The sequence below is a fragment of the Nocardioides renjunii genome (genome assembly GCF_034661175.1).
GTDB classification, from domain to species: Bacteria; Actinomycetota; Actinomycetes; order Propionibacteriales; family Nocardioidaceae; genus Nocardioides; species Nocardioides renjunii.
The window spans coordinates 1797637-1854852 of record NZ_CP141058.1; the positions used below are offsets into that span (position 1 = coordinate 1797637).

Consider the following 57216-nt stretch of genomic DNA (forward strand, 5'->3'; position numbering starts at 1 on the left):
GAGGTCCCACCGGGCCTTCCACGTCGCGTCGTCGCGCTTGTGGCGGTACTCGAAGGACAGGCCGCGGACGATGAGCGCGACCAGGATGAGGAGCAGCGGCAGGTAGAACCCGCTGAAGAGCGTGGCGTACCACTCGGGGAAGGCGGCGAAGGTGGCGCCGCCCGCGACCAGCACCCACACCTCGTTGCCGTCCCAGACCGGACCGACGGTGTTGATCATCACCCGCCGCTCGGTGTCGTCGCGGGCCAGCACGGGCAGCAGCATCCCGACGCCGAAGTCGAAGCCCTCGAGGCAGAAGTAGCCGACCCACAGCACGGCGATGAGGGCGAACCAGACGGTGGTCAGTTCCATGGGGAGTCCTTCGGGTCTCGGTGTGGGTCGGGGTCGGGTCGGTGCGGCGTCAGTAGGCGAAGGTGAGCGGGGCGTCCTCGTCGGAGCCGCCGACCTTCACCCGGGGAGGCTCCTCGAAGGGGTCGGCGCCCTTGCGGACGTAGGTCACGAGCAGCTTCACCTCGACCACGGCGAGGACGGCGTACAGCGCGGTGAGGACGACCAGCGACGTGGCCGCCTCGAAGACCGAGACTCCGGGGGAGACCCCCGACTCGGTGGTCATCAGCCCGAAGACGACCCAGGGCTGGCGGCCCATCTCGGTGAAGATCCACCCCCAGGACGAGGCCAGCGTGGTGGCGATCGGCAGGCTCAGGCCGAGGGTGCCGAGCCAGCGCACGCCCGGCGTACGGCCTCGCCGGGTGAGCCACAGGATGAGCGCGGCGCCGCCGGCGGCGAAGAAGCCGAGGCCCATCATGAAGCGGAAGGACCAGTAGGTGACCGGGACGATCGGGACGTAGTCGCCGTCGCGCTGGGCCGGGTCGGCGCTGTCGAGCTGGCCGTAGGTCTCGGCGTACTCCTCCTTGAGCGGATTGATGCCCTCGACGGTGCCGTCGAAGGAGCCGGTGCCGAGGAAGGACAGCAGGCACGGCACGGTGAGGGCGAACTTCTCGTGCTCCCCGTCGGGCGTGCCGATGGTGAGGATCGAGAACGGGGCGCAGCCCTCGCTGGTCTCGTAGAGGCCCTCCGCGGCGGCCATCTTCATCGGCTGCACCTCGGTCATCACCTTGCCCTGCAGGTCGCCGGTGATCCCGACGCCGAGGCCGGCCAGCAGCGTCACGACCGCACCGATGCGGATCGCGCGGTGGTACATCGGCCGGTCGGCCTCGTGGCGCTTGCTCATGTAGAGGTAGGCCGAGACGCCGAGGAGGAAGGCGCCGGCGGTCATGTAGGCCGCGAAGATCACGTGCGGGAACGTCACGACCTGGACCTTGTTGAACATCACCGCCCAGAAGTCGGTCAGCTCGGCGCGACCCGACTCGGGGTTGAAGCGGTAGCCGACGGGGTGCTGCATCCACGAGTTCGCGGCGAGGATGAACCACGACGAGGCGAGCGTGCCGAGGTGCACCAGCCACATGCAGCCGGCGTGCAGCCCGCGCGGGAGCTTGTCCCAGCCGAAGATCCAGAGGCCGAGGAAGGTCGACTCGAGGAAGAAGGCGAGCAGCCCCTCGATCGCGAGGGGTGCGCCGAACACGTCGCCCACGAAGCGCGAGTAGTCCGACCAGTTCATCCCGAACTGGAACTCCTGCACGATGCCGGTCACCACACCGATGGCGAAGTTGATGAGGAAGAGCTTGCCGAAGAACTTGGTCAGCCGGAGGTAGTCCTCCCTGCCGGTCCGCACCCAGGCGGTCTCGAGCCCGGCGATGACGGCGGTGAGCCCGATCGTCAGCGGCACGAACAGGAAGTGGTAGACGGTGATGATCCCGAACTGCCACCGGGCGATGTCGAGCACGTCCATGGGAATCCCTTCGGCGCGATTACTACATCCTGTAGTAAATACTACTCCGTGTAGTAGTTCGGCGCAGCACCGCCTAGACTCCGGGGCATGAGTCCTCGGTCACGGATGGGTGAGCTGGAACAGGCGGTCCTCGACGCGCTGTGGGAGCTCGACACGTCGCGCGGCGCCAGCGGTCGCGAGGTGCACGAGCGCCTCGGTGACCGCGACCTGGCCTACACGACCGTGATGACCGTGCTCGACCGGCTGGTCGGCAAGGACGTCGTCGTGCGCGAGCGGGACGGGCGCGCCTTCCGCTACGCGCCGCGGCTGACCCGCGCCGCGATGACCGCCGAGCTCATGCACGAGGCGCTGGAGGGCACCGGCGCCGACCGGGACCAGGCCCTCGTCTCGTTCGTCGGCGAGGCCAGCGCCGAGGACCTCGCGGCCCTGCGCCGTGCCCTCGCCGAGATGGACTGACGCGGTCGGCCGGCCGTGCTCACGCCGCTCGTCCTCGGCGCGCTCGCCGTGCTGCTCGCCGGGCCGGTCCCGTGGGCGCTGTCGCGCTGGTCGGGGCTGAGGCGTACGCCGGCCGCGGCCATGCTGCTGTGGCAGAGCACGGCGCTGGCCGCGGTGCTCGCGGCCCTCGGTGCGGGGCTCTCACTGGCGACCGACAGGCTGTGGGAGCCGCCCGTCGCCGCGGTCGACGTCGTCGTCGCCGCCGTGGCCGGTGCGGTCACGGTGGTGGTGACCGCCCGGCTCCTGCTGAGCGCGCACCGCACTGGCACGGCGCTGCGGCGCACGCGCCGGGTGCACCGCGAGCGCGTGGACCTGCTCGCCAGGACGGACGGGGGAGTGTCGGTGCTCGAGCACGACCTCCCCGTGGCCTACTGCGTGCCGGGCATGAGCGGGTCGCGCATCGTCGTGTCGCGCTCGACCCTGACCAGCCTCTCGGCCGACGAGCTGGCCGCGGTGCTGGAGCACGAGCGCTCGCACCTGCGCTCACGCCACGACCTGGTGCTCGAGGCGTTCGCCGTGCTGCACCGCGCCTTCCCGCGTTGGGTGGCCAGCGCGGCGGCCCGGCACGAGGTGGAGGTGCTGGTGGAGGTGCTCGCCGATCGCGCCGCCGTACGCACGGGCGGGCGCCGGGCGCTCGCGTCCGCGCTGCTCACCCTCGCCGGCTCGACCGCGCCCGCCGGGTCGCTCGGCTCGGCCGGGTCACTGGCGGCGCGGGTGGAGGTGCTGCGCGACACTCGCCCGCACCGGGTGCAGTCACTGGGCGTGATGCTGCTCGCCGCGGCGATCCTCGCCGTGCCGACGCTCCTCGTCGTGCTGCCCTGGCTCAGCGGCCTCGACGCACGCTGAGGACGCCCGAAGGCCCCGGCGGATCGCTCCGCCGGGGCCTCCGGTGATGGTGCTGGTGCTGCTGGGTGGTGCTCAGCTGCTGCTCGGGGTCAGCGGGTGACCCGGAACGTCAGCGTGTCCTTGCTGCGGGCCACGGTGTCGGAGCCGAGGTACGTCACCTTCACCGTGTGCTTGCCGGCCTTCAGGCCCTTCTTGAGGGTCCAGCTGGCCTTGCCCTTCTTGAGCTCGACCTTCGCCTTCTTGCCGTCGACCTTGATGACGACCTTGCCCTTGACGGCGACGTCGGCCTTGACGGTGACCTTGAAGGTGACCTTGTCGCCGGCCTCGGGCTTGGCCGGCTTGACCTTCACCTTGGTCTTCGAGTCGGCCTTGGTGGCCGCGAGGACGGTCGCGGTGAACGTCGCCGACGACTTGCCCTGGGTGCGGCTGCCGGAGTAGGTCGCGGTCAGCTTGTTGGCGCCCACCGGCAGGTCTGCCGGGAGAGCCACCGTGGCCTTGCCGTTGGCGTCCAGGTCGGCGCTGCCGAGGACCTGGCCCTTGGCGTCGGTCACCTTGACCTGGCCCGTGGGCGCCGAGCCAACACTGCCGTCGCGGCTGACGGTGACGTCGACCGAGGAGGCGGTGCCGTAGGTGGTCGGCTCGGGCTTGCGCACCGCGACCAGCTTGGTCGGCAGCTTGCAGTCGATGAGCTTGACGTTGTCCACGGACCACCCGATGACGCCGCTGCAGCCGTCGCGACCGATGTCGAAGCGCATCTGCAGGGTGTCGCCGGACTCGAGGCCCAGGGCCGTCAGGTCGACCACCGAGGTGCCCCAGCCGGACTCGAGGGTGCCGCCGTCGGTGCCGGTGAAGGCGTCCTCACCCGCGAGCGGGTTGGTGTTGCCGCCGGCTGCCGTGGTCAACGTGGTCGGCGGGTTGTAGAGGTACGCCTCGGCCGGCACGGCCGCGAACGAGCCGCCGTTGACGCTGACCTTGAGGTTGCCGCCGTCGTAGCCCAGCTCGGTCGAGACCGAGTGGTCGAAGGCGAGCTTCGGGTTCAGCACGTCGCCGACCTCGATGACGGGGCTGGCGATGGAGTCACGGCTCGAGAAGTCCCCGGCGCCGTTGGTGCACGCACCCTCGTCCGGGGCCGGGCCGAAGGCGACCTTGCCCGGGTGGTTCTCGACGGACGTGGACTGCCACGGCTCGTGGATGCCGCCCTCGAACACGACCTCGTTGCTGGCCGTCCAGCCGGCGAGACCGTCCTCGAAGTCCTCGCTCCAGCTGACCTCGTTGACGAAGCCGTCGCCGCAGAGCGACGGGGCCTTCGGGTCGAGCAGCGGCTGGAAGTCGCACTGCACGGGCTCCGCGCGGAGCTCGGTCGCCGTGATGACCTTGGCCAGCTCGGCGCAGTCGGCCGCCGTGATGGGCGCCGCCGGCTGCACGTCGTTGTCCGCGAGGCTGACCTTGTTGATCGGCTTGCCGGTCAGGTCGACGCAGGACGCCTCGAGGCCGTCGGCCAGGTCGGTGAAGTCCGAGGTCGGCGTGAGGTAGGCCGACTGGGTGCGCCACCAGATGTTGGACGCCTTGTCGAAGCCCATGCCGGCCATGGTCTGACCGTTGTAGGTGCCTCCGTCGACGGCCAGGGCGTAGGCGTGGTTGGGCACGCCGGAGTTGCTGTGGACGCCGCCGCCGTCCTCGGTGCTGCACTTGTACTCGGCGTCCGAGACCTTGCCCGGGTCGCCGTAGCAGGTGGGCGTCCACATGTCGCGGATCGCGCCACCGAAGGCCGAGGACTTCTCGCTCAGGACCCAGCGGGCGTTGTCGTCCTTGGCCGCCGCGTCGATGTCCTTGACGGTCATCGTTACCGCACCGACGGACTTGATCTTGCCCGCCGCCACGGCGTCAACCATGAGGCCGTAGATCGGGAAGTCGCCGCCGGCGGCAGCCGGCGAGCCGTTGGTGATGTTGCCGACCACGATGCCGGTCGCGCCGGCGTCGACGGCGTTCTGCACCTTGTCGTTGAGGATGCAGGCGCCACGGTCGACGTAGACCCACTTGCCCTTGACCGCGGCCGCGTTGGTGAGGTCGGAGCAACCGTCCGATGCGGTGCCGATGGGCTTGTTCGCGGCGTCGACCTCGATCGGGTCCACACCGGCGACGACGTCGGCCGTCACGCCGGCCTTGTCGAAGACGGGACCGTGCTGGAAGGGCACGGCCCATTCGCACTCGCCGGCCACCGACGCCGGCGCGGTGATGGTCGCACCGATCTCACCACGGGTGTAGCGCGAGCAGAGGCCGGCCGTGCGCTTGACGCCCAGGTCGCCCTCGCCCGTGTCCTCGCGGCCGTTGAGGATGTCCTGGGTCTCGCCGAACACGTCCGACATCGACTCGTTCAGCGCGCCCGACTGCCACTGGTAGATCAGGCCGGAGGTGTACTCGGTGTAGGCGTGGCTCCACTCGTGGCCGACGGTGTCGTCGTCGTAGACGCCCGGGCAGAAGCTGGTGTACTGGCCGTTCCAGGACGCGTTGGGGCACCGGTCGGCGCGGTTGTGGACCATGTACATGGTGCCGCCCTCGCCGTCGAAGGAGTCGCGGCCGAACATGTTCTTGTAGAGGTTGTAGATCTCGCCCGCCGAGGCGACCATGTTCTGCTGGTCCTGGGTGAGGCTGCCGGGGAGCGGCTGGCCCTCGCGCCAGACAGGAGCGAGCGTGTCGTCGCTGACGTCGTCCGGGGTGTCGCCGTCGTCGGTGACGGTCAGGAGCCGACGGTCGCGCGCCTCGTGGATGCGGGAGTAGCGGTTGACGGGCTTGAGGCTGGTGCTGTCGAGCAGCAGGACCTCACGGACGGTCCCGCTGTCCTCGGTCACGTTGGAGACGTCGACCTGCCAGGCCAGGACGGCCTCGCCGTCCTCGCCCCTCACGGAGCCCTTCCGGTAGACGACGAGCTCGGCCCCGTCGGCGCGCAGCCCGGACGTGTCGACCGCGGTGTCCGCGTCGGACATCGGCGGAGCCGCCTCGACGATCGCCACGGCCGCCTTCGCGGCCTCGTCGCGGCTACGACGAGGGGTCGTGCTGAGGGACAACCCCGGCGCGGCGAAGCCGGTGACCGAGGTCAGGTCGCCCTGCTTGTCGAGGTTGGCCTTGAGGCCCGACCCGAAGACGGGGACGCCCTGGTAGGTCTGCGTGTAGGTGACGGTCCAGCCGAGCGGTCCCGACTCGACTCGGACCTGCTCGAGCTCGTCGCTGCGAGCGCCGAGCACGGTGGCGTACTCGTCGAGGTAAGTGTCGGCCTTGGCGGCCGCGCTCGTGGCGTCGGTCGCGGACGTGCCGGGGAGCAGGTCGCCGTTGGAGCGGACGAAGCCCGCCTTGCCGGTGGCGGCTTCCCTGCTGATGGCGACCGAGCCCTCGGCCTGGTCGCGGAGCTGCGAGAGCAGCGAAGGTTCGGCACCGGGTGCCGCTGTTGCTTGCGCGCCGAGCGTGGGCAGAGCGGCCAGGCCGGCCCCCACGACTGCGAGTGCAAGCCCCCTGTTGAGGAGCTTCACGTGTGTTTCCTCCAGTGTTCGTCGCCACGCGGCTCCGATCGGCCGGGTGACCCGGGTCACCATAAGCACCTGTCCGGTCGGTCAGGAAGACCCCATGGTCGGTTTTCGTCCGATATCCGCCACCGCCGGACGATCTGCCGCTAGGGGCCCGGGAAGCGGAACGCGCGGTCGAAGTTCTCAGGACACGCAGCCGTGTGATCCCTGTGGCTGGTGTGACTTGCCCGTAGGGTTCCCGGCATGGCGACCCGTACGTCTTCCCCGCCGGGGTCGCGGAGCTCGAGCACGTCCGGAACCAAGGGCAGCACCAAGGCCTCGAGCACCCGATCACGGAGTACCAGCAAGCGCCCCGCTCCTCGCTCGACCTCGTCGAGGGGGCGGAGCGGCTCCACCGCGTCCAAGCGGCGCCCCGCCGCGCGTCCGGCCCCCCGCGCCGTCCGCAACGGTGCCGGTCCGGTCTCCCGGGCCTTCGGGGCCCTCGCCCGCGGCGTCGCCGCCGTCTGGCTCGGCATCGCCCACGCCGTCGGTGCCGTCGCGCGCTCGATCGGACGGTCCGCCCGCGACCTCGACCCCGAGCACCGCCGCGACGGTGCCGGGCTGTTCCTGATCGGCGTGGCGCTTGTCGTCGCCGCCGCCGTGTGGTGGCAGCTGCCGGGTGGTGTCATGGACTTCGCCCGCTCGGCCACCGCCGGTGCCGTCGGCAAGGTCGGCTGGCTGGTGCCGCTGTTCCTCGTCTACGCCGGGTGGCGGACGCTCCGCGACCCCGAGCGCAACGGTCCGGTGGGTCGCCAGGTCATCGGCTGGGCCGCGTTCGGCCTCGGCCTGCTCGGCATCGTGCACATCGCCAACGGCAACCCGCAGCCCGTGCTCGGCGACGCCAGCAACCTGCAGGAGGCCGGGGGAGCGGTCGGCTACGTCACCTCGAGCCTGCTGCTCGACCTCATGCAGACGCCGTACGTCGTGGTGCCGCTGCTGGTGCTGCTCGGCACCTTCGGCATCCTCATCATCACCGCCACGCCGGTCTACCAGGTCCCGGTCAAGCTCGCCGCGCTGCGCGACAAGGCGCTGGGCCGCTCCGCGGCCGAGCCCGAGGCAGCGTCGGAGGGCGACGACGCCACCCGGCCCGCCCGCACGCGTCGTCGCTCGATGCTCGACCAGGACGAGATCGACCCCGAGATGGGCGACCCGGCCTACGACAGCCCGGTGCTGGCCGACCGCGAGCTCAAGAAGCGTCGCAAGAAGAAGGACGCCGAGCCGTTCGAGGACTACGGCATCGACCTGTTCGCCGACGCCCCGACCGACGTGGCGCCGGCCGTCGAGCCGGCCCCCGTCGTCGTCAAGGACGCCGACACCGGCCCCGTCGAGCCGCCGCCGCACACGCCGCTGCCCGCCCGCGTCGAGCAGCTCGCCCTGTCCGGCGACATCACGTACTCGCTGCCCGACAACTCCGCGCTCAAGCCGGGCTCGCCGCACAAGGCGCGGTCCAAGGCCAGCGACGCGGTCGTCGAGCGGCTGATGCAGGTGATGGACGAGTTCGGCATCGACGCGACCGTCACCGGCTACACCCGTGGCCCAACCGTCACCCGCTACGAGGTCGAGCTCGGCCCGGCGGTGAAGGTGGAGAAGGTCACCGCCCTCTCGAAGAACATCGCCTACGCCGTGGCGTCCGCCGACGTGCGGATCCTGAGCCCGATCCCCGGCAAGTCCGCCATCGGCATCGAGATCCCCAACCTCGACAAGGAGATCGTCTCCCTCGGCGACGTGCTCCGGTCCGGCACGGCCCGCGCCGACCACCACCCGATGGTGGCGGGCCTCGGCAAGGACGTCGAGGGCGGTTTCGTGGTCGCCAACATGGCCAAGATGCCGCACCTGCTCGTGGCCGGTGCGACGGGCTCCGGCAAGTCGTCGTTCATCAACTCGCTGATCACCTCGATCCTGATGCGGTCGACGCCCGACGAGGTGCGGATGATCATGATCGACCCGAAGCGGGTCGAGCTGAACGCGTACGAGGGCGTGCCGCACCTCATCACGCCGATCATCACCAACCCCAAGAAGGCCGCCGAGGCGCTCGCCTGGGTCGTGCGCGAGATGGACATGCGCTACGACGACCTGGCCAACTTCGGCTTCCGTCACATCGACGACTTCAACAAGGCCGTCCGGGCCGGCAAGGTCGAGGTCCCGGCGGGCAGCGAGCGCAAGGTCACGCCGTACCCCTACCTCCTCGTCATCGTCGACGAGCTCGCCGACCTGATGATGGTCTCTCCGCGCGACGTGGAGGACTCGGTCGTCCGCATCACCCAGCTCGCGCGTGCGGCCGGCATCCACCTCGTGCTAGCCACGCAGCGGCCCTCGGTCGACGTCGTCACCGGCCTGATCAAGGCCAACGTGCCGTCGCGGCTGGCCTTCGCCACCAGCTCGCTCGGCGACAGCCGGGTCATCCTCGACCAGCCGGGCGCGGAGAAGCTGGTCGGACAGGGTGACGGGCTCTTCCTGCCGATGGGGGCCAGCAAGCCGGTCCGCGTCCAGGGCTCGTGGGTCACCGAGGCCGAGATCCACCAGGTCGTCAAGCACTGCAAGGACCAGCTCGAGCCGACCTACGTCGAGGACGTCACGGCCCCGGCCTCGGCGAAGCGCGACCTCGACGACGACATCGGCGACGACATGGAGCTCGTGGTCCAGGCCATCGAGCTCGTCGTCTCGACCCAGTTCGGCTCGACGTCGATGCTGCAGCGCAAGCTGCGCGTCGGCTTCGCGAAGGCCGGGCGCCTGATGGACATCATGGAGAGCCGCGGGGTGGTGGGCCCCAGCGAGGGCTCCAAGGCCCGTGACGTCCTCGTGAAGCCCGATGAGCTCGATTCCGTGATCGCCACGTTGGAGGGGGGAGCCTGATGGGCGCCGCAGCAGTGCACGAGACAGGGGTCGGCCACGACCAGCACGACGAGCACGAGGGGGAGGGCCTCGCGGTCGCTCCCGACCACGTGGAGGTTCGTCGCCACGCCGGCGTCGCCGCCGGGGTCGGCCTGACCGCGTCGGCGGTCGCCATCGCCTACTTCGCCCGCGCGACGCAGAGCGGCTCGGTCCTCGACTGGGCCTTCGTCGTCGCCATGGGCCTGCTCGCCGCCTACTGGCTCGTCGGCCTGGTCGACGCCCGGACGCCGCTGCTGGTCGCCGACGCGCAGGGCATCCGGATCCGGCTGGGCCGCACGTGGCGCGGCCTGCCGTGGTCCGCGGTGCACCACGTCGAGCACACGCCCCGCCAGGGCCTGCTGCGTGACGGTCGCCTGGTCGTCGTGCCGCACAACCCCGAGCTGGTGGAGTCCGAGCTCACCGCCGCCGGCAAGCGGCACGCCGGCGTCTCGCGGCTGCTCCACGGGTCCCCGTTCGCCGTCCCGCTGGGCCTGTCCACCCGTGTCGTGAGCGCCGGTGACGACCTGACCGAGGCGTTGGGCCGGGTCGCCCGCGACGCCGGCCAGATCGTGGTGCTGGAGCCCGAGGCAGCGCCGTCGTCGGAGGTTGAGTCGTCGTCGGAGATCGAGGCCCCGGTGGTCGAGGCCCCGGTGGTCGAGGCCCCGGTGGTCGAGGCCCCGGTGGTCGAGGCCCCGGTCGACGACGTCCCCGTGGCGCCCGTCGTCGCGAGCCCGACGCCCGCCGCGCTGCGCGAGACCGGCGCCGCCCGTCGCTCGGAGGTCCGTCGCGACTACGCCGAGCCGGAGCAGGACGACCTCGAGGGTCGCGAGCTGCGCCGCCCCGGTCGGGTCAGCCTCGTCGAGGAGACCCAGTCGTGGGGCGATCGCGTCCGCGCCATCGCCCGTCCGGGCGAGCCGGTGGAGCCGCTGGTGCTCGACGACTTCGAGGTCGAGCCCGCCGAGGACCCCGTCATCGGCCCTGAGCTCGCTGCCGCCCGTACGCGTCTCGGCCTGTCGGTCGACCAGCTCGCCGACCGGACCCGCATCCGCCCCCACGTGATCGAGGCCGTCGAGGTCGACGACTTCGAGCCGTGCGGTGGCGACTTCTACGCCCGTGGGCACCTGCGCACCCTGGCCCGGGTGCTCGGGATCGACGTCGCCCCGCTGCTGGCGTCGTACGACGAGCGCTACGCGCACGCCCCGATCAACCCGCGCCGGGTCTTCGAGGCCGAGCTGGCGACCGGTGCGCACGGCTCCATCCGCGGCACCCGTGGCGGTCCCAACTGGTCGGTGCTGGTCGCCGTCGTCATGGCGCTGGTGCTTGCCTGGTCCATCGCGCGGCTCGTGACGGACACCCCGCCCGAGCTGCGTGGCTCGACGCCGGTCCTCAACGGCTCCGGTGGCCCGCAGGGTGCGGGCAGCGCGCCCGTCGCCGACCCGGTGGCCGTGGTGCTCACCGCGCCGTCGGGTGGCGCGAAGGTCGTGGTGCGCGACGCGCTCGGGGAGATCGCCTTCCGCGGAAGCCTGGCCGTCGGCCAGAGCCGTGAGCTCCAGGCGTCGCCGCCGGTGCGCGTGCAGTCCACCGACGGGGCCGTGACGGTCTCGCTCGCCGGCGCCGAGGCGCGCGCGGTGGGCGAGCCGGGCACCGCCGGGCAGGGCACGTTCGTCGCCGACTGAGCCGGCCGCTGCCCGGGTCAGGCGGCGCCGAGGGTCTCGAGTCGTCGCCGCGCGTCGGCGAGGCCCTTCTCGTTGTCGGCGACCTCGACGTCGCCGGTGAGGTCGTCGGAGGCCAGGCGCGTCGCGAAGTAGACACCCTGCACGGCCTCGCGGAAGAGCCGGAACGCGTCGAGGTGCTGCATCTCGGCAGGGTCGAGCGGCCCCGTCGCCTGGTAGGCGCGGAGGAACGTCGCCGCCTCGTGCGGGCCACCGAGGTACATCACGGCCGACGCGACGTCGTAGAGCACCGGCCCACGTCGGGCTCCGGCCCAGTCGATGAGCCCGGTCACCTGGGTCTCGTCGTCGTGGACGAACGCCTCGGGCGCGGGGTCGGTGTGCAGCACCGACCACGTCAGGCGCAGCGAGTCGGTCGCGGCCCGGGCTGCCTCGACGGCGTCCAGGAGCCACGGGTGACTCTTCACCCCGGGCGCCGCCGGACTGAGCCAGTCCCGGGCGAACGTGGCGGTGTGCGGTCCGACGCCCGGTTCGCTTGCCACGTGGACACCAGCGAGGACCTCGGCGATCCACTCCTGCTCGGCATCGGTGTCACCGACGAGCTCGCGACCCGGGACGTGCTCCAGCAGCGCGAGCGCGTGCTCCGTGACGACGATGCGGCCGTCGAGCGCCGGGACGGGACGACCGGTCAGGAACCCGGCCGCTGCCAGCGTCGTGGCGACGTCGGCGCCTGCCGCCAGGGCGGCCACCCCCGATGCCGGCACGAGCTTGGCGACGTAGACCGCTCCTCGGTGCTCGACGAGCCACGTGCTCGAGTTCATGCCGCCGTCCAGCGGCCTCACCCGAGGCGCCTCAAGCCCCCAGAACCGGGTCAGCAGCTCGCTCGGATCGATCACAGGTGCACCGTCTCATGCCGGTTTCGCTCAGCTCTTGCGGGCCGGAGGTCCGTCCGTGGTCGTGGCGGGCGCGCCGATGGCCCCGCTGTTTCTGCGGCGCGGCTGGTGCGAACCGCAGCGTGCGGTGAGGCGACAGGCAACCTGTATGACGCCGGGCGCACCTATGGCCCCGCCGTGGTCAGGTCGGCGGGGTGTGGGGCGGGGTCATGGTCGGTCGGGTGGCTCGGGGTCGTCGGCAGCGCGCGGCGGGGTGTCGATGCGGGTGGTGCCGGTGCGGTCGCGGCGGTTGCGGTGCCCGTGGGGGCTGGTCCACTCGTAGACACCGGGTCCGGCCACGTCGTATCGCCAGCCCGAATGGGTCTTGAGGCGGTGGTGCCAGCGACATTCCGGTGCGAGGTTCGAGGACACGGTCGCCCCCGGCTGGGGACGGCCCTGGGGGTGGGCGTCGTGGTCGTAGGGGACGACGTGGTCGATGTCGCAAGCCCTCGCTGGGCGGGTGCACCACGGGAACACGCAGGTGCGGTCGCGCAGGATGACTTGTTCGCGGATCCGGTCGGGGATGTCGTAGCCCGGTGCCGTGAGCTCGGCGTTCAGGTCGATGACCGGCTTGACGGTCACCTTGGTGCGCGAGTCGCCGCACCAGCCCTTCACCTGCTCCAGCAGGACGAGCCGCTGGCCCTCCTCCATCCGCCCGGTGGGTCCGAAGACGGTGTCCAGCCCGTCGAGGCTGGTGTCGAAGTGGGCGTGCAGCACCACCTCACGCGCAACCGGCAACCCGTCCTCGCTCCTGGCGGCGCTCGAGCCCTGGAAGTGGAGGTCGAGCGCGGTCTGGGTGCGGGCGAGGTCGCCGAGCGCTGCGGACCGTCGGGCGTCCAAGGGTGCTGCTGAGCCGAGTGCCTTGAGCGTCTCCGCGCCGTGGGCGAGGGCCCGGTCGAGGTCGAGGGCGTCCGCGATGTCGAGCTCGGCCTCGAACCGCATCGTCCCGGCGTAGTGCACGTCCTGGTCGTGCACCGTCGCGTGGCGCGGGTCGACCGACAGGTAGCCGTCGTCGGGATCGGCGGTCGGGTCGGCTTCGGCCAGCTCGTGACGCTTGATGGTCTCCGCGACCAGCCGGTCGAGCTGCGCGGGACCGACCCGGCCCGCGACAGCGGCGACCTGGGCGTCGACCCACCGCGCCGCCTCGACCGACAAGGACGGGGTCGAGTGGATGGTGGCTTCGGCGACCGTGCGGGCGCGCCACGCCGGCACCGCGCCGGCCTGGACCTGCGCCCACAGCCGCGGGAGCCGGTGCCGCAGCTCGAGCGCGTGACCAATGAGCCGCTTCGCCGACGTCGACGAGATGCCGAGCACTGTTCCGAGCTCGGCGATGCAGAACTCAGCCACCGCTGGACAGCCCTCGCCGGCGATCGGCTCCTCGTGCTCGACGCCGTAGCGGCCACCGTCGCTGAACACCGCGGCGGTGTGGATCGACTCCGGCGGATGGAGGTCGGCCCAGCGGGCGGCGAGGTCGAGCTGGTCGGCCGCGGCCCGGTCCTCGACCGCCTTGCGTTCGCGGAGCGCTCGCAGCAGCTCGGAGGCGGAGAGGTCCTCGACCTCTGCTCCTCCGTGTGCTGCAAGCATCTCGATCATGTGTTCGATTCTACGGCGGGCCACCGACAACGGACCGTGGCCAGGGATGGCTTGGTGCAAGGGGTCCTCGATATGCCTTGCTCGTCCCTCGCTCGGCTACTCGACCACCGAATGAGAGCGGGTCTCCACACGCCTCGTTCCTCGGCTATTCGACCACCGGGGAGCGGGTCTCGATACGCCTCGCTCGTGCCTCGCTCCGGCTACTCGACCACCGAGGAGGGGGGTCTCGATACGCCTCGCTCGTCCCTCGCTCGGCTAACCGCCCAGCGAGGAGGGCGGGCGTCTCGTGGCATCCCGCTCGACTGCTCGAGCAGCAACACGACCGAGGCAAGACACCGCCCCCAGGTGACCCCGCCCCCCCGTGAGAGCCGCCTCACCGCGCCGCTGGTGCGGGTCGGAGTGGCGGGGCACGGCATACTCACGATGCGATGACGACTGACACCGAGCTGCCCCCCACCCCGCTGAACGTCGCGGTGGTCACGCTGGGCTGCGCCCGCAACGAGGTGGACTCGGAGGAGCTCGCCGGACGCCTCGAGGCGGGCGGGTTCGTGCTGGTCGAGGATCCCGAGGACGCGGACACCGTCCTGGTCAACACGTGCGGCTTCGTCGAGGCCGCCAAGAAGGACTCCGTCGACACGCTGCTCGAGGCCGCGGACCTCAAGGAGTCGGCCGGCAACGGCGGGCGTGCGCAGGCCGTCGTCGCCGTGGGCTGCCTGGCCGAGAGGTACGGCAAGGACCTCGCGGAGTCGCTGCCCGAGGCCGACGCCGTCCTCGGCTTCGACGACTACCCCGACATCGCGTCCAAGCTCCGCGCCATCGTCGCGGGGGAGACCCACCACCCCCACACGCCCTCGGACCGTCGGCGGCTGCTGCCCATCTCGCCGGTGGACCGTGACGCCTCCGGGATCTCGGTGCCCGGCCACCAGGACGCCAGCACCCCCGCCGCCACGCTCGTCGCCGAGCCGGGCGACCTCGCCGACATCGGCGCGGGCGCGCCCGCGACGGGACCCCGCGCCGTACGCCGTCGGCTCGACGCGGGCCCGATGGCGCCGCTCAAGCTCGCCAGCGGCTGCGACCGTCGCTGCACCTTCTGCGCGATCCCGAGCTTCCGTGGGTCCTTCGTCAGCCGCCGCCCGAGCGACGTGGTCGCCGAGGCGCGCTGGCTCGCGACGCAGGGCGTCAAGGAGCTCTTCCTCGTCAGCGAGAACTCGACCTCCTACGGCAAGGACCTCGGCGACCTCAGGCTGCTGGAGACCCTGCTGCCGGAGCTGTCGGGCATCGACGGCGTCGAGCGCGTCCGCGTGTCCTACCTCCAACCGGCCGAGACCCGCCCCGGCCTCATCGAGGCGATCGCCTCGACGCCCGGCGTCGTGCCCTACTTCGACCTGTCCTTCCAGCACGCCAGCGCCACGGTGCTGCGCCGGATGCGCCGCTTCGGCGACCCCGAGAGCTTCCTCGGGCTGCTCGACCAGGTGCGCACGCTGGCCCCGCTGGCCGGCGTACGGTCCAACGTCATCGTCGGGTTCCCCGGCGAGACCGAGGACGAGCTGCAGGTGCTCTGCGACTTCCTCGAGGCGGCGCGGATGGACGTCACCGGCGTCTTCGGCTACTCCGACGAGGACGGCACCGAGGCGGCGGGCTTCGCCGACCACCTCAAGCTCGACGAGGACGAGATCCGTGCCCGCACCGAGCACGTCACCGCCCTCGTCGAGGAGCTCAACGCCCAGCGGGCCGAGGAGCGCGTCGGCGAGGAGGTCGTGGTGCTCGTGGAGTCCGTCGAGGACGGCGTCGTCGAGGGTCGCGCCGCCCACCAGGGCCCCGAGGTCGACGGTACGACGCTGCTGCTGGGCGCCGCCGACGCGCAGGTCGGCCACCTGCTGAGCGCCACGGTCACCGGCACCGACGGGGTCGACCTCGTCGCGTGCGTGGACGGAGCGGCCCGATGAGCACGGACCCGACGCACGCCGAGCAGCGCCAGGTGTCGAACTTCAACATCGCCAACGTGCTGACCACCCTGCGCATCGTGATGGTCCCGTTCTTCGGCTGGGCGCTCCTGCACGACGGCGGCGACGACCCGCTGTGGCGGTGGGTGGCGTTCGCGCTGTTCGCCGTCGCGATGATCACAGACAAGATCGACGGAGACCTCGCCCGCAAGCACGACCTGGTCACCGACTTCGGCAAGATCGCCGACCCCATCGCCGACAAGGCCATCACCGGCATGGCCTTCATCGGCCTGTCGGTCGTCGGCGACGTCTGGTGGTGGGTGACGGTCATCGTGCTGCTGCGCGAGTGGGGCGTGACGCTGCTCCGGCTCTCCGTCCTCAAGCAGGTCGTCATCCCGGCCGCGTGGAGCGGCAAGGTCAAGACCGTCCTCCAGGCCGTCGCCCTGTCCGGGCTGATCTGGCCCCTGCCCCACGGTGACGCGCACGGCGGTGCCTTCGACTTCTGGCCGGGTCCCCTGGGCGAGGTGCTGTTCTACGTCAGCCAGGTCCTGCTGGCCGGCGCCGTCGCGATGACGATGTGGTCGGGCTGGGAGTTCGTCCGCGAGGTGCGCAAGCAACGGAACGCCGCGCCCGTCTGAGACGTAGGTCACACGTCCACAAACGGCCGCCTGAACTTTTGGCAACACTGGCAGGAAAAGGTCGTGCCGCGGCTCCCTTTTCGGGGTCCCGCTGGGTGAAGATGCGTCGGTCACATCCACCCGAACACCCCGGAGCACACATGCGCACACCTGCGCTCCCCTCGCCGCGCCACATCGCGGCAGGAGCGGGTCTGGCCCTCTTGGCGGCCGGATTCACCCCCCTCGCAGCATCGGCCAACCCCGCCGGCACCGGCCTCGTCATCAACGAGGTCTACGGCGGCGGCGGCAATACCGGCGCCGTCTTCACCAACGACTTCATCGAGCTCCACAACCCGAGCACGTCCGCGATCTCGGTGAACGGGCTGAGCCTCCAGTACCGCTCGGCCGCGGGCACGGGTGCGCCGGGGGCGTCCAACGTCTTCTCGCTGCCGAACAAGACGATCCAGCCGGGTGGCTACTTCCTGGTCCAGGCGGCGCCCGGCGCCACTGTGACGGACAAGCCGCTCCCCGTCACCCCGGACGCGCAGACCACGGGCACGACCCTCAACCTGTCGGGCACCGGCGGTCAGGTCTACCTGGTCAACGGCACCGCTCCGCTCGACGCCGGCACGGGCACGATCTCCAACGCCAGCGTCGTCGACTTCGTCGGCTGGGGGACGACGACGACCAGCTACGAGGGTGAGGTCGTCGCGCCGGCCACCCGCAACTCGGCGCCCGCGACCACGAACGCCACGTCGATCTCGCGCAAGACCGCCGGCACGGTCGTCCAGGACACCGACTCGAACGCCGCCGACTTCGCGACCGCCGCGACGCCCAGCCCCACGACGACGTCCGTCGCCGGGCCGCTCACCGTCGCCCAGCCCGGCAACAAGTCGGGTCAGGCCGACGTGCCGATCGCGCCGTTCACCCTGACGGCCACTGGTGGCACCTCGCCCTACACCTGGTCCGCGACCGGTCTCCCGGCGGGCGTCACCGTCGCCCCCAACGGCGCGGTCTCCGGGACGCCGACGGCGCCCGGCATCTACACCGTCACGGCGACGGCCACCGACTCGGCCACGCCGACCGCTGCGACCGACGACGTGACCTTCACCTTCACCGTCACGGCGGCGCCGACGCTCATCCCGATCTCCGCCGTGCAGGGCACCGGTGCGGTCTCGCCGCTGGTCGGCCAGAAGGTCATCACCCGAGGCATCGTCACCGCGACCTACCCGAGCGGTGGCTTCCGCGGGTTCTACATCCAGACCCCCGGCTCCGGCGCGGCCAACATCGACCTGGCCGCGCACACCGCGTCCGACGGCGTCTTCGTGCGCCAGCCGAGTGGCTCGATCGACGGGTTCCCCGGCGACTACGTCGAGGTGACCGGCAACGTCACCGAGTTCGCCGGCGCCACGCAGATCGAAGCAGCGGCGGCCGACATCACGCCGCTCGTCGGCCAGAACCCGGCGCCCGTCGTGACGACCACCACCGCCACCTGGCCGCGCGCCGCGGCGCAGAAGGAGTCGCTGGAGGGCATGCGCTACCGCCCGACCGGCGACTTCACCGTCACCAACACCTTCTCCACCAACAACTTCGGTGAGGTCGGGCTCGCCCAGGGCACCAAGCCGCTGATCCAACGCACCGAGGTGGAGCTGCCCGGCCCGGCCGCCTCCAGCGCCACCGAGGCGGACAACCTGGCTCGCGGCGTCGTCCTCGACGACGGCTCCTCGACCAACTTCCTCCTGACGGGCAACGCCACCGACTGCGCACCGCGGCCGACCGGCTGCCTGCTCAACGGCGACCAGACCCCGCCGTACGTCTCGACGAAGGACCCCGTCCGGGTCGGCGCCCGCGCCACGTTCGTCGCCGACGTCATCTTCACCGAGGGCGGCTCGCCGAGCGCGCCGACCTACCGGTTCCAGCCCCTCACCACGGTGGTCGGTCCGACCAACGCCGGCTCGCCGGCGACGTTCGAGAACACCCGTACGGCGGCGCCGGACGAGGCCCTGATCAACGAGGTCGGCACCGCTGACCTCAAGATCGCCTCGTTCAACGTGCTGAACTACTTCACGACCCTCGGTGACGCCAACGACGACAACATCGGCGACGGGGGGTGCACGCCGTTCCGCGACCGCGACGACGACGGCAACACCGTCAATGGCGGCTGCGACCAGCGCGGTGCCTGGGACCCGCAGGACTTCCAGCGCCAGCAGTCGAAGATCGTCTCGGCGATCAACGCCCTCGACGCCGACGTCGTCGGGCTCATGGAGATCGAGAACTCCAAGCAGCTCGGCGAGACGCCCGACGAGGCCACCAACAGCCTCGTCGCCGCGCTCAACGCCGAGGCGGGAGCCGGCACGTGGGCGGCGAACCCGTCCTCGAGCGAGCTCCCGGCCGACGGCATGGACGTGATCACCAACGCGATCATCTACAAGCCGGCCAGCGTGGACCGCATCGGCGAGTCGCGTGCGCTCGGCACCCTGAGCGACGCCGGCGAGGCGTTCGACAACGCGCGTGAGCCGGTCGGCCAGGTGTTCCGCAGCGACGCCGGCGGGGACCCGTTCCTCTTCGTCGTCAACCACTTCAAGTCCAAGGGCTCGGCCGGTCCCAACCCGGGCGACACCGACGCGGGCGACGGTCAGGGCGCGTCCAACGGCTCGCGCAAGCTGCAGGCCACGGCGCTGCGCGACTGGGTGACCGGCGTGCAGGCCGAGACCGGCGTGCAGTCGGTCGTGATGGGCGGCGACTACAACTCCTACGCCATGGAGGACCCGCTGCGGATCCTCTACGACGCCGGCTTCACCAACGTCGAGCAGCACTTCGACAACGGCGAGTTCTCCTACTCGTTCTCGGGGCTGTCCGGCTCGCTGGACCACATCCTCGTGAACGACGCGGCGCTCAAGCGGTCGACGGGCACGGACATCTGGAACATCAACGGCGGGGAGTCGCTGGCGCTGGAGTACAGCCGCTGGAACTACCACGCGACCGACTTCCACGCCGCGGGCCCGTACCGGTCCTCCGACCACGACCCGGTCATCCTGGGCTTCAGGAAGACGGCGCCCACGGCACCGCCGGTCGTGGCGGACACGTCCGTCACCGGTTCCGCCGGCACGGTGGTCTACGGCAAGGCCGGCACCGTGACGGTGAAGGTCGCCCCGGCGACCGCCACCGGCACCGTGACGGTCGCCAAGGGCGCTTCGGTCCTGGGCTCCGCCACGCTGGCGTCGGGCCAGGGCTCGGTCACGCTGGCCGCGAAGTCGCTGCCGGTCGGGACGCACACGCTCGCGCTCGCCTACTCGGGCGACGCAGGGCACAAGCCGTCCACCGGCTCGGTCACGGTCGTGGTGAGCAAGGCCGACCCCACTCTCGGGGCGAAGGTCACGCCGAAGAAGGTCAAGGTCGGCAAGAAGGCCACGATCAAGATCACCGTGTCCGCCCAGGGCTTCACGCCGACCGGCAAGGTGAGCGTCAAGGTCGGCGGCAAGACCTACCGGGCGACCCTGAAGAAGGGCCGCGCCGTCATCACGCTGAAGGCCTTCAAGAAGCCGGGCACCTACAAGGCGAAGGTCTCCTACTCCGGCGACGCGACCACCGAGGAGGCGCGCACCCGCGTCACCGTGAAGGTGAAGCGCCGCTGAGCCGCCCCGCACGAGTGGCCCGGCCGTCCAGCCAGGACGGCCGGGCCACTCGGCACACCCCCTGCCCGCAGGGAGCCGCACCACTGTCAGACGGTCGGGTTATGGTGACTCGACTCACACGCACTTCCACCCGAAAGGCCCACTCGTGTCAGCATCACGAACCGGTCGCAGACTCGCTCTGACGACCTCCCTGACGGGGCTCCTCGCAGCTCCGCTCGCCGTCGTCGGCCTGGCCGCGCCGGCGCACGCCGCACCCGTCGACATCCAGATCCTCGGCACCAACGACTTCCACGGCCGCCTCCTCCCCAACACGAGCAGCGGTGCGCAGGAGGCCGGCGCCGCGCAGTTCGCCGGTGCCGTCAAGCAGCTCGAGGCCGGTTTCGCAGGTCCCACCGTCTTCGCTGCCGGCGGCGACCTCATCGGCGCCTCGACCTTCGAGTCCTTCATCCAGCGCGACAAGCCGACCATCGACTCGCTCAACGCCGCGGGGCTCGACGTGTCCGCCGCCGGCAACCACGAGTTCGACGCCGGCTACGGCGACCTCGTCAACCGCGTGATGGGTCCCTACGACGCCACCAGCAACGCCGAGGGCGGCGCCGCGTGGCAGTACATCGCGGCCAACGTGCGCAAGAAGTCGGACGACTCCTACGCCCTGCCCGACATCACCGCGCGCACCCCCGATGCCAACGACACCTCCGACGGCGGCACGTGGACCACCACGGCCGGCGGCGTGAAGATGGGCTTCATCGGCGGCGTCACCGAGGACCTGCCCTCGCTGGTGAGCCCGTCCGGCATCGCCGACCTCAAGATCAGCAGCATCATCGCCGAGACCAACGCCGCCGCTGACCGGCTCAAGGCCCAGGGCGCCGACATCGTCGTGCTCCTCGTGCACGAGGGTGCTCCCGACACCACCGAGGCGTCGGCGCGCAGCAACGACAACGCCTTCGGCCGGATCGTCAACGGCGTGGACGGCGACGTCAGCGCGATCATCTCCGGCCACACCCACCTGGCCTACAACCACGTCATCAACGGCCGCCCGGTCGTCTCGGCCGGCCAGTACGGCACCAACCTCAACCGCCTCGTCTTCACCGTCGACCCGGTCGCCGACACGGTCGTCTTCAAGAACGGCGACATCGTCCGCGCCAACACCGTGACGGTGGCTGACGCCGGCGCCCTCGCCACCAAGGCCGCGGTCCAGGAGATCGTCTCCAAGGCGGAGGCCCAGGCCAACGTGCTCGGCGCCCGCGTGCTCGGCAAGGTGGGCGGCGCGTTCAACCGCGCCAAGCTCGCCGACGGCACCACCGAGAACCGCGGTGGCGAGTCCACCCTCGGCAACCTCGTCGCCGAGGTCCACCGCTGGGCCACCTCGACCGCCGAGGCCGGCGCCGCGCAGATCGCGTTCATGAACCCCGGCGGCCTCCGCCAGGACATCGCCGGTCCGGCGGACGTGACCTACAAGCAGGCCGCCGTCGTGCAGCCCTTCGCCAACACGTTGGTCAACATGAAGATGACCGGCGCGCAGATCAAGACGGTGCTCGAGCAGCAGTGGCAGCGCGACGACAAGGGCGTCGTGCCCACCCGTGCCTTCCTGCGCCTCGGCACCTCGGAGGGCTTCTTCGCCACCTACGACCCCAGCCGCCCCGAGGGCAACCGGGTCACCGGCATGTGGCTCAACGGCAAGGCGATCGAGTCGGGCACCCAGTACTCCGTGACCGCCAACTCGTTCCTCGCCGGCGGTGGTGACAACTTCCGCGGGTTCAACGCCGCCACCGCCAAGCGCGACACCGGCAAGTCCGACCTGCAGGCCATGGTCGACTACATGGCCGCGAAGGCCGCCACGACCCCGCTGCCGGTCAAGGCCGACCAGCGCCAGGTCGGCGTCAGCTGGCCCGCCGGCGCCCCGCGCTTCTACCGCCTCGGTCAGGACCTCAAGCTGAACCTGTCGTCCCTCGCCATGAGCACCGCGGCCGACCCCAAGGACGCCTCTCTCGCGGTCAAGGTCGGCAACGCGTCGGTGTCCTCGGTCCCCGTCGACAACACCGTGTCGACGACGGCCCAGGACGACGAGACCGGCAAGGCCGCCGTGTCGATCTCCCTCAAGGGCAAGGTGCGCAAGGGCAAGCAGCTGCTGACCTTCACCGGTCCCACCACCGGCACCACGTTCACCCTCCCGGTCGACATCCGCAAGGCCAAGGCGGAGCTCAAGGCCCGCACCAAGCCCGGTCGCATCGTCAAGGGCAAGACCCGCGCTCGCCTGAAGATCAAGGCCTCGGCCCTGGGCATCAAGGCCGTGACCGGCAAGCTCGTGGTCAAGGTCGGCGGCAAGAAGTACACCGTCAAGCTCAAGAACGGCAAGGCGACGGTCAAGCTCGACCGCTTCGCCAAGACCGGCACCAAGCGCGTCGTCGTGAAGTACGCCGGCAGCAACAAGGTTCGCACCAAGACGGCCGTCGTGAAGATCAAGGTGCGCCGCAAGTGACGCACTGATCCACCCAGCACGACCCAGCACGAACGCGGAGGCCCGGTCATCGTCCGCGATGGCCGGGCCTCCGGTGCGTCCGTCACCCGAGGGCGAGCGCCGCCTGCACGAGCGCGAGGTGGCTGAAGGCCTGCGGGAAGTTGCCCGCCATCCGGCGGCGGTCGGGGTCGTACTCCTCCGAGAGCAGGCCGACGTCGTTGGCCAGGTCGCACAGCCGGTCCATCAGTTCCTCGGCCTGCTCGCGCCGTCCCGCCGCCGCCAGCGCCGACACCAGCCAGAACGAGCACGCCAGGAACGGGTGCTCGTCGCCGGAGAGGCCGTCGACGCCGGTCTGGGTGCGGTAGCGCAGCAGCAGGCCGCAGTGCATCAGGTCCGTCGTCACCGCGTCGATCGTCCCGAGCACCCGCGAGTCGTCGCCCGGCAGGAAGCCGACGAGCGGGATGGTCAGCAGCGACGCGTCGACCTCGTCGGTGTCGTAGTGCTGGGTGAAGGTCCCGCGCGCGCTGTCGAAGCCCTTCTCGAGCACCTCGTCGCGCACCCGGTCGCGCAGCTCGCGCCACCGCTCCAGGGGGCCGTCGAGCCCGTGGTCCTCGACCGCCTTGACCGCACGGTCGAAGGCCACCCACACCATGACCCGCGAGTGGGTGAAGTGGCGCTGCGGTCCGCGGATCTCCCACAGGCCGTTGTCGGGCTCGTCCCAGTGGTCGGCGAGGTCGTCGACCAGCGCCCGCTGGAGCGCCCAGGAGTTGTGGCTCTCCTCCACGCCCGCCCGTCGAGCCAGCTCAAGGGCGATCATCACCTCGCCCAGCACGTCGTTCTGGCGCTGCGAGACCGCTCCGTTGCCGATGCGCACCGGTGTGCTGCCGGCATAGCCGGGCAGGTGGTGCAGCTCGCGCTCCGGCAGCTCGCGACCGCCGTCGACGGTGTACATGATCTGCAGGTCGGCCGGGTCGCCGGCGACGGCACGCAGCAACCACTCGCGCCACCGGTGCGCCTCGTCGACGTAGCCGGCGCCCAGCAGCGACTCCAACGTCAGCGCGGCGTCGCGCAGCCAGCAGAAGCGGTAGTCCCAGTTGCGCTCGCCGCCGAAGTCCTCGGGCAGCGACGTCGTCGGGGCGGCCACGATGCCGCCGGTCTCGGCGTGGGTCATCATCAGCAGCGTCAGCAGGCTGCGGCGCACCAGGTCGGCGTGCGGCACGGTGCCGGGGGAGCGCTCGGACCACGACTGCTGCTCGGCGGCCGTCGCGCGGATGCGCTCGTCGAAGCTGAGGGGCTTGGGGACGTCGCGCCACGAGCGGACCCACGTCGTCGAGAAGGTCATCTCGTCGCCGGCGGACAGCTCGAACTCGTCGCGGTGGTGGCCGCGCTGACCGTGGGGCAGGCGCGGGCCCCGCAGGATGAACTTGTCAGGCCCCGCCACCGCGACGACGACCTCGTTGCCGTGCGCGTGCTCACGGCTCACCCACGGGCGGACCTTCCCGTAGTCGGTGCGCACGACCCAGTCGTGGCGGATCCGCACCGTCCCGCGCGTGCACGTCAGGCGGCGTACGACGTCCGCGCGGCCGTCGCCGGTCGGCATCAGGTCGAGCAGCACCACCTCGCCGTCCGCGGTCGTGAAGGTGGTCTCGAGCAGCGCAGTCCCGTCGACGTACCTGCGGCTGCAGGCGACCACCTCGTCGGCCGGCGCGAGGAGCCAGCGGCCGTGCTCCTCGGTGCCCAGCAGCGCGGCGAAGCAGGCGGGGGAGTCGAACCGCGGCAGGCACAGCCAGTCGATCGAGCCGTCCGTGCCGACCAGCGCTGCGGTGCCGTTGTCACCGATGAGGGCGTAGTCCTCGATGGGGAGTGCCATGCGGATAGTGTCGCCGACATGTGGTCGGACGACGCGCTGGCGCGGCGCGTGCTCGAGCAGCTGGCCCGACGCGGCGAGACGGTCGCGACCGCGGAGTCGCTCACGGGCGGGATGCTCTCGTCCTGGCTGACCGACGTGCCGGGCGCCTCGAGGTCGTTCGTGGGCGGCGTCGTGTCCTACGCGACGCGCGTCAAGGTCGCGGTGCTCGACGTGCCCGCCGACGTGGTGGACCGGCACGGCGTGGTGTCGGAGGAGTGCGCGATCGCCATGGCGCGTGGGACGCGGGCCCGGCTCGATGCCTCGTGGGGCGTCTCGACCACCGGCGTCGCGGGCCCGGACGAGCAGGAGGGCAAGCCCGCCGGCACCGTGTGGGTGGCCGTCGCGGGCCTCGACGCGGTCGAGGCGCGCAAGCTCACGCTGCACGGCGACCGGAGCACGATCCGGCGGGGTGCGTGCGAAGGCGTGCTGTCCGTCCTCGAGGGCCTGCTCGTCCGCTGAGCGCGGGTCGATCCGCTGCAACTGGGCGTCTGCCCGCGGGACTAATGAGCCCTCGGGTAGCGTTGGGGCAGAAGACTTCCTCCCGCCTCGACGAAGGACTGTGCGCATGGTGCTCTTCCGACGACTGCTCGGCGACGTGCTGCGCGGTGCGCGGATGCAGCGGGGGATGACCTTGCGGGAGCTCTCGGCCGAGGCCCGGGTCAGCCTGGGCTACATCAGCGAGATCGAGCGGGGCCAGAAGGAGGCGTCGTCGGAGCTGCTGGCGTCGCTGTGCCAGGCGATGGACCTGCCGCTCTCCGACGTGCTGCGCGACGTCGCCGACGCGGTGGCCCTCGAGGAGGCCGCCGTCCTGGCGAGCACGCAGATCACCGCCGTGCGCCGCGCCGGCGACGTGGTGGCCTCCGCCGCCTGAGGCCGGCCCTCACCGCTCCGGCTGGCAGCTGGGGCACCAGTAGGCCGCGCGCTCGCGGCCCGGCTCACCCAGCATGGTGATCGCGATCGGGGTGCCGCAGCGGCGGCAGGGCGACTTGTCGCGCCGGTAGACCCACATGCGCTCGCGCTCGCGCAGGTTGCCCGTGGTGGACTGGATGGCGCGGTCCTTGTTGACCTCGAGCATCTGCTTGGCCCGGCGGACCAGGCGGGTCAGGTCGGGCACGCCGGCGACCTCGGTGGCGGGGTTGACGCCGCTGGTGAAGCACAGCTCCGCCATGTACATGTTGCCGACGCCGGCCAGGTTGCGCTGGTCGAGCAGCGCCTCCCCGACGGGGCGGGCCGGCTCGTGCCGGAGGTTGTGCAGCGCCTGGTCCTCGTCCCAGTCGGGCCCCAGCAGGTCGGGGCCGAGGTGAGCGGTGAGCTCGGCCTCGGCCTCGCGAGGCACCAGCTCGACGATGCCCAGCTGGAAGCCGACCGCCTTGCGCCCCTCGATGCCCAGCACGAGCCGGACCTGGACGTCGGGCCGCCGCCACTTCTCGCCGTCGGGGTAGACGTGCCAGGAGCCCTCCATCTTGAGGTGGGTGTGCAGCGTCCAGGGGCGCTCATGGTCGATGCGCGTGATGATGTGCTTGCCGCGCGACAGCGAGCGGATGACGGTGCCGCCGGTCAGGTCGACGGTCGCGAAGGCCGGCACCCGGAAGTCGGTGAGCGTGAGCCGGTGGCCGGTGAGGGCGCGGTCGAGCTTGGTGGCCGCGCGCCAGACGGTGTCTCCCTCAGGCACGGATCCTCAGCCCCTTGGGCGTCGCGACGAACCCCGCGGCCGACAGCGCCAGCCGGATGGGCGTCTCGCCGCCGTTGCCGATGAGCGCCTGGCCGTCGGCCTTCTCCACCGTGAGCCGGCCCAGCGCGCCGCGGCGGGCCGCGTCGGCCAGCGCGGTCATGGCCGGGGTGAGCACGTCGGGGTCCTCGGTCCAGGTGAGGAGGGTGCGTCCGCCGCGCTCGACGTAGACGGTGAGGTCGCCGTCGACCAGCACTACCAGCGCGCCTGCCTTGCGGCCGGGACGGTGGCCGGTGCGCTCGGCGTCGGCCTCGGGCCACGGCAGGGCGGCACCGAAGACGTTGGCCGGGTCGGTCGCGGCGAGGGCGACGACGGTGGGCTTGGTGCCTCCCTTGGCGCTGTCGGGCTCGGCGAAGGTGCGGAGCCGGTCGATCGCCCCCGCGCTGCCGAACTGAGCGGCGCCGAGGCCCTCGATGAAGTAGCCGCGGCGGCAGCGGCCGGTGTCCTCGAACGCGCTGAGCACCTTGTAAACGCCGGCGAAGCCGCCCACCACGCGCTCGCTCATCACGGCGCCGCGCGTCACCACGCCGTGCCGCTCGAGGAGGTGCTCGGCGCGGGCGTGCGCGCGCCGGGTCGGGTCACCGTCGCGGTCGGGCAGCAGCGCCCAGCGCCCGGCGGTCTCCGGCGGCCCGGTGCGGGCGGGCATCCGGCCGCGGGTCGTCCTGCCCATGCGCGGGGGCGTACGACGCGAGCGGTGCGACGGCGTGCCGCTGCGGACGAGGGCCCGCAGGGGCGTGAGGGTGTCGTTGGTGACGAGGCCGCGCCACACGAGCTCCCAGAGGGCGGTGCTGAGCTCGGCGTCGGTGGTGGGGCCGACGCGGTCGGCGAGCTGGCGGAAGAACCACGCGCCGCCGGGGTCGAGCGCGTCAAGCACGGCGCGCTGGAGTCCGGTGGGCTCGTCGCCCTCGAGCTCGGGCAGGGTCAGGTGGGCCTGGTCGGCGAGGTGCAGGCTGACCCACCCGTCGCTGCCGGGGAGCGGGGAGTGGCCGGTCCAGATGACCTCGCCGGAGGCGGTGAGCTCGTCGAGCATCGACGGCTCGTAGTCGCGCACGCGGGCCGCCAGCACGAGCGGCTCGAGCGCGCTCGCCGGCACGGGGCACCCGGCGAGCTGGTCGATCGCCGCGACCACCCCGTCAACGCCGCGCAGCGTGCCGCCGACGCGCTGCCAGGCGGGCAGGAACCGCGCCACGGCGTCGTGGCCGACCGGCTCGATCTCCTGGCGCAGCCGGGCGAGGGAGCGGCGGCGCAGCTTGCGGAGCACCTCGGCGTCGCACCACTCGCTGCCGGCCCCGGAGGGCCGGAACTCGCCGTCGAGCACCCGGCCCCGGTGGGCGAGCCGCTGGAGGGTCTGGCGCGCCACGGCCTCGCCGAGGCCGAGCCGCCCGGCGACCTCCGCGGTCGTGAAGGGGCCGTGGCTGCGGGCGTAGCGGGAGACGAGGTCGGCGAGCGGGTCCTCGGGCAGCTGGAGGAACGCGTCGGGGGTGCCGACGGGGACGGGCACGCCGAGACCGTCGCGCAGCCGGCCGATGTCCTCGATCGCGGTCCACCGGTCCTCGCCGGCCATCCGCACCTCGACGACGCGGCGTACGTCGGCCAGCGAGGCCAGCCAGCCCTCGACATCGGCCCCCTCGACCGCGCGGGCGCGGATCTCGGCGGTGGACAGCGGGCCGACGAGCCGCAGGAGGTCGGCGACCGCCTCGGCGTCGCGGGCGCGCCGGTCGTCGGCGAGCCACTGGAGCTCGGCCTCGACCTCGGCCAGCACCTCGGGGTCGAGCAGCTCGCGCAGCTCGGCGCGGCCCAGCAGCTCGGCGAGCAGGCCCTGGTCGAGCGAGAGGGCGGCGGCGCGACGCTCGGCGATCGGGGAGTCGCCCTCGTAGACGAACTGGGCGACGTAGCCGAAGAGCAGGCTGCGGGCGAAGGGGCTGGGCTGGGTGGTGGCGACGTCGACCACGGTGATCTCGCGGCGCTGCACCCGCCCGAGCAGGGCCACGAGCGCGGGGAGGTCGTAGACGTCCTGGAGGCACTCGCGCACCGCCTCGAGCACGATGGGGAAGGCAGGATATTGCGACGCGACCTGGAGCAGCTGCGCGCTGCGCTGGCGCTGCTGCCACAGCGGGCTGCGCCGGCCGGGGTCACGACGCGGCAGGAGCAGGGCCCGGGCCGCGCACTCGCGGAAGCGGCTGGCGAAGAGCGCGGACCCGCCGACCTCCTGGGTGACGAGCTGCTCGATCTCCTCGGGCTCGAAGACGATGATCTCGCCGGTCGGCGGCTCGGCGTCGGTGTCGGGGATCCGGATCACGATGCCGTCGTCGGACGCGACGGCCTGCCCGTCGACGTCGTAGCGCTCGCGGAGCCGGGCGTTGATGGCGAGTGCCCATGGCGCGTGGACGGGGGTGCCGTAGGGGGAGTGGACCACGAGGCGCCAGTCGCCGAGCTCGTCGCGGAACCGCTCGACCACGACCTGGGTGTCGTTGGGCACGACCTGCGTGGCCTCGCGCTGCTCGCCGAGGTAGGTGACGAGGTTGGCGGCGGCGTTGGCGTCGAGGCCCCGCTCGCGCACGGACGCGACGGCCTTGTCGTGCGGCTGGGCGGCGAGCTCGCGCGTGAAGGCGCCGACCGCGGCCCCGAGCTCGGCGGGCCGGCCGAGGGCGTCGCCCTTCCAGAACGGCAGCCGCCCCGGGATGCCCGGCGCGGGCGTCACCAGCACCCGGTCGTGGGTGATGTCCTCGATGCGCCAGCTGGTGGCACCCAGCGCGAAGACGTCGCCGACGCGGGACTCGTAGACCATCTCCTCGTCGAGCTCGCCGACGCGGCTGGCCTTCTCGCCGACGAGGAACACCCCGAAGAGCCCGCGGTCGGGGATCGTGCCGCCGCTGGTCACGGCCAGCCGCTGGGCACCGGGCCGACCGCTGAGGGAACCGGTGACCCGGTCCCACACGATGCGGGGGCGCAGCTCGGCGAACTCGTCGCTGGGGTAGCGGCCGCTGAGCAGGTCGAGGGTGGCGTCGAAGGCCGAGCGGGGGAGCTGGGAGTAGGAGGCCGCCCGGACGAAGAGGGCGAACATCTCGTCGACGTCCCACTCCTCCATCGCCAGCATCGCCACCACCTGCTGGGCGAGCACGTCGAGCGGGTTGGTGGGGATCGACAGCTTCTCGATGGCGCCGCTGCGCATCCGCTCTACGGCGACGGCGGTCTGGGCGAGGTCGCCGCGGTGCTTGGGGAAGAGCACGCCGCGGCTGGTCTCGCCGACCTGGTGGCCGGCACGCCCCACGCGCTGGAGGGCGCTGGCCACGCTGGGCGGCGACTCGATCTGCACGACGAGGTCGACCGACCCCATGTCGATGCCGAGCTCGAGGCTGCTCGTCGCGACCACGCAGGGGAGCCGCCCGCGCTTGAGGTCGTCCTCGATGATCGCCCGCTGCTCCTTGGAGACCGAGCCGTGGTGGGCCTTGGCGATGACGGTGTCGGCGCCGGTGCTCTGGCCCGACTGCGCCATCACCTGGGCGGGGGAGCGGCCGCCCTCCTCGACCTCGACGCCGGCGCGCTCGGTCGCGATCTCGTTGAGCCGGGCGGTGAGGCGCTCGGCGAGGCGCCGGGAGTTGGCGAAGACGATCGTGGAGCGGTGCTGCTCGACGAGGTCGACGACGTTCTCCTCGACGTGGGGCCAGATGCTCGTCGAGCGGCCCGGATCGCCGGACTCCTCGTCGTACTCCTCCGGCATCGTCATGTCCTCGACCGGCACGACGACCCGCAGGTCCCACTCCTTGGTGCTGGGCGGGGAGACGATCTCGACGGGCTGCGTGCCGCCGAGGAAGCGCGCCACCTCCTCGAGGGGACGCACGGTCGCGCTCAGCCCGATGCGCTGCGCGGGACGGTCGAGCAGCGCGTCGAGGCGCTCGAGGCTCAGGCCGAGGTGGGCACCGCGCTTGGTGCCGGCCACGGCGTGCACCTCGTCGATGATGACGGTGTCAACCCCGCGCAGCGTCTCGCGCGCCTGGCTGGTGAGCATGAGGAAGAGCGACTCGGGCGTGGTGATGAGGATGTCGGGCGGCGTCGTGCCGAGCTTGCGCCGGTCGGCCGGACTGGTGTCGCCCGAGCGCAGCCCGACGGTGACGTCGGGGACCGTCGCCTCGAGCCGCTCGGCGGTGTTGCGGATGCCGGTCAGCGGCGCGCGGAGGTTGCGCTCGACGTCGACGCCCAGCGCCTTGAGCGGGGAGATGTAGAGGACACGGGTGCGCCGCATCTTGTCGTCGGGTCGCTCGGTGCTCAGCAGCCGGTCGATGGCGTGCAGGAACGCGCTCAGGGTCTTGCCGCTGCCGGTCGGGGCGACGACGAGGGCGTGCTTGCCGGCGGCGATGGCGTCCCAGGCCCCCTCCTGCGCCGGCGTCGGGCTCGCGAAGGACGCCTCGAACCACGCGCGCGTGGGAGCGCTGAAGCGGTCGAGAGCGGTCATGGCCCCGAGTCTGCCACTGGCGTACGACACCGGGCGGCGGCTACAGCTCGAGCTCGCGCAGGGCACGGCCCCGCGAACTGGCCAGCTGGCCCGTCCTCCTCGACCACTCGGAGACGTCGGTGTCGCGCAGGCTCTGGAGCTGGTGGGGGTCGCTGGCGAGGTCGTAGAGCTCCCACTCGCCGGAGCGGACGTGCTCGACGTAGGACTGCGACTCCTCGCGGAGCATTGCCCAGTCGAGGTTCGTGTTCTCGACCAGCAGGCGGCGGCGCCAGGAGGACCAGTCGCCGGACCTGAGCGGCTCGAGCATCGAGCGACCGTCCAGGTCGCGCCCGGCGTCCGGGTCGAGCCCGGCGATGTCGAGGGTGGTGGGCATCAGGTCGACCTGCGAGACCAGCGCGTCGACCGTGCGCGGCTCGACGCCCGGCCCGCGGACGACGAACGGGATGCCGGCCGACTCCTCGTAGGGCTGCGACTTGTGGAAGAGCCGGTGCTCGCCGAGCAGGTAGCCGTTGTCGGAGACGAAGAAGATCCACGTCCTCCTGAGCTGGCCGGTCCGCCGCAGGACGTCCAGCACGCTCCCGATCCGGTCGTCGACGTCCTGCAGCTCCTCCAGCTTGCCCTCGTAGATCTTCCGCATGCGGCGGCGGTCCTGGGGCGGGAGGTCCCGGATCCACGAGGGCTTGTCGCCCATGTCGGGCTCGTTGAGCGCCGGTGGGTCCCACTCGACCCCGTCGAAGTCGTCGGCGTGCTCGGGGCTCGGCGTGTAGGGACCGTGGGGCGCCGTCGGCGCGTACACGGCGAACCACGGACCGGTGTCGCGGTGCCGGCGGATGAAGCGGCGCAGGCGCTGGGCGGCGAAGGCGTCGAACTCGCGTTGCGACCCGACCGTCCGCACGGTCCCGTCGACGTTCACGCGGGGGTCGTCGACCATGCCGTCGAGGAGGGCGATCCAGCGGTCCCAGCCGGGGGCGACGTACGACGGCTGCTGGGCGAGCCCGTTCATGTACTTGCCGAAGTAGCCGGTGTCGTATCCGGCCGCCCTCATCCGCGTCGCGGCCGTGTCCCGGTCGTGCCCCTGCGCCACGAACGGCGGATGGGTCATGTTGCTGTCGCACCCGTGGTTGTGGGGATAGAGACTGGTGAGCATCGAGGCGCGCGCCGGACCGCACAGTGGCATCGCGCTGTAGCCGCGTCGGAAGTGCACGCCCCTTCTCACCAGGCGTCTCCAGGTCCGGTCCATCGACCTCAGCGTGGAGCGCATCTGGTCGTCGGTGATGATCCAGAGCACGTTGTCGGCCATGGCCCCCACCCTACGGAGCCCGGCGGTCCTCAGGCGGAGCGCGCGTACGCCGCCGGCGTGACCCCGAGCGTCCGTCGGAAGTGGCGCGTCAGGTGCGCCTGGTCGTGGAACCCGGCCTCGACCGCGACGACGCCCGGCGGCGTGCCGGCGAGCAGCAGCCGTCGCGCCACGTCGACCCGACGACCCACGAGGTAGCGGTGCGGGGAGATGCCGAGCTCGTGGCCGAAGGCACGGACGAGGTGCGACGGACCGGCCCCCAGCACCGCCGACGCGGTCGCCAGGCTGATCCCGTCGACGACGTGTGCGTCGAGCAGGTCCTGGAGTCGTCGCGCCAGGGTGGGCGCCCGTCCCCGGGCAGGCGCCGCGTCCGTGCGGTCGAGGTGGCGACCGAGCCGTGCGGTGACGATCGCGAGCCAGGTCTCCGCCTCGAGCTCGTCGCCCGGTCGCTGGACGGCGCGGTGCACGCGGTCGACCGCGGCCCACAGGGACGGGTCGGTCCAGTCCGGCCGGTCGACGGCCCGGCCCAGCCGCTGGACGTCCACCTGGCTGGTGTCGAGGTAGAGCACCCGCTTGCGGAAGCCCTCGGCGCCGGCCGCACGGCCGTCGTGGGCGACGTGGGGAGGCAGGAGGACGACGCGCGACGGTGCGGTCTGGTGCTCGCGACGGTCCAGGTCGTAGCGCACGCCGCCGGCGTCCACCAGCAGCACCGTCCAGGCGTCGTGGGTGTGCTTGGGGTAGGCGTGGCTCGTGAAGGCGGCGTGCAGCACCTCGGTGAGGCCGGGGACGTCGGGGCGCCACGCCCGGACGCGCGTCGCCGGGGCCACGGGGGCCACGGGGGCCGCCGGGTGCGCCGGGTCCGCCATGGCAAGAACGTACAAGACCGGATGCCGTGGGCGAGCCGACGATGACCGGATGAGCGACTTCCCGACCCCACCGTTCGACTCCAAGATCGCGATCGTCGTCCGTGACGACCTCGCCACCTGGCAGCGGCTCAACGTGACGGCGTTCCTCGCCAGCGGCGTCGCCGCGGCGCACCCGCAGCTCGTGGGGCTGCCGTACGTCGACGCGGACGACACCACCTACCTCCCGCTGCTGGGCATGCCCGTGCTCGTCTTCGAGGCGGACGGGGGGACCCTGCGTGCGGTGCGCGAACGTGCCGTGCGCCGGGACCTGCCGCTCGCGCTCTACACCGCCGACATGTTCCGGACCGGCCACGACGAGGCCAACCGCGCGGTCGTCCGCGCGGTCGCCGGGGCGGACCTCGACCTGGTCGGCGTCGCGGTGTTCGGTCCCAGGAACGCCGTGGACAAGTCGGTCAAGGGCGCGGGCCTGCACCCGTGAGGTGCGGCCTGTTCCTGACGCCGGCCCACGCCCCGCCCAGCGCCGTCACCGCGACGAGGGCGATGGCGAACCCCGTCCAGTCGCCGACCGGGAGGTGGCGCCCGACCGCGTAGAGGGCGGTGTTCACGACGGCGTAGACCGCGCCGTACTGGAGGATCCGCCGGACCGGTGTGAGGCCGACGTGGCCGTCCGCGACCGGCCGGTTCGCCCGGCGGTAGACCTGCCACGGGGCGCTCATCACGACCGCGTCGAGGAGGTAGCGCGAGTTGTCGGTGTCGTCGTCGACGGGACGCAGGCCGACCAGCTCGGCGCGGTGCCGCTCGACCCTGCGCTGCACCAGCCCGAGCGCGGCGGCCAGGACGAGCGCGACGAGGGCGGTGACGGCGTACGCGGCGAGCGGACCGAGGAGGGCATGCATCCGCAGGTAGACCCAGTAGCCGGGGATGTCGTCGGCCACCTGGTAGACGGGGAACACCGTCACGCACCACAGCCGCGCGAGCGCGAACCGGCGCCGGTCCGTCGCGCTCGGGCCGTCCCCGGCGACCCCCGCACCCAGGGCGCGGGTGATCTCGGCGTTCCGGGCGAGCATCTCCTTGAACACGTCGATCGCGTCGGGCACGTAGCGCCACACGCTGAGGACGGCACCCTCGGCGGCACTGACGGCGATCGTGCGTGCGGACATCGGGACTCGGCTCTGTCGGCGGCGCGGGCAGGGCCTGCGCGCGCTGCCCAGCATCGTGCCAACGACCGTCGCGCGCCAGAGCGGGACCGGACCTCACCTCGGCACGGCGGCGACGAGCTGCGGCAGGAGCCACGGGGCGATCCACCCCTGGACGCCCGACGGAGTGAGGTGCAGCCCGTCCGAGCGGACCTGGTAGCCGCCGGCGGTCCAGGTGAAGCGACCCCCCGGGGAGATCCGGGCGCCGAGGTCGACGACCCTCACGTGGGGGTGGTCGCTCGCGACGCTGCGCAGCAGGTCGTTCCAGGCCGTCACGCGGTGCGGCTCGTCCTCGGGGAACAGGCTGCCGTCCAGCTGCTCGCCGCGCCGGTTGTAGGGCTCGGTGGCCAGCAGCACGTGCGCCCCGCGGGCTCCGACCGTGCGGATGGCGAGGTCGAGCTCGGACCGGAGGTGCGCGTCGAAGGCGGGATCGCCGACGTGCGTCCACCGCCCCTCGAGCACGCGGTCCATCGTCTCCCACCTCCCGACGAGGACGAGCGCGACGTCCGGGTCGTCCCGGGCGACGTGCGAGCGCCAGATCCGCGGCCAGTCCCGGCACGTCGGCATCAGGCCGGCGTAGTGGCGCCCGAAGTAGCGGAACGGCGCCGTCCGGCTGATCCCGCACCCCATGAGCGTGCGGTCTCGCACGTCCAGCTCGGGGTGGGCGGGCAGGTAGTTCACCAGCGTCCACGCCACCGAGTCGCCGAACACGTCGACCACCACGGGCTGCCCCGGTCGCCGCCGGTGCAGCTCCGGGGTCGGGCGCGGGGTGGGCCGCTCGCTCCCCGCCTTCGTCCGGTCCCGGGTGCGGTCGCGGTCGCCGTCCTCGGACGTACGGCCGTCCCCACCGTCGTCGCCGCCGTCCTCCCCCCGGAGGAAGCGGTCGAGCGCGACGGACGCGTCCGCCTGCTGCACGGGCAGCGACGGCACCGTCGTGGTGGCGAGCAGCACCACGGCCCCCGCTGCCAGCGCCACCCCCGCCTCGGCGACGCCGAGCACGGGACGCCTCGGGTGCAGTCCCCGCTGGACCGGACGCTCGACGAGCACGTACGAGACGGCGGCGATGCCCACGGTCAGCAGGCACCGCAGGGCGAGCAACGCCAGGCCGTCCAGCCCGGTCCGGTCGGCGTTGGCGGCGACGAACACCGGCCAGTGCCAGAGGTACACGCCGTAGGAGATCCGGCCCAGCGCCGGCAGCGGGGGCAGCGAGAGCAGCCGGGCGGACCACCCGGACGGGACGAGGACGACGTGGGCGATGACCACCGCCACCGCCAGGGCGACGGCCGCCATGCCGCCGCGGTAGAGCGCCGGGTCCGTCCCGGACAGCCGCGTCGAGGCTCCCACCACCACCGCCGCGGCGAGGGCGGCCAGCGCACCCAGCGCCGTACGACGCCAGCCGCGGGCGGCGGGTCGCGGGGCGACGGACGTGAAGGGCCGCTCGCGCAGCGCGGCGCCCCTCTCGCCGCGGACCGCCAGCAACGCTGCCAGGGCCGCTCCGACGAGGATCGCGCCTCCCCGGGTGTCGGTGCCGTAGTAGGCCCGGCCCGGGTCGGCGGGGGACCACACCGCCGCGAGCGCGACCGCCGAGGCGACGGCGCCGACGCCGCACAGCACGACCAGCGCCCACAGGCTGGCCCGCACCCGGCCTCCGTCGGAGCTGCCCGCGGACGTGTGGGGCGTGCGACAGCCGACCAGGACGGCGCACAGGACCAGGGGCCACAGCAGGTAGAACTGCTCCTCGATGCCGAGTGACCAGGTGTGCTCGAGGGGCGACGGCGCGGCCGTCTGGGCGAAGTAGTCGCCGCCGCGGAGGACCATGCGCCAGTTGGCGACGTAGAAGAGGGCCGCGATGCCGTCGCCGCGCAGGAGGCGGACCTCCTCAGGGGGAAGCAGGGCCCGCGCGCCGACCGCCACGGCCGCCACCACGAGCAGCAGCGCCGGCAGCAGCCGCCGTGCCCGACGTCCCCAGAAGGCGGTCAGGTCGATCCGGCCGCCGGTGCGGGCCCACTCCGCGAGCAGGAGCGTGGTGATGAGGTAGCCGGACAGCACGAAGAACGCGTCCACGCCGAGGAAGCCGCCGCTGGCCCACGACACGCCGCCGTGGAAGGCCAGGACGCCGACGACCGCGACGGCACGGATGCCGTCCAGGGCGGGGACGTGGGCCATGACGACCCTCCGGAGGTCGCGGTCGGGATCTTCCATGGTGGACCTGCGGCCGCGGTCTGTCATGGGTCGCGAGTCCCGACGGCCCGGGACTACCGGGCGGCGGTGCGCCCCGAGGCCGTGAACCTCTCGCGGTACGACGTCGGCGCGGTGGCGTAGGCCGCCACGAAGTTCTGCCGGAACGTGACGACGCTCCGGAAGCCGCAGGCCGTCGCCACCCGGGTCATCGGCCACGTGGTGGTCTCGAGGAGGGTGCGGGCCTCGTCCAGCCGGCGGGCCAGGACCCATCGGGCCGGCGTGGTCCCGGTGACCTCGGCGAACCGGCGGGTGAAGTTGCGGCGGCTCATCCCGGCCCGGTCGGCGAGCTCGTCGACACCGAGGTCGCGGTCGAGGTGCGCCAGCGCCCAGTCGAGCGTGGGTCCGAGGTGGCCGACCCCACCGGCGTCGGGCACCGGGCGGTCGACGTACTGCGCCTGGTTGCCCTCGCGGTGCGGCGCCACCACGAGGTGCCGGGCCACCGTGGTGGCCGCGGCGGCGCCGAGGTGGGAGCGGACGATGTGGAGGCAGGCGTCCAGCGCCGAGGCCGTCCCGGCCGAGGTGAGGACGTCGCCATGGTCGAGGTAGAGCGCCACCGGGTCGACGCGGACGCCGGGGCGGCGGGCCGCGAGCTCGGACGTGACCGCCCAGTGGGTCACCACGCTGCGGCCCCCGAGCGGCACGCTGTCGACCACCGGGAACGCGCCGAGGCAGAGCCCGGCGATGCTGGCGCCGCGGGCGTGGGCGGCGCCCACGAGCGAGACGAGGGACGCGCCGGCGGGTGGCAGGTCGGTCGGCCACGACGGGAGGACGAGGAGGTCGGCGTCCGCGACGCTCCCGGGGTCCCCGACGTCGTCGACCACGAGTCCCTCGGCGGTGCGGACGGCCCGGCCGTCGTCGGTCCACACGGTCGTGTGCCAGCCCTCGGCCAGCCCGAGGCGGCCGACCTCGCCGAAGACGAGCAGCGGCGCGGCGAGGTGGAACATCGTGATGCCGTCGAAGGCGTGCACGCCGATCCTCATCGTTGGCCCGATCTCACCGAAGGTGGTCTCAGCTGCCGCTCACGCTACCGGCCTCCCGCACGTCAGGCTGGGGGAGACCCCCCGTCACCGAAGGAGCCCCATGACCAGCCCCCGCCGCGCCCTCGTCGTCGTCGACGTCCAGCAGGAGTACTTCGACGGCCCCCTGCAGATCCAGCACCCCCCGCGCGAGGAGTCCCTCGCCCACGTCACCCGTGCGATGGACCTCGCGACCGAGGAGGGCCTGCCGGTCGTCGTGGTGCAGCACGAGCTGCCCGAGGGTGCTCCCGTCTTCGCCGTCGGGTCCGCGGGCTGGGCCCTGCACCCCGAGGTCGAGAAGCGCCTCCAGCCCGGCTGGAAGCGCGCCAGCAAGGACAAGGGCAGCGTGTTCGCCGGCACCGACGTCGCCGAGTGGCTGGCCGAGCAGGGCGTCGACACCGTCACCGTCGTCGGCTTCATGACCAACAACTGCGACATCGCGACCGCCGTCGAGGCGGAGGGCCTCGGCCTCGCCGCCGAGGTGCTGTCGGACGCCAGCGGGGCCATCCACCTGGCCAACGAGGTGGGCAAGGTCCCGGCCGAGGTCCTGCACGAGACCCTCCTGGTCCTGCTCCACTCCAACTTCGCCGCCGTCGCGACCACCGAGACGTGGGCGAGCGCGGTCCGCGCAGGGGAGCCGCTGCCGAAGAGCGACCTCGGCGCCTCGGCGATGCAGGGACGCGCCGCCTTCGCCGGCTGACGGGAGCCCGGCCCGCCGGCCGCCCCCTTGACGCCGTCGCCCCTTGACGCCGTCGCCCCTTGACGCCCACGGGGCCGGCTCTCCACTCTGGGCACGACGGTCGCCGACCGCTGGAGGAGCCATGGCCCGGAGCGCGATCACCGACCAGACGTCACCGACGTGGACCAACTGGGTCGGCAACCAGTCCTTCACACCCGCCCGCGCCGCCGCACCGCGCGACGAGGAGGAGGTCGCCACGCTCGTCCGCCGGGCGGCCGAGCGCGGGGTCGGCGTACGCGTCGCCGGTGCCGGGCACTCGTTCACGCCGGTCGTGCAGACCGACGGCCTGCTGCTCGACCTCGCGGCGCTGAGCGGTGTCGTGCACACCGACCCCGTCGGCAAGCGCGCCACCGCGCTGGCCGCGACGCGGATCCGCGACTTCTACGAGCCGCTGTGGCAGGCCGGCCTCGCGCTGCGCAACCAGGGCGACATCGACACCCAGCAGATCGCCGGCGCGGTGGCCACCGGCACCCACGGCTCGGGCACCCGCTTCACGAGCCTGTCCGGGGTGGTGCGCGGCGCGCGGATCGTCACCGCCACCGGCGACGTCCGCGACGTCGACGGCTCCGACCTCGACCTCCTGCACGCCACGCAGGTCTCCGTCGGGATGCTGGGCGTCGTCACGCGCCTCGAGCTCGAGGTCACCGACGCCTACCGCCTGCGCGAGCAGGTCGGGCTGCGGTCGTGGGACGACGTGATGGAGCACTGGGACGAGCTGGTCGACCAGCACCGCCACTTCGGCTTCTTCTGGCTCCCGACCGAGGAGTCCGGCGCGCTCTACAACCTCGACGGCCACGGCGAGCGGCTGGCCGACCAGTGCTACGTCAAGGTCTACGACGAGGTCGGGCCGGACGTCGCCGACGACGACACGGTGGGCCGTCGCGTCGACCGGTGCTACCGGATCTTCCCCATGGTCTACGACCCGAACTTCCACGAGCTCGAGTACTTCGTCGCGCTCGAGCGCGCCCCGCAGGCGCTGCAGGCGGTCCGCGAGCTGATGCTCCGCAGCCTCCCGGACGCGGTCTACCCGCTCGAGGTGCGCACGGTCGGCGCGGACCGCGCGTTCCTGTCACCGCAGCACGACACGGCGACCGTCGTCATCTCGGTGTCCGGTAAGCCCGGCACCGACTATTGGGCCTACCTGCGCTCGGTCGACGCGCTCCTGGCCGACTTCGACGCCCGGGTGCACTGGGGCAAGCTGCACTTCATGACGCCCGAGCGGCTGCACGCGCTCTACCCGCGTGCCGCCGACTTCATCGCCCTGCGCCGCGAGCTCGACCCCGAGGGGATGTTCCTCAACGACCACCTGCGCCCGCTCTTCGCCTGAGCCGGTCTCACCCCGCGGCGGGTGCGTCCAGCACGTCGCGCCACGAGTGCCGGGGGTCGAACCCGACCAGCTCGCGCGCCTTGTCGATCGCGTAGAACGTCTCGTCGCGACCCATCTCGCGACGCACCTCCACGCCGTCGTAGAAGCGCTCGCGGACCTCGGCGTTCGTGGCCGCCACGGACAGGTCGGCGTTCGCGACGTTGAAGACCTCGTAGCCCAGCCCGTCGGTCTCCAGGCAGCGCTGCACCATCTGGCCGAGGTCGCGCACGTCGATGTAGGCGAAGGCGTTGCGCCGCCGCAGGGACGGGTCGGCCACGAACGCCGGGAACCTCTCGGCGTACTCGTGCGGCTCGATGACGTTGTTGATCCGCAGGCCGTAGACGTCGGCGCCGGTGCGCGCGTGGAACGAGCGCGCGGTCACCTCGTTGGCGACCTTGGACATCGCGTAGGAGTCCTCGGGGACCGTCGGGTGCTCCTCGTCCACCGGCAGGTAGAGCGGGCGCCGCTCGCCCTGGGCGAAGCAGATGCCGTAGGTCGTCTCGGAGGAGGCGAACACGACCTTGCGGACGCCGAGGCGGGTGGCCGCCTCGAGCACGTGGTAGGTGCTGAGCACGTTGGCCGCGTACGTCGCCGCGTCCGAGGTCAGCAGGATCGCGGGCACCGCCGCGAAGTGGACGACCGCGTCGTAGGACGGCTTCTCCGGCAGGTCGAGCTCCGCGGCGGTCGCCAGCCCGGCGAGCGCCGAGTAGGTCTCGCCCGCGTCGGTGAGGTCGACGCGGAGGTCGGCCACCGCCGGGTGGCCGAGGGGGGTCAGGTCGGCGTTGGTGACCTGGTGGCCCTGCTCGGCGAGGTAGGGAGCGACGTGCCGGCCGGCCTTGCCGCTGCCGCCGGTGAAGAAGATGCGCATGACCCTTCATACCCCGGCGGCGGGCGGCGACCCCGAGCGGGGCCGCCACCCAGCGGGCGGTCTCACCAGGGCTGCACGCCGCTCTCGTCCCGGAACGTCCCGGTGGGGCCGTCGTCGGGCAGGGTCGCGAGCTCGAGGAAGACCGCGGCGCCCTGCTCGGGCGTACGCGTCCCCCGGTGGCCGTTGAGGTCCGTGGCGACGTAGCCCGGGCACCCGGCGTTGACCAGGACGCCCGCGCCGGCGAGCTCCTTGGCGTACTGGACGGTGATGGCGTTGAGGTAGGTCTTGGAGGGCGAGTACGCCGCCGAGATCGGGCCGACGGCCTCGTCCTGGGCGGTCTGCAGGGTGAGCGAGCCGACCGTGCTCGAGACGTTGACGACGCGGGGCGACGCGGCGCGGCGCAGCATCGGCAGCATCGCGTTGGTGACCCGGATGACGCCGACGACGTTGGTGTCGACGACCTGCAGGACCTGCGTGGCGCTGACGCGGCTCGGCTCCTGCGGCATGCCGCCGGTGATGGCGGCGTTGTTGACCAGGACGTCGAGGCCGCCCTCCTCCTCGAGCAGGACCGCCGCGGCGGCGACGCTCTCGTCGTCGGTGACGTCGAGCGGGACGCCGAACACGTCGAGCCCCTCGGCCCGCAGCTTGTCCACGGCCTCCTCGCGGCGACCGGCGTCGCGGGCGCCGACCCCGACCCGGAAGCCTGACCGGGCCAGGCCTGCCGCGATCTCGTAGCCGATGCCCTTGTTGGCGCCGGTGACCAGCGCTGTCTTCTTCGTGGTGTTCCCGTGGGTGGTCTCTGACATGTCTCGATCCTGTGCTCGTGGGCCCGCGGGGTTCCAACACCGATCGGGTGGCGGCCGATACCTGCCGGGTATGAGGGCTGGTCGGGGCGACGTAGGCTCGGGGTCGTGGAGACCCGCGAGCTGCGCTACTTCGTCGCCGTCGCCGAGGAGTCGCACGTCGGCCGCGCCGCCCAGCGCCTCGGGATGGCGCAGCCACCGCTGTCGCAGGCGATCGCCCAGCTCGAGCGCCGGCTCGGTGCCGAGCTCTTCGTGCGCGGACCCCGCGGTGTCGAGCTGACGACCGCCGGGGAGACGCTGCTGCGCGAGGGCCGCGCGGCCCTCGCCGCCGTCGAGGCCGCCGAGCGGCGCACCCGCCGGACCATCGAGGCGGGCGGGCGACCGGCCGTGGTGCTCACCGCCAAGGCCGGCGCGTCCGGCGAGCTCATGGCCAAGCTGCTGGATGCCTACGCCGCGGAGCCGGACGCCGTCGACGTGGAGGTCGTGCTCAGCCCGCCCGGGCACCAGTCGGCCATGCTGCGCGACGGGCGGGCCGACGTCGCGCTGCTGCACCTGCCCTTCGACGACGTGAGCGGCTTCGACGTCGACACGCTCGCGGTCGAGGACCAAGCCCTGATCCTGCCCGCCGGCCACCCGGCGAGCCGCCGGACCTCGATGACCCTCGCCGAGGCCACCTCGATCCCGGACCTCCCGCTGCCGCGCTGGCCCCACCTCGACGGCACCTACCCCGACGGTCCGGGGCCCGAGCTGCGCGACCTGACCCAGGTGCTGCAGCTCGTGCGGCTCGGTCGTGCGGCGATCGTGCTGCCGGAGTCGGCGCAGGCCGACCTGCGCGACGGGCTGGCCGTCGTCCCGGTCTCCGACGCACCGCGGGTCACCACGGTCATCGCGTGGCCTCCGCACAGCACCTCGACCGTCGTCGCCGGCCTCGTGCGCACCGCCTCGCGCCTCTGAGCAGCACCGCCAGGTTGGCGGAGCCGCGCACGATGGACCCATGAAGCCAGCGACCGTCCTCCGCCGCGGCCTCGTCGCGGGCCTCGTGCTCGCCCTCGCGCCGGCGTGCTCCTCCGACACCGCGTCCTCGGGTGCGCTCGGGCCGTCGACGGCCGAGGACGACGCCGCCTGGCCCTTCGAGGTCGAGCACGTCGACCGGTTCGGCGAGCCGTGGGCGATGGCGTTCCTGCCGGGCAGCGGCGACCTGCTCGTCACCGAGCGCAGCGGCACCCTCCACCTGCGCGACGCCGCGAGCGGCGAGCGGGTCGAGGTCGAGGGCACGCCCACGGTGGTCGACGCCGGGCAGGGCGGGCTGGGCGACGTCGTGCCCGCGCCGACGTACGAGGACGACGGCGTCGTCTACCTCAGCTGGGCCGAGGCGGGCGACGGGGGAGTCGGGGCCGCGGTCGGCCGCGCCCGGCTCGAGACCGGCGGCGGGGCACCCCGGCTCGAGGACCTCGAGGTCGTGTGGCGGCAGACGCCGAGGACCGCCGGCGACGGGCACTTCAGCCACCGCATCGCGTTCTCGCCCGACGGCCGGCACCTGTTCGTGTCCTCGGGCGACCGCCAGCTCGGCGATCCGGCGCAGGACACCGGCAACACCCTCGGCACGATCGTGCGACTGACGCTCGACGGGGACCCAGCGCCGGGCAACCCGATGGCCGACGAGGGCGGGGCGACGGCCGAGATCTGGAGCTGGGGGCACCGCAACCCGCTGGGTCTGGACTTCGCGCCGGACGGGAGGCTGTGGTCCTCCGAGATGGGGCCGGAGGGCGGCGACGAGCTCAACCGCGTCGAGCCCGGGGCCAACTACGGCTGGCCGGAGGTGTCCGACGGCAGCGACTACGGCGGCGGGGAGATCCCGGACCACGCCGAGGGCGACGGCTATGCCGCCCCGGCCGTGTCGTGGAACCCGAGCATCTCGCCCGGCAGCCTGATGGTCTACGGCGGCGACCTCTTCGAGGACTGGCAGGGCGACGCCTTCCTCGGCGCGCTGTCGGGCGAGGCGCTGGTCCGCGTCGACCTCGACGGCGAGACCGCCGGCGAGGTCGAGGTGTACGACATGGGCGAGCGGGTGCGGGCGGTCGAGGAGGGCCCCGACGGCGCCGTCTGGGTGCTCGAGGACGAGGGCGGCGGGCGGCTGCTGCGGTTGACTCCCGCGGACTAGGCGTCAGCCGCGTCGCGGCGTGCGGGCGTCGCCCGGCAGTCCGAACTCCGTGCGGACGCCGGGGCTGAAGCCGACGTGGTCGGGGGGCCGCGCGGCCAGGTCGGGCAGACCCACGGACGCCATCAGCTCGTCGTCGAGGGCGAGGACCTCCGCGTCGTGCACGGGCCACGCCTCGTGGCGGTTGGGGACGTATAGGGTGCGGCCCCACCACCGGGTGTGCAGGCCCCACCGGGCGCTGAGGAAGTGGTCGAGCTCGGTGGGCTCACGGACGGCCCCGGCGCGGACGACGACGTGGCTCGTGGGCCGTGGCCCTCCCCGCCGCGGTCCGGGTCGGCGCAGCCGGGCGTCGTACGTGTGCACGTCTCCGTCGCGGTGGTAGCGCATCCGCGCCCACCTGTAGGGCACGCCGAACGAGGCGCGCGCACCGAGCACGACTGCGGCCCGATCCGTGTCGAGGCTCAGGAAGACGATGCCGCGCCGTCCCGTCTCGTCGACGGAGTAGAGGCGCACGTTGGTCTCGAGGAACGTCCCGAGCCACGGCACGGCCGGCCCGCGGCCCAGGCCCGCGTCGACCATCCGGAAGGGGATGAGCCCGACGTAGGTCCGCCCGTGGAGCGTGTCGGGGCGCACGCCCGGCGGCATCCGGTGGGCCACCTCGGCCGGGTCGACCGCCCAGTGCAGGAAGGTCAGGTCGCGCCAGAGCTGGCTCATGACGACGGTGCGCGTCATGGCCGGTGCGTCCGGCGACACGGGCTCGACGGCGGGGTCGTCCACCTCCTCACCCTAGGCGGCGCTCGAAGGGCACCGGCCTCACTCGCTGCCCGGCCAGGAGCCGAGCCCATCGGTGATCGTTTCCGCGATGTCCCCGTCCTGATCTAGTGTCGGCGAGCGTGACGGACTCCATGATCTCGGCGCGGGGACTGCGCAAGTCGTTCGGCGACTTCGAGGCGGTGAAGGGGATCGACGTCGAGGTCCGCAAGGGCGAGGCGTTCGGGTTCCTCGGCCCCAACGGCGCCGGCAAGTCGAGCACCATGCGGATGATCGCCTCGGTCAGCCCGGTGACCTCGGGCGAGCTGCGGATCCTGGGCTTGGACCCGGCCACCGACGGTCCGGCCATCCGCGGCCGGCTCGGGGTCTGCCCGCAGGAGGACACGCTCGACAACGAGCTCAACGTCTTCGACAACCTCTACATCTACGGCCGCTACTTCGGCATCGACCGCGCCACCTGCCGCGAGCGCGCCCGTGAGCTGCTCGAGTTCGCGCAGATCACCGAGAAGGCCAAGGCCAAGGTCGAGGACCTCTCGGGCGGCATGAAGCGGCGCCTCACCATCGCGCGCAGCCTCATCAACAACCCCGACCTGCTGCTGCTCGACGAGCCCACCACCGGGCTCGACCCCCAGGCCCGCCACGTCCTCTGGGACCAGCTGTTCCGGCTCAAGCAGGCCGGCGTCACGCTCGTCATCACGACCCACTACATGGACGAGGCCGAGCAGCTGTGCGACCGCCTCGTCGTGATGGACAAGGGCGTGATCGCCGCCGAGGGATCGCCGCGCCAGCTGATCGAGGAGCACTCGACCCGCGAGGTGGCCGAGCTGCGCTTCGGGGTCGGCGAGCACGAGGCGCTGGCGGCGAAGGTCGAGGACCTCGGCGAGCGGGTCGAGGTGCTGCCCGACCGCCTGCTCGTCTACAGCGACCACGGCGAGGAGGTCGTCACGGCCGTGCTCGACCGCGGTCTGCAGCCGATCGCCACCCTCGTGCGTCGCTCGACGCTCGAGGACGTCTTCCTGCGGCTCACCGGCCGGAGCCTGGCGGACTGAGGGCACCGACATGGCCACCGACACGACGCCACCGACCCGCCGGACCCGCTCGACCGCTCGGACCCCTCGCCCGACCGGGTCCCTGTCCGCAGCCGAGGGCATGTCCCGCCAGTACGACTACTGGCTCACCGTCCTCAAGCGCACGTGGCGCGGGGGAGTGGTCAGCAGCTTCCTCACCCCGCTGCTCTACGTCGTCGCGATGGGCGTGCTGCTCGGCGGGTTCATCGAGGGCGACCCCGAGCGGCTCGAGGGGGCCACGTCCTACCTCGCCTTCGTGGTGCCCGGCCTGGTCGCCTCGCACGCCATGACGATCGCGGTCAGCGAGACGACCTACCCCGTGATGGGCGCCATCAAGTGGCACAAGACGTTCTACGCCCAGCTCGCCACGCCGCTGGCGGTGCGCGACCTGGTCAACGCCTTCATCGGCTTCGTGATGTTCCGCGTCGCGTCGGCGTGCGCGGTCTTCATGCTGGTGCTGGCGCCGTTCGGCGTCTTCGCGACCTGGTGGGGCCCGATCCTGGCGTGGCTGTCGCAGCTGCTGGTGGGCTTCGCGTTCTCGACGCTGGTCTTCGCCTACAGCGCCCGGCTGAGGTCCGAGGAGGGCTTCGGCATCCTCTTCCGCCTCGGCGTCATCCCGCTGACCCTCTTCTCGGGGGCGTTCTTCCCCATCGGCAACCTCGGACCGGTGCTGGAGTGGGTCGCCCGGCTGACCCCGCTGTGGCACGGCGTCTCGCTGTCGCGGATGTTCTGCGTCGACCGGGTCGACTGGTCGCTCGCGCTGCTCCACGTCGTGGTGCTCGTGGTGCTCACCGTCGTGGGCTGGGTGCTCGCCGTCCGCAACCTCGACCGACGGCTGGAGACCTGAGATGGCGGTCCTCGACGGCATCCCCGCCCCGCTGACGCCGGGCGCCGCGACCAAGGTGCTGGTGCTGCGCAACTACGTCGTCTACCGCGGCGCGTGGAAGCTCTTCATCACCGGCTTCCTCGAGCCGGTGTTCTACCTGTTCTCGATCGGCATCGGCGTCGGCCAGCTCATCGACACCTTCGAGTTCCACGGGCAGGCGATCCCCTACGCCGAGTTCGTCGCCCCGGCGATGCTGGCGACCTCGGCCTTCAACGGCGCCCTGCTCGACTCGACCTACAACGTGTTCTTCAAGCTGAAGTACGAGAAGCTCTACGACCAGATGCTGGCCACGCCGCTGTCCACCGGCGACATCGCGCGCGGCGAGATCGTGTGGGGGCTCCTGCGGGGGTCGGTCTACTCCGCGGCGTTCCTCGTCGTCATGTCGCTCATGGGACTGACCAGCTCGTGGTGGGCGCTGCTGGCGCTGCCGGCCACGGTGCTCATCGCCTTCGCCTTCTCGGCCGTGTGCATGGCCGCGACGACGTGGATGAAGAGCTGGCAGGACTTCGACAAGATCACCCTCGCCCAGATGCCGCTGTTCCTGTTCTCGGCCACCTTCTTCCCGATCGAGGCGTTCGGCGACGGCGTGCTGCGCTGGGTCGTCGAGGCGACGCCGCTCTACCGCGGCGTCGTGCTGTGCCGCGAGCTCACCACCGGCGTCGTGACGTGGGAGTCGGGCGTCTCGGTCGTCTACCTCGTCGTGATGGGCATCATCGGCCTGGCCGTCGTACGCCGCCGGCTGGACGCGCTGCTGCTCACCTGACGCTTCGTCGCCGGGTCTTCTGGGGGTCTGGGGTGGCGGCAGATCGCACGCTGGCGGGGGTCGTACGTGTGATGTGCCGCCACCTCCGCACCGGCCGCCCGGGGGTGGCGGCAGATCGCGTCTTGGCGGGGGTCGTACGTGTGATGTGCCACCGCCTCCGCACCGGCCGCCCGGTGGTGGCGGCAGATCGCGTTTTGGCGGGGGTCGTACGTGTGATGTGCCGCCACCTCGGGTGACGGTCGCCGGGTGGTGGCGGCAGATCGCACGCTGGCGGGGGCCGTACGTGCGATGTGCCGCCACCTCGTCGACCAGCCGGCGATGTGCCGCCACCTCCGGCGACGGACCCCCGAGCCTCAGTCCTCCACCACTTGCCGGTGGGGCCGGCCGGGGTCGTCGTACGCCGGCTCGGCCTCGCCGGCGCGCAGGGCCTCCAGCTGCGCGCACACCGCCAGGCCGTAGAACATCGAGATGGACGACAGCAGGCTCCACAGCAGCAGGGCGAACACGCCCGCGAGCGGGCCGTAGGTGCTGCTGAAGGAGCCGCTGGCGTTGACGTACGCCGCGAGCCCGGCCGCGGCCGCCATGCTTCCGAGCACGGTGATGGCCGACCCCAGCGCGAGCCAGGAGAGGGCGGGCTGGCGGCGTCGCGGCGCGTGGTCGAAGAGGATCGCGATGACGGCGACGAGCGCCAGCAGGCCCAGGGGCCAGCGGCACCACTCCCACGCCAGCCGCGCGCCCTCCGACCAGCCGTACTCGTCGACCATCGCGTCGCCGAACGCGCCGCCCGCGACCAGGGCGAGGAAGCCCAGCCCGAGCGGGCCCGCGAGCAGGGCGGTGAAGACGGCGGCGCGGCCGTACTTGTGCAGGGCGGGGCGGTCGCGCCGGATGCCGTAGATGCGATTGCCGCCGCGCTCGACCTGCGCCATCGCCGTGGTCATCGAGAACAGGGCGAACACCAGGCCGAACGCGAGCGCCACCTCGCCGGCACCCTCCGAGCCGCTGGTCAGGGCCTGCACGAAGGCGTCGTCGTCGCCGCTGGTCGGGGAGACGGCGTTGACGGTCGCGGCGACCACGGCGGCGGGCCGGTCGTCGTCGATGTCGGCGGCGAGCCCCATGACGGCCAGCAGGAACGGCACCACGGCGAGGCAGGTCTGCAGGGCGAGGGCACGGCTGTTGGTGAAGCCGTCGCCGTAGCGGAACCGGACGAACGACTCGACGAGGATGCGGCGCAGGCCGTGCTGGCGCGCGAGGTGCCAGGCGTCCTCGGCATCGAGCTCGTCGCCGTCCATCTCGGTCGTCACCGGGACGGTGCGGGCCGTGGTCATTGCCGCACCCTATGCGGGGGCGGGGTGGGGATCGCCGGTCAGGATCGGCTCAGCCGAGCACCCGCTGCAGCCACGCCACGTCGATCCACCGGTCGTGCTTGCGCCCCACCTCGCGCATGGTGCCGACGTCCTCGAAGCCGCACGCCCGGTGCAGGGCCAGGCTCGCCGGGTTGGGCAGGGCGACGGCGGCGACGACGAGGTGGACGCCGTCGTCGGCCAGGTGCGCCAGCAGGGCGTCGTACAGCGCCCGGCCGATGCCGGCGCCCTGGTGCCCCGGCGCGACGTAGACGGTGCTCTCGCGGGTGTGGCGGTAGGCCGGCTTGGGCCGGAACGGCGACGAGGTGGCGTAGCCGGCCACACCGCCGTCGTGCTCGGCGACCAGGAAGTGGTCGCCGGTGCCGGTCGCGGCGAGCCGCTCCTCCCACGGCGCCGTCGGACGCCCTTCGAGGTCGAAGGTCGCGTGGCCCTCGCGCGCCTCCCTCGCGTAGATCGCGGCGACCGCGGGCAGGTCGGCGGGAAGTGCGCGACGGATGTCCATTCCCCGCATTGTCCTCGGCGGTGTGGCTGGTTGGATGGCGGGCATGAGCATCACGCCCGACACCAAGGACTGGACCTGGGTCCTCGAGAGGCCGTGCACGGAGTGCGGCTTCGACCCCGCCGTCCAGGGGCTCGCGGACCTTCCCCGCCTCGTCCGCGACACGGCGACGACCTGGTTGCAGGTGCTCGCGCGCCCCGACGTGGCCGCTCGCCCGGCCCCGGACGTGTGGTCGCCGCTGGAGTACGGCTGCCACGTCCGCGACGTCCACGCGCTGTTCGGCCAGCGCCTGCACCTCATGCTCGAGCAGGACGAGCCGACCTTCGCCAACTGGGACCAGGACGCCACCGCGGTCGAGCGCGACTACGCCGCGCAGGACCCCGACGTGGTCGCCGCCGAGCTGGTGGAGGCGGCCGGCGCCGTCGCCGGCACCTACGCCACCGTCACCGACGCGACCAGGGGACGTCGCGGCGTGCGGTCCAACGGCGACGTCTTCACCGTCGAGACGCTCGGCAGCTACCACCTGCACGACGTCGTCCACCACCTGCGCGACGTGGGCGTGGTGCCGCCCTGGTGAACGAGACCGTCCGCGCCTACGACCTCGACGCCGCGGCGTACGCCGCCCACGCGCCGCCGGTGCCCGACGCCGTCCGCGCCGACCTCGAGGCGCTCGCCGCCGCGACCGGCGAGGGCGCCCGGGTGCTCGAGGTGGGCTCGGGTGCCGGCCGCGACGCACTGCTGATGGAGCAGCTCGGGCTCGCCGTGCGCCGCACCGACGTGACCCCCGCCTTCGTCGACCTCCTGCGCGGGCAGGGCCACACCTGCGACCTGCTGGACCCGCTCACCGACGACCTCGCTGCGCCTGAGGGTCCCTACGACGCCGTGTGGGCCAACGCGTCGCTCCTGCACGTGGCGCGCGACGACCTGGGCGCCGTCCTCGCCCGGCTGGCCGCCGTCACCCGTCCGGCCGGCATCCTGCGGATGTCGGTCAAGGAGGGCGACGGCGACGGCTGGTCGACGCACGGGTCGATCCGGCTCCCGCGTCACTTCACCTACTGGCGCGCCGGACCGCTGGCGCAGGTCGCCGCTGCCGCCGGCTGGTCGGAGGTGTCGGTGTGCTCCGGCATCCCCGGCACGCGGGGCGAGGCCTGGTTGGCGCTGTCGGCGCGGCGTGGTCAGGTGGTCGCATGAGGCACACCGAGTTCTGGGCGCGGCTCGACGCGGCGCTGGGCCGCGACTACTCCCGCACGTGGGCGGAGCTGACCGTCGTGCGCGACCTCGACGGCCGCACCACGCAGGAGGCGCTGGACGCCGGCGTGCCGCCCAAGCAGGTGTGGGCGGCCGTGTGGCGCCAGCTGGAGCTCCCCGCGAGCGAGCGGTGAGCAGCCGCGTCGGGACCGACCTCGACCTCGAGGCCGTCCAGCGCCGCACCGTCCGCACGCTCGTCGTCGCCCAGGCGGTCGGCGCGGTCGGCGTCACCATCGGGGTCGCGACCGCCTCGCTGCTGGCCCGCGACATCTCCGGCAGCGAGACGATGGCGGGGCTGGCGCAGACCTTCCAGGTCCTCGGCACCGCCGCGGCGGCGTACGCCCTCGCGCGGGTCATGCGACGGCGCGGTCGGCGCGTGGGGATCACCCTGGGCTACCTCGCGGGTGCCACGGGTGCCGTCCTCGCCGTCGTCGCGGGCGTGGTCGACTCCATGCTCGTGCTGCTGGGCGGCGCGCTGCTGCTCGGGGCGACGTCCGCGGTCAACAGCGGCTCCCGCTACGCCGCCACCGACCTGGCCGCCGAGGAGCACCGCGCCCGGGCGCTGTCCGTGGTCGTCTGGGCCACGACGATCGGCGCCGTCGCCGGGCCCAACCTCGTCGGGGTCGGCGGTGCGACGGCGCGCCGGCTCGACATCCCCGAGCTCACCGGCGGCTTCGCGATCGGGGCGGTCGTCCTGGTCCTGGCGGCCGGGTGGGTGTGGCTGCGGCTGCGGCCCGACCCACTGCTCCTGGCCCAGCACACGGCGGGCGTGGTGCCGGCCGACGGGCCGGAGCCACGCGGCCGCTTGTGGGGACGCTTCGTCGCCGTGGTCCGCGACGTCCCCGCCGTCGGCGCCGCGGTGGTGGCGATGGCGTGCGCGCACGCGGCGATGGTGACGGTGATGATCATGACGCCGCTGCACATGGAGCACGGCGGGGCGCACCTCGAGGTGATCGGCTTCGTAATCTCCATCCACGTGCTCGGGATGTTCGCGTTCTCCCCCCTCGTGGGGTGGGCCGCCGACCGTCGCGGCCGCTCGGCGGTCCTGGTGTCCGGGGGAGTGGTCCTGCTGGTCTCGCTCGCGCTGTGCGGGCTCTCGCCCGAGGGCTCGTCGTGGCAGATCTTCGCCGGGCTGTTCCTGCTCGGGGTCGGCTGGTCGTGCGCCACCGTCGCCGCCTCGACGGTGATCGCCGACCGCACGCCGATCGAGGCGCGCACCGACGTGCAGGGCACCTCCGACATGGCCATGGCCCTCACCGCGGCCGGCGGCGGCGGGCTCGCCGGGGTCATCGTGGGCGCGCTCGGTTACCCGGCGCTGGCGCTGTTCGCGGCGCTGCTGGCGGGCGCGGTCGTGGTGGCAGGGCGGCTGACCCGCGCACCGGCCTGACCCGCCCCCGACCGGGTGGGCGACACGCCGGGCCGGGAGCCACCGTCGAACACCTGTTCGGGCTACTGTCTGTCCACAGGTACGACGAGGGGCGAGGTTGTCCACAGCGTCGGCCGTCCTGATCAGGGGCTGTCGGTGGCTCGCCCTAGCGTCGAAGACGTACCTCACACATCACGACGAGAGAACGGGACACAGCAATGGCTGGTGCAGACCGCGAGAAGGCCCTCGACGCCGCGCTCGCACAGGTGGAGAAGCAGTTCGGCAAGGGCTCGGTCATGCGACTGGGCGACGAGACGCGTGCCCCGCTCGAGGTGATCCCCACCGGGTCGATCGCCCTCGACGTGGCCCTCGGCCTCGGCGGCCTGCCCCGCGGGCGCGTCGTGGAGATCTACGGTCCGGAGTCCTCCGGAAAGACGACGGTCGCCCTGCACGCGGTGGCCAGCGCCCAGGCGGCCGGCGGCATCGTCGCCTTCATCGACGCCGAGCACGCGCTCGACCCCGACTACGCGAAGAACCTCGGCGTCGACACCGACGCGCTGCTGGTGTCCCAGCCCGACTCCGGTGAGCAGGCGCTCGAGATCGCCGACATGCTGATCCGCTCGGGCGCCCTGTCGCTCATCGTCATCGACTCCGTGGCCGCGCTCGTGCCCCGCGCGGAGATCGAAGGCGAGATGGGCGACAGCCACGTCGGCCTCCAGGCCCGCCTGATGAGCCAGGCGTTGCGCAAGATGACCGGTGCCCTCAACAACTCCGGCACCACCGCGATCTTCATCAACCAGCTGCGCGAGAAGATCGGCGTGATGTTCGGCTCGCCCGAGACCACCACCGGTGGTCGCGCGCTGAAGTTCTACTCCTCGGTGCGCCTCGACGTGCGCCGCATCGAGACGCTGAAGGACGGCACCGACATGGTCGGCAACCGCACCCGCGTCAAGGTCGTCAAGAACAAGGTGGCCCCGCCGTTCAAGCAGGCCGAGTTCGACATCATGTACGGCAAGGGCATCAGCCGCGAGGGCGGCCTGATCGACGTCGGCGTCGAGGCGGGGATCATCCGCAAGGCAGGCGCCTGGTACACCTACGAGGGCGACCAGCTCGGCCAGGGCAAGGAGAACTCGCGCAACTTCCTGCGCGACAACCCCGACCTCGCCAACGAGATCGAGAAGCTGATCCTCGAGAAGCTGGGTGTCATCCCGGCCGTCGACAAGCCGGCCGACGACCTGAGCGACGAGCCCATCGGGGTCGATGACTTCTGAGTCGCGTCCCGCGCCCGACTGGGTCGGTGACGTCGGGCTCGGTGTCCGGGCGTGGGTGGGGGAGACCCCACCCACGCCGGCCGAGGCGTCTCCGGAGCGCTCCGCGGGCACCGCGGGCACCGGGCGCGGCAAGGGCGGCCGGAGCGGCAAAGGCGGCCGGAGCGGCAAGGGACGCACCCGGACGTGGGAGGAGCGGGAGGCCGCCCGGCTGGCCCGCGAGGAGGCGGCGGCCGCCGAGGTCGAGGCCAACCCGGAGGCCGTGGCACGCAAGATCCTCCTCGACACCCTCACGGGGCAGGCGCGCACCCGCCGGGAGCTGGCCGACAAGCTGGCCAAGCGCGGGGTCCCCGACGACCTCGCCGCGGGGCTGCTCGACCGGTTCACCGAGGTCGGGCTGATCGACGACGGGGCGTTCGCGCGGCAGTGGGTCGAGAGCCGGCACCGCAGCCGTGGCCTCGCGCCCCGGGCCCTGGCCCAGGAGCTGCGTCGCAAGGGTGTCGACGACGAGGACACCAAGCTCGCGCTCGAGCAGATCGACGAGGCGGACCAGCGCCACGCCGCCCGTGAGCTGGTCGACAAGAAGCTGCGCTCCATGCGGGGGCTCGACACGCAGGCGGCGACGCGTCGGCTCGCCGGGATGCTCGCGCGCAAGGGCTACTCCGCGGGGCTGGCCTTCTCCGTGGTGCGCGAGGCGCTGCGCGAGAGCCACGACGAGGTCGACGACCTCGAGCCGCCCGACGTCTGAGACGGGCCGGACCGCCACTTCCACCCCGCCGCCGGGCTCTGGTGGGATGGGTGGGTGAGCAACGAGCGCGAGGTCCTCACCTACGAGCTGTTCGGCACGGCCACGCGCGAGCTGGCGCAGGAGGTCGCCGACTCCGGCTTCGAGCCCGACATCATCCTGGCCATCGCGCGGGGCGGCCTGGCGCTCGGCATGGGTCTCGGCTACGCCCTGGCCGTGAAGAACATCTCGGTCGTCAACGTCGAGTTCTACACCGGCGTGGACCAGCGCCTCGACGTGCCGATCATGCTCCCGCCGACCCCGGCCGCCGTGGACCTCTCGGGCCTCAAGGTCCTCATCACCGACGACGTGGCCGACACCGGGCGCACCCTCGAGCTCGTGCACGACTTCCTGCGCGGGCACGTCTCGGAGGCGCGCACCGTGGTGGTCTACGAGAAGCCGCAGTCGGTCATCAAGCCCGACTACTCCTGGCGTCAGACCGAGCGCTGGATCGACTTCCCGTGGTCCTCCCTGCCACCCGTGGTGCCCGGCCGCCTGGCGCACTGACGCCGGTGGACCGCACGACCGTCCGGGTCCGGGCCGACGACGACGAGCTCGTCGACGCGGTGCTCTCCGGGGAGTCGTGGGCCGCGGCCGCCCGGCGCATCGCCGCGCCGACGGGGAGGACGCCGGTCGCCACGGACCTGTCCGGGGCGGTCAAGGAGTTCGTCGTCGACCGCGACGTCACCGTCGACCTGCGGGCGATGACCCGCGGCGACCTGCCACTGCTCGCGCGGTGGCTCGCCTCGCCCCACGTGCTGCGGTGGTGGCACGCCGACGGCGAGCCGACCCGGGAGCGGGTCGCGGCGGCGTACGGACCACGCATCGACGGCGCGACACCGACCCGGCTGTGGGTCGTCGAGGTCAACGGTCGCTCGATCGGCTTCGTCCAGGACTACCGCATCGGCGACCACCCCGGGTTCGCGCTGCTCACCGCGCGGCCGGAAGCCGTCGGCCTCGACTACGTCATCGGCGAGCCCGAGTGGGTCGGCCGCGGCCTCGGCCCCCGCGTCCTGTGGACCTGGATGCTGCGGGCGGTCGGCCGCTACCCGGACGTGGAGGAGCTGTTCGCGGCACCCGACCACCGCAACGCCGCCTCGCTGCGGGTCCTCGACAAGGTGGGGTTCGAGCGCGGGACGTGGTTCGACGAGCCGCAGGCCGACGGGAGTGTGGCCACCGTCGTCGGGTGCACCCTCGACGTCCGCCGCGTCCTGGGCTGAGGTGCAAGCCTCGGCGGGTGGGCCATGATGTGCCCATGACGACCTCCGCGATCGCCGACGCCGTACGCCTCGCCCCGGGGCGGGTGGACCTCACCGCCATCGAGACCGACGCGGCGCCGGGCTTCGACGGCAGCAAGTCCGACGGCAAGGCGGCCCTCGCCGCCATGGCGCCCGAGCTCGCCGACCTGCAGGAGCGGCTGTGGGCCGAGCGCACCGCCGGCTCCGAGCGTCGGGTGCTCGTCGTGCTGCAGGGGATGGACACCAGCGGCAAGGGCGGCGTGCTGCGCCACACCATCGGCCTCGTCGACCCGCAGGGCGTGCGCATCACCAGCTTCAAGGCGCCGACGGAGGAGGAGCGCGCGCAGGACTTCCTGTGGCGCATCGAGAAGGGCCTGCCGGCTGCCGGATACATCGGCGTCTTCGACCGCTCGCACTACGAGGACGTCCTCATCGCGCGGGTGCGCGGCTTCGCCGACCCCACGGAGGTCGAGCGCCGCTACGGCGCGATCAACGAGTTCGAGGCCCGCCTGGCCGACGAGGGTGTCGCCATCATCAAGTGCATGCTCCACATCGGTGCCGACGAGCAGAGGGCGCGGCTCGCCGAGCGCCTGGCCAACCCCGAGAAGCACTGGAAGTACAACCCTGGCGACCTCGACGAGCGCGCCCTGTGGCCGGCCTACCGGGAGGCCTACGAGGTCGCGCTCGAGCGCACCAGCACCGACGTCGCGCCGTGGCACGTCGTGCCCTCGGACAAGAAGTGGTTCCGCAACCTCGCGGTCGGCCAGCTGCTCCTCGACACCCTCCGCGGGCTCGACCTGCAGTGGCCGGAGGCGGACTTCGACGTCGCCGCGGAGCAGCAGCGCCTCGCCGAGGAGGCCCCGGTCCGGTGAGCGCCACCGCACGTCCCGGCGCCGCTCCCGCCGGGCTCCCGACCGTCGCGGTCACCCGCTACGTCACTCCGCTCCGCGAGGGCGGCAGCCTGCCCGGCGTCGTCGAGGGCGACGACCTCGGCACCTACGTCTGCAAGTTCCGCGGCGCGGGCCAGGGCGCCAAGGTGCTCGTCGCCGAGGTCGTGGTCAGCGGGCTCGCCACCCGGCTCGGCCTGCGCACCCCGCGGCTCGTCGTCCTCGACCTCGACCCCGAGCTCGCCCGCTACGAGGCGGACGAGGAGGTCCAGGACCTGCTCAACGCGAGCGTGGGGCTCAACCTCGGCATCGACTTCCTGCCCGGCTCCTTCGGCGTCGACGGCCAGGTCAGCGCGGCCGACGACGAGGGGGCCCGGGTGCTGTGGCTGGACGCGTTCACCGCCAACGTCGACCGCTCGTGGCGCAACCCCAACCTGCTGATGTGGCACGGCGACCTGTGGGTCATCGACCACGGCGCGTCGCTCTACTTCCACCACGGCTGGCGCTCGGGCGTCACCGACCCGGCGAGGTTCGCAGCGCAGCCGTGGGACGTCGGCGGCCACGTCTTCGAGACCTGCACCCGGCGGGCGCGCGAGCTGGACGAGGAGCTGTCCGCCCTGCTCGGGCCGGAGGTGTTCACCGAGGTCCTGGCCGAGGTGCCCGACGTCTGGCTGGAGCCGGTCCCCGGCGCGGAGACCCCCGACGCGCTGCGGGCGGCGTACGTCGACTTCCTCACCGCCCGGCTCGGCACCCGGCAGTGGCTCCCGGAGGCGGCGTCGTGATGGCCTACCAGTACGTCGTCCTGCGGTGCGTGCCCCGTCCCGACCGCGAGGAGTTCCTCAACGTCGGCGTGGTGCTGCACTGCCAGTCGTCGGACTTCCTCGACGCCGACTGGTCCGTCGACGCCGACCGGCTGCGCGCGCTCGACGCCCAGCTCGACGTCGACCGGGTCTGCGAGGCCCTGACGTTCGTCGACCTGGTCTGCCGCGGGGACGAGCGCGCTGGCGAGGCGGCGCGGCAGTCCCTCGGCCAGCGCTTCGGCTTCCTGAAGGCACCGCGCAGCACCGTGCTCCAGCCGGGCCCGGTCCACGGCGGGATGACGCTGGACCCGGCCCGTCAGCTGCGGCACCTGCGCGAGCGCCTGGTCGGCTGAGCCGGGGCGCAGCGCGATGACGTACGTCGGTGCGGTCCGTGCCGCGCTCGCCGAGGTCGGCGACCCGGAGCGGGCGGCGCAGCAGCAGGCCTACATGAAGTCGGACCTGCCCTACGTCGGCCTGGGCTCACCAGAGCTCAAGAAGCTGCTGCGGCCGCTGCTGCAGGAGCACCGGTTCGTCGACCGCGGGTCCTGGGAGGCGGCGGTCCTGGAGCTGTGGGAGGACGCGGCCCATCGCGAGGAGTGGTACGCCGCGATCGCGCTGCTGCGGCACCGCGCGTACCGTGGGTGGCTCGACCCCGACCTGCTGCCGCTGCTGGAGGAGCTGGTGCGCACCGGCGCGTGGTGGGACGTGGTGGACGAGATCGCCGGTCACGTCGTCGGCCACGTGCTGCTCGAGCACCGCCCGGACGCGACGCCGGTGATGGACGCGTGGTCCGTGGACGCCGACAGCCTGTGGGTCCGGCGTACGGCGATGCTCTCGCAGCTGCGTCACGGCGAGGACACCGACACCGCCCTGCTCGCCCGCGTGCTCGTCGCGAACCTCGACGACACCGCCTACGGCCGGGAGTTCTTCGTGCGCAAGGCGCTCGGGTGGGCGCTGCGCCAGCACGCGCGGACCGACCCGGACTGGGTCCGCGCCTTCGTCAGGACGCACGACGCCCGGCTGAGCGGGCTGTCGCGCCGCGAGGCGCTCAAGCACCTCGGCTGACGTCATGGCGCCCGGTCGCCGGAGCGACCAGCCCCCATGACGTCGGGCGCGAGCGTCATGGCGACCGGTCGCCGGAGCGACCAGCCGCCATGACGTCAGGCGACGA

The 57216-nt window shown here is 72.7% G+C and carries 48 protein-coding genes (1 of these 48 only partly in view); 30 read left to right on the plus strand and 18 right to left on the minus strand.

The window, feature by feature from the left end:
* Nucleotides 1-351, minus strand: the start of a protein-coding gene (gene cydB / locus SHK17_RS08625) for a cytochrome d ubiquinol oxidase subunit II (protein WP_322921760.1). The gene continues 666 nt to the left of window position 1, outside the view; 351 of the gene's 1017 nt are visible here — the first part of the coding sequence; its start codon is at nt 349-351; its stop codon lies beyond the left edge, outside the window.
* Nucleotides 352-400: 49 nt separating this feature from the next.
* The gene (locus SHK17_RS08630) at nt 401-1849 is read right to left on the minus strand and encodes a cytochrome ubiquinol oxidase subunit I (protein WP_322921761.1); all 1449 of its coding nucleotides are present in this window, start codon (nt 1847-1849) and stop codon (nt 401-403) included.
* Nucleotides 1850-1936: 87 nt separating this feature from the next.
* Between SHK17_RS08630 and SHK17_RS08635 the strand changes: the two genes are divergently transcribed.
* Nucleotides 1937-2305, plus strand: a complete 369-nt coding sequence (locus SHK17_RS08635) for a BlaI/MecI/CopY family transcriptional regulator (RefSeq protein ID WP_322424018.1) — start codon at nt 1937-1939, stop codon at nt 2303-2305.
* A 15-nt stretch (nt 2306-2320) separates the two neighbouring features.
* Complete coding sequence (locus tag SHK17_RS08640; protein WP_322424019.1) at nt 2321-3190, plus strand: M56 family metallopeptidase; 870 nt, start codon at nt 2321-2323, stop codon at nt 3188-3190.
* Between the two features lie 89 nt (nt 3191-3279).
* Here SHK17_RS08640 and SHK17_RS08645 read toward each other — a convergent pair whose 3' ends face one another.
* Nucleotides 3280-6714 (minus strand): M4 family metallopeptidase, encoded by a 3435-nt coding sequence (locus tag SHK17_RS08645; protein ID WP_322921762.1) that lies wholly within the window; start codon nt 6712-6714, stop codon nt 3280-3282.
* Nucleotides 6715-6951: 237 nt separating this feature from the next.
* Between SHK17_RS08645 and SHK17_RS08650 the strand changes: the two genes are divergently transcribed.
* Together SHK17_RS08650 and SHK17_RS08655 are read left to right on the plus strand one after the other, a co-directional pair.
* The gene (locus SHK17_RS08650) at nt 6952-9600 is read left to right on the plus strand and encodes an FtsK/SpoIIIE family DNA translocase (protein WP_322921763.1); all 2649 of its coding nucleotides are present in this window, start codon (nt 6952-6954) and stop codon (nt 9598-9600) included.
* The gene (locus tag SHK17_RS08655; protein WP_322921764.1) at nt 9600-11294 is read left to right on the plus strand and encodes a helix-turn-helix domain-containing protein; all 1695 of its coding nucleotides are present in this window, start codon (nt 9600-9602) and stop codon (nt 11292-11294) included. The genes SHK17_RS08650 and SHK17_RS08655 overlap by 1 nt, the downstream gene beginning before the upstream one ends.
* Nucleotides 11295-11311: 17 nt before the next feature.
* Here the strand turns inward: SHK17_RS08655 and SHK17_RS08660 are convergent, their stop codons facing one another.
* Nucleotides 11312-12184 (minus strand): phosphotransferase enzyme family protein, encoded by an 873-nt coding sequence (locus tag SHK17_RS08660; protein WP_322921765.1) that lies wholly within the window; start codon nt 12182-12184, stop codon nt 11312-11314.
* 204 nt (nt 12185-12388) lie between these two features.
* Nucleotides 12389-13813, minus strand: a complete 1425-nt coding sequence (locus SHK17_RS08665; protein WP_322921766.1) for an HNH endonuclease signature motif containing protein — start codon at nt 13811-13813, stop codon at nt 12389-12391.
* Nucleotides 13814-14274: 461 nt separating this feature from the next.
* Here SHK17_RS08665 and rimO point away from each other — a divergent pair, with 461 nt between their 5' ends.
* The 4 genes from rimO (at nt 14275) to SHK17_RS08685 (ending at nt 22487) form a co-directional block, all read left to right on the plus strand.
* The gene (gene rimO, locus SHK17_RS08670) at nt 14275-15759 is read left to right on the plus strand and encodes a 30S ribosomal protein S12 methylthiotransferase RimO (RefSeq protein WP_322922016.1); all 1485 of its coding nucleotides are present in this window, start codon (nt 14275-14277) and stop codon (nt 15757-15759) included.
* Nucleotides 15756-16394, plus strand: a complete 639-nt coding sequence (gene pgsA, locus SHK17_RS08675; RefSeq protein ID WP_172273106.1) for a CDP-diacylglycerol--glycerol-3-phosphate 3-phosphatidyltransferase — start codon at nt 15756-15758, stop codon at nt 16392-16394. The genes rimO and pgsA overlap by 4 nt, the downstream gene beginning before the upstream one ends.
* Nucleotides 16395-16534: 140 nt before the next feature.
* On the plus strand, nt 16535-20008 hold the full coding sequence (locus SHK17_RS08680) for an ExeM/NucH family extracellular endonuclease (RefSeq protein ID WP_322921767.1): 3474 nt from the start codon (nt 16535-16537) through the stop codon (nt 20006-20008).
* 145 nt (nt 20009-20153) lie between these two features.
* Nucleotides 20154-22487, plus strand: coding sequence for a bifunctional metallophosphatase/5'-nucleotidase (locus SHK17_RS08685; protein ID WP_322921768.1), 2334 nt, complete (start codon nt 20154-20156; stop codon nt 22485-22487).
* Nucleotides 22488-22569: 82 nt separating this feature from the next.
* Here SHK17_RS08685 and SHK17_RS08690 read toward each other — a convergent pair whose 3' ends face one another.
* Complete coding sequence (locus tag SHK17_RS08690) at nt 22570-24336, minus strand: glycoside hydrolase family 15 protein (protein ID WP_322921769.1); 1767 nt, start codon at nt 24334-24336, stop codon at nt 22570-22572.
* An 18-nt stretch (nt 24337-24354) separates the two neighbouring features.
* On the opposite strand from SHK17_RS08690, the gene SHK17_RS08695 reads away from it, so the two are divergent.
* The gene (locus SHK17_RS08695) at nt 24355-24834 is read left to right on the plus strand and encodes a CinA family protein (RefSeq protein ID WP_322424028.1); all 480 of its coding nucleotides are present in this window, start codon (nt 24355-24357) and stop codon (nt 24832-24834) included.
* Between the two features lie 100 nt (nt 24835-24934).
* Nucleotides 24935-25246, plus strand: coding sequence for a helix-turn-helix domain-containing protein (locus SHK17_RS08700; protein WP_438862000.1), 312 nt, complete (start codon nt 24935-24937; stop codon nt 25244-25246).
* A 9-nt stretch (nt 25247-25255) separates the two neighbouring features.
* Here SHK17_RS08700 and SHK17_RS08705 read toward each other — a convergent pair whose 3' ends face one another.
* From SHK17_RS08705 to SHK17_RS08720, 4 genes are read right to left on the minus strand one after another with little or no spacing between them, the layout of a single operon-like run.
* On the minus strand, nt 25256-26047 hold the full coding sequence (locus SHK17_RS08705; RefSeq protein ID WP_322921770.1) for a DNA-formamidopyrimidine glycosylase family protein: 792 nt from the start codon (nt 26045-26047) through the stop codon (nt 25256-25258).
* Entirely contained in the window at nt 26040-30557 is a 4518-nt protein-coding gene (locus tag SHK17_RS08710) for an ATP-dependent helicase (protein ID WP_322921771.1), read from the minus strand. The genes SHK17_RS08705 and SHK17_RS08710 overlap by 8 nt, the downstream gene beginning before the upstream one ends.
* Before the next feature lie 40 nt (nt 30558-30597).
* Nucleotides 30598-31857, minus strand: a complete 1260-nt coding sequence (locus tag SHK17_RS08715) for a sulfatase family protein (protein ID WP_322921772.1) — start codon at nt 31855-31857, stop codon at nt 30598-30600.
* Nucleotides 31858-31886: 29 nt separating this feature from the next.
* On the minus strand, nt 31887-32720 hold the full coding sequence (locus tag SHK17_RS08720) for an AraC family transcriptional regulator (RefSeq protein ID WP_322921773.1): 834 nt from the start codon (nt 32718-32720) through the stop codon (nt 31887-31889).
* A 49-nt stretch (nt 32721-32769) separates the two neighbouring features.
* Here SHK17_RS08720 and SHK17_RS08725 point away from each other — a divergent pair, with 49 nt between their 5' ends.
* Entirely contained in the window at nt 32770-33198 is a 429-nt protein-coding gene (locus SHK17_RS08725) for a DUF2000 domain-containing protein (protein WP_322424033.1), read from the plus strand.
* Here SHK17_RS08725 and SHK17_RS08730 read toward each other — a convergent pair.
* The 3 genes from SHK17_RS08730 to SHK17_RS08740 form a co-directional block, all read right to left on the minus strand.
* The gene (locus SHK17_RS08730) at nt 33173-33880 is read right to left on the minus strand and encodes a hypothetical protein (protein WP_322921774.1); all 708 of its coding nucleotides are present in this window, start codon (nt 33878-33880) and stop codon (nt 33173-33175) included. The genes SHK17_RS08725 and SHK17_RS08730 overlap by 26 nt on opposite strands.
* Nucleotides 33881-33973: 93 nt before the next feature.
* Nucleotides 33974-36082, minus strand: a complete 2109-nt coding sequence (locus SHK17_RS08735) for an acyltransferase family protein (RefSeq protein WP_322921775.1) — start codon at nt 36080-36082, stop codon at nt 33974-33976.
* Between the two features lie 89 nt (nt 36083-36171).
* Nucleotides 36172-37125 (minus strand): GlxA family transcriptional regulator, encoded by a 954-nt coding sequence (locus SHK17_RS08740; RefSeq protein ID WP_322921776.1) that lies wholly within the window; start codon nt 37123-37125, stop codon nt 36172-36174.
* 112 nt (nt 37126-37237) lie between these two features.
* On the opposite strand from SHK17_RS08740, the gene SHK17_RS08745 reads away from it, so the two are divergent.
* Together SHK17_RS08745 and SHK17_RS08750 are read left to right on the plus strand one after the other, a co-directional pair.
* Nucleotides 37238-37873 (plus strand): isochorismatase family protein, encoded by a 636-nt coding sequence (locus SHK17_RS08745; protein ID WP_322921777.1) that lies wholly within the window; start codon nt 37238-37240, stop codon nt 37871-37873.
* Between the two features lie 121 nt (nt 37874-37994).
* Nucleotides 37995-39239, plus strand: a complete 1245-nt coding sequence (locus tag SHK17_RS08750) for a D-arabinono-1,4-lactone oxidase (protein WP_322424038.1) — start codon at nt 37995-37997, stop codon at nt 39237-39239.
* A gap of 7 nt (nt 39240-39246) precedes the next feature.
* Here SHK17_RS08750 and SHK17_RS08755 read toward each other — a convergent pair whose 3' ends face one another.
* Both SHK17_RS08755 and SHK17_RS08760 read right to left on the minus strand, forming a co-directional pair.
* The gene (locus SHK17_RS08755) at nt 39247-40146 is read right to left on the minus strand and encodes an NAD-dependent epimerase/dehydratase family protein (RefSeq protein ID WP_322921778.1); all 900 of its coding nucleotides are present in this window, start codon (nt 40144-40146) and stop codon (nt 39247-39249) included.
* A gap of 62 nt (nt 40147-40208) precedes the next feature.
* Nucleotides 40209-40952 carry an SDR family oxidoreductase gene (locus SHK17_RS08760; RefSeq protein WP_322424040.1) on the minus strand — a complete coding sequence of 248 codons (744 nt, stop codon included), beginning with the start codon at nt 40950-40952 and terminating at the stop codon, nt 40209-40211.
* A 105-nt stretch (nt 40953-41057) separates the two neighbouring features.
* On the opposite strand from SHK17_RS08760, the gene SHK17_RS08765 reads away from it, so the two are divergent.
* Both SHK17_RS08765 and SHK17_RS08770 read left to right on the plus strand, forming a co-directional pair.
* A complete protein-coding gene (locus SHK17_RS08765; protein WP_322921779.1) occupies nt 41058-41903 on the plus strand; it encodes a LysR family transcriptional regulator in 846 nt (281 codons plus the stop codon).
* 40 nt (nt 41904-41943) lie between these two features.
* A complete protein-coding gene (locus SHK17_RS08770; protein WP_322921780.1) occupies nt 41944-43110 on the plus strand; it encodes a PQQ-dependent sugar dehydrogenase in 1167 nt (388 codons plus the stop codon).
* A 3-nt stretch (nt 43111-43113) separates the two neighbouring features.
* Here SHK17_RS08770 and SHK17_RS08775 read toward each other — a convergent pair whose 3' ends face one another.
* A complete protein-coding gene (locus SHK17_RS08775; protein ID WP_322921781.1) occupies nt 43114-43884 on the minus strand; it encodes a YqjF family protein in 771 nt (256 codons plus the stop codon).
* Nucleotides 43885-44000: 116 nt separating this feature from the next.
* Between SHK17_RS08775 and SHK17_RS08780 the strand changes: the two genes are divergently transcribed.
* The 3 genes from SHK17_RS08780 to SHK17_RS08790 are packed head-to-tail and all read left to right on the plus strand — an operon-like array spanning nt 44001 to nt 46594.
* Nucleotides 44001-44927, plus strand: a complete 927-nt coding sequence (locus tag SHK17_RS08780) for an ABC transporter ATP-binding protein (protein ID WP_449867034.1) — start codon at nt 44001-44003, stop codon at nt 44925-44927.
* Nucleotides 44928-44937: 10 nt separating this feature from the next.
* Nucleotides 44938-45792, plus strand: coding sequence for an ABC transporter permease (locus SHK17_RS08785; RefSeq protein WP_172273052.1), 855 nt, complete (start codon nt 44938-44940; stop codon nt 45790-45792).
* A gap of 1 nt (nt 45793) precedes the next feature.
* A complete protein-coding gene (locus SHK17_RS08790; RefSeq protein WP_322921782.1) occupies nt 45794-46594 on the plus strand; it encodes an ABC transporter permease in 801 nt (266 codons plus the stop codon).
* 353 nt (nt 46595-46947) lie between these two features.
* Here the strand turns inward: SHK17_RS08790 and SHK17_RS08795 are convergent, their stop codons facing one another.
* Together SHK17_RS08795 and SHK17_RS08800 are read right to left on the minus strand one after the other, a co-directional pair.
* On the minus strand, nt 46948-47919 hold the full coding sequence (locus tag SHK17_RS08795) for a YihY/virulence factor BrkB family protein (RefSeq protein ID WP_322921783.1): 972 nt from the start codon (nt 47917-47919) through the stop codon (nt 46948-46950).
* Between the two features lie 49 nt (nt 47920-47968).
* Nucleotides 47969-48457 carry a GNAT family N-acetyltransferase gene (locus SHK17_RS08800; RefSeq protein WP_322921784.1) on the minus strand — a complete coding sequence of 163 codons (489 nt, stop codon included), beginning with the start codon at nt 48455-48457 and terminating at the stop codon, nt 47969-47971.
* Between the two features lie 43 nt (nt 48458-48500).
* Here SHK17_RS08800 and SHK17_RS08805 point away from each other — a divergent pair, with 43 nt between their 5' ends.
* From SHK17_RS08805 to SHK17_RS08860, 12 genes are all read left to right on the plus strand, one after another.
* The gene (locus SHK17_RS08805; protein WP_322921785.1) at nt 48501-49031 is read left to right on the plus strand and encodes a DinB family protein; all 531 of its coding nucleotides are present in this window, start codon (nt 48501-48503) and stop codon (nt 49029-49031) included.
* Complete coding sequence (locus SHK17_RS08810; RefSeq protein WP_322921786.1) at nt 49028-49645, plus strand: class I SAM-dependent methyltransferase; 618 nt, start codon at nt 49028-49030, stop codon at nt 49643-49645. Before SHK17_RS08805 ends, SHK17_RS08810 begins: the two co-directional genes overlap by 4 nt.
* Nucleotides 49642-49836, plus strand: a complete 195-nt coding sequence (locus SHK17_RS08815) for a DUF3046 domain-containing protein (RefSeq protein ID WP_172273037.1) — start codon at nt 49642-49644, stop codon at nt 49834-49836. The genes SHK17_RS08810 and SHK17_RS08815 overlap by 4 nt, the downstream gene beginning before the upstream one ends.
* The gene (locus SHK17_RS08820; RefSeq protein ID WP_322921787.1) at nt 49833-51089 is read left to right on the plus strand and encodes an MFS transporter; all 1257 of its coding nucleotides are present in this window, start codon (nt 49833-49835) and stop codon (nt 51087-51089) included. Before SHK17_RS08815 ends, SHK17_RS08820 begins: the two co-directional genes overlap by 4 nt.
* Before the next feature lie 197 nt (nt 51090-51286).
* Nucleotides 51287-52339 carry a recombinase RecA gene (gene recA / locus SHK17_RS08825; RefSeq protein ID WP_172273032.1) on the plus strand — a complete coding sequence of 351 codons (1053 nt, stop codon included), beginning with the start codon at nt 51287-51289 and terminating at the stop codon, nt 52337-52339.
* A complete protein-coding gene (locus tag SHK17_RS08830) occupies nt 52329-53084 on the plus strand; it encodes a regulatory protein RecX (RefSeq protein WP_322921788.1) in 756 nt (251 codons plus the stop codon). Before recA ends, SHK17_RS08830 begins: the two co-directional genes overlap by 11 nt.
* Nucleotides 53085-53138: 54 nt before the next feature.
* Nucleotides 53139-53627 (plus strand): phosphoribosyltransferase, encoded by a 489-nt coding sequence (locus tag SHK17_RS08835; RefSeq protein WP_322921790.1) that lies wholly within the window; start codon nt 53139-53141, stop codon nt 53625-53627.
* A gap of 5 nt (nt 53628-53632) precedes the next feature.
* Nucleotides 53633-54340: a GNAT family N-acetyltransferase gene (locus tag SHK17_RS08840; protein WP_322921791.1), complete on the plus strand. Its 708-nt coding sequence runs from the start codon at nt 53633-53635 to the stop codon at nt 54338-54340.
* 35 nt (nt 54341-54375) lie between these two features.
* A complete protein-coding gene (locus SHK17_RS08845) occupies nt 54376-55230 on the plus strand; it encodes a PPK2 family polyphosphate kinase (protein ID WP_322921792.1) in 855 nt (284 codons plus the stop codon).
* A complete protein-coding gene (locus SHK17_RS08850) occupies nt 55227-56027 on the plus strand; it encodes a HipA family kinase (RefSeq protein WP_322921793.1) in 801 nt (266 codons plus the stop codon). The genes SHK17_RS08845 and SHK17_RS08850 overlap by 4 nt, the downstream gene beginning before the upstream one ends.
* Nucleotides 56027-56398: a DUF3037 domain-containing protein gene (locus tag SHK17_RS08855; protein ID WP_322424366.1), complete on the plus strand. Its 372-nt coding sequence runs from the start codon at nt 56027-56029 to the stop codon at nt 56396-56398. Before SHK17_RS08850 ends, SHK17_RS08855 begins: the two co-directional genes overlap by 1 nt.
* Nucleotides 56399-56414: 16 nt before the next feature.
* On the plus strand, nt 56415-57110 hold the full coding sequence (locus SHK17_RS08860) for a DNA alkylation repair protein (protein ID WP_322921794.1): 696 nt from the start codon (nt 56415-56417) through the stop codon (nt 57108-57110).
* Nucleotides 57111-57216 lie beyond the last annotated feature (106 nt).

Coding starts and splice junctions, on each gene's coding strand:
- SHK17_RS08630 (WP_322921761.1), bottom strand. CDS start 1,849: ATGGACGTGCTCGACATCGCCCGGTGGCAGTTCGGGATCATCACCGTC.
- SHK17_RS08635 (WP_322424018.1), top strand. CDS start 1,937: ATGAGTCCTCGGTCACGGATGGGTGAGCTGGAACAGGCGGTCCTCGAC.
- SHK17_RS08650 (WP_322921763.1), top strand. CDS start 6,952: ATGGCGACCCGTACGTCTTCCCCGCCGGGGTCGCGGAGCTCGAGCACG.
- SHK17_RS08655 (WP_322921764.1), top strand. CDS start 9,600: ATGGGCGCCGCAGCAGTGCACGAGACAGGGGTCGGCCACGACCAGCAC.
- SHK17_RS08665 (WP_322921766.1), bottom strand. CDS start 13,813: ATGATCGAGATGCTTGCAGCACACGGAGGAGCAGAGGTCGAGGACCTC.
- pgsA (WP_172273106.1), top strand. CDS start 15,756: ATGAGCACGGACCCGACGCACGCCGAGCAGCGCCAGGTGTCGAACTTC.
- SHK17_RS08680 (WP_322921767.1), top strand. CDS start 16,535: ATGCGCACACCTGCGCTCCCCTCGCCGCGCCACATCGCGGCAGGAGCG.
- SHK17_RS08690 (WP_322921769.1), bottom strand. CDS start 24,336: ATGGCACTCCCCATCGAGGACTACGCCCTCATCGGTGACAACGGCACC.
- SHK17_RS08695 (WP_322424028.1), top strand. CDS start 24,355: ATGTGGTCGGACGACGCGCTGGCGCGGCGCGTGCTCGAGCAGCTGGCC.
- SHK17_RS08710 (WP_322921771.1), bottom strand. CDS start 30,557: ATGACCGCTCTCGACCGCTTCAGCGCTCCCACGCGCGCGTGGTTCGAG.
- SHK17_RS08715 (WP_322921772.1), bottom strand. CDS start 31,857: ATGGCCGACAACGTGCTCTGGATCATCACCGACGACCAGATGCGCTCC.
- SHK17_RS08720 (WP_322921773.1), bottom strand. CDS start 32,720: ATGGCGGACCCGGCGCACCCGGCGGCCCCCGTGGCCCCCGTGGCCCCG.
- SHK17_RS08725 (WP_322424033.1), top strand. CDS start 32,770: ATGAGCGACTTCCCGACCCCACCGTTCGACTCCAAGATCGCGATCGTC.
- SHK17_RS08730 (WP_322921774.1), bottom strand. CDS start 33,880: ATGTCCGCACGCACGATCGCCGTCAGTGCCGCCGAGGGTGCCGTCCTC.
- SHK17_RS08735 (WP_322921775.1), bottom strand. CDS start 36,082: ATGGCCCACGTCCCCGCCCTGGACGGCATCCGTGCCGTCGCGGTCGTC.
- SHK17_RS08745 (WP_322921777.1), top strand. CDS start 37,238: ATGACCAGCCCCCGCCGCGCCCTCGTCGTCGTCGACGTCCAGCAGGAG.
- SHK17_RS08750 (WP_322424038.1), top strand. CDS start 37,995: ATGGCCCGGAGCGCGATCACCGACCAGACGTCACCGACGTGGACCAAC.
- SHK17_RS08755 (WP_322921778.1), bottom strand. CDS start 40,146: ATGCGCATCTTCTTCACCGGCGGCAGCGGCAAGGCCGGCCGGCACGTC.
- SHK17_RS08760 (WP_322424040.1), bottom strand. CDS start 40,952: ATGTCAGAGACCACCCACGGGAACACCACGAAGAAGACAGCGCTGGTC.
- SHK17_RS08770 (WP_322921780.1), top strand. CDS start 41,944: ATGAAGCCAGCGACCGTCCTCCGCCGCGGCCTCGTCGCGGGCCTCGTG.
- SHK17_RS08785 (WP_172273052.1), top strand. CDS start 44,938: ATGGCCACCGACACGACGCCACCGACCCGCCGGACCCGCTCGACCGCT.
- SHK17_RS08790 (WP_322921782.1), top strand. CDS start 45,794: ATGGCGGTCCTCGACGGCATCCCCGCCCCGCTGACGCCGGGCGCCGCG.
- SHK17_RS08795 (WP_322921783.1), bottom strand. CDS start 47,919: ATGACCACGGCCCGCACCGTCCCGGTGACGACCGAGATGGACGGCGAC.
- SHK17_RS08800 (WP_322921784.1), bottom strand. CDS start 48,457: ATGGACATCCGTCGCGCACTTCCCGCCGACCTGCCCGCGGTCGCCGCG.
- SHK17_RS08805 (WP_322921785.1), top strand. CDS start 48,501: ATGAGCATCACGCCCGACACCAAGGACTGGACCTGGGTCCTCGAGAGG.
- SHK17_RS08815 (WP_172273037.1), top strand. CDS start 49,642: ATGAGGCACACCGAGTTCTGGGCGCGGCTCGACGCGGCGCTGGGCCGC.
- recA (WP_172273032.1), top strand. CDS start 51,287: ATGGCTGGTGCAGACCGCGAGAAGGCCCTCGACGCCGCGCTCGCACAG.
- SHK17_RS08830 (WP_322921788.1), top strand. CDS start 52,329: ATGACTTCTGAGTCGCGTCCCGCGCCCGACTGGGTCGGTGACGTCGGG.
- SHK17_RS08845 (WP_322921792.1), top strand. CDS start 54,376: ATGACGACCTCCGCGATCGCCGACGCCGTACGCCTCGCCCCGGGGCGG.
- SHK17_RS08855 (WP_322424366.1), top strand. CDS start 56,027: ATGGCCTACCAGTACGTCGTCCTGCGGTGCGTGCCCCGTCCCGACCGC.
- SHK17_RS08860 (WP_322921794.1), top strand. CDS start 56,415: ATGACGTACGTCGGTGCGGTCCGTGCCGCGCTCGCCGAGGTCGGCGAC.